Consider the following 56,054-nt stretch of genomic DNA (forward strand, 5'->3'; position numbering starts at 1 on the left):
TATTATCATCCCGACGACCGCGCGATGGTTCGCGCCCAGATCGACCGAGCGATTGCAACCGGCGGGTCGTTCGCCTTCACCGCCCGGCTGATCCGGCACGATGGTGCGATCCGCTGGGTGGAGTCCCGCGGACAGGCCGAACGGGGGCAGGGGGCCGAAGTGGTCGGCCTGTTCGGCGTGTTGCAGGATACGACCGAACAGGTCGCGGTGATGACCGATCTTCGTGCCGCGCGCGAGGATGCCGAACGCGCGCTGGCGGCCAAGGCGACCTTCACCGCGACGATCAGCCACGAGATCCGCACCCCGCTGACCTCGATCCTCGCCGCCGCACAGTTGCTGCGCGACACGCCCGACCGGGTTCAGCGGATGCGGCATCTCGATTCGCTCGAACAGGCAGGCCGGACGCTGTCCGATATCGTCGACGACGTCCTGACCTTCTCGAAACTCGAAGGGGGGCACAGCCAGCCCGAAGCGATCATCTTCGAACCGCGCGAACTGCTCGCGACGGCCACCGGCATGTTCGCGGCAGAGGCAAAGCATCATGCCGTGTCGCTCGACTTCGACGTACCCGATTCGCGCGTCGTCGGCGATCCGGCGCGGCTGCAACGCGTGCTGACCAATCTGGTCGGCAACGCGATAAAATTCACCCGGCACGGATCGGTGCGCATCACCGCGACGCGCGAGGCCGGTGATTGCTGGCGGTTCGAGGTCGCCGATACCGGGGTCGGTATCCGCGACGACCGGCTGGACGCCATCTTCGAACCCTTCGTTCAGGCCGACGCCTCGACCACCCGCAGCTATGGCGGCACCGGCCTCGGCCTCAGCATCAGCCGGATGCTGGTCGAATCGATGGGCGGCACCATCGGCGTCGTCAGCCGCCCCGGTGCCGGATCGCGCTTCTGGTTCCGCCTGCCACTGCCGGCCGCCGGACAGGTCGGACTGCCGGTGGATGCGCCCGTACCCGGATCGGACGCGACGCCGGCGGGGGGGCGGATTACGGCGTCGACCGTCCTCGTCGCCGAGGATAACGACACCAATCGCTATCTGATCACTGAAATCGTGCGGCGGCTGGGGCATCACGTCATTGCGGTCGAAAATGGCGCGCGCGCCGTCGAATATGTCACGGCGGCGACGGGCAATCCGGTCGATGTGGTGTTGATGGACGTACAGATGCCGGTGATGGACGGGATCGCTGCCGCGCGTGCGATCCGGGCGTGGAGCGGGGCGGGGGCGGGCGTGCCGATCTATGCATTGACCGCCGACCTTTCGACCGAACGCCGCGCCGAGATCCTGCGCGTCGGGATGAACGGCATTCTGACCAAGCCGGTCGACGTGCCGCAACTGCGCGCCGTGCTCAGCAAGGCGCCGATGCCCGCCGGACGCCCGGCGATGCCGAATCCCGATGCCATCGACCGCGACCGCATGCAGTCGATCACCAGCGCCCTCGGCGCGGCGCAGCGCGACACGTTGCTGGCACTGCTGATCGAGGATGCGGCGCGGACCCCGGCGCGGCTGCGCACGCTGGTCGAACATGACCGCATCCACCTCGCCCGGCGCGAAGCCCATGCGTTGCGCGGAGCCGCAGCCAGCATGGGCGCGTTCGAACTGGTCGCGGCGTTGCAGGTGATCGAGGATGCCCGGGACGACGCACCGATCGATCCGACGGCGCTGGACGATATCGATCGTTGCGCGACCGCCGTGATCGACGCTGCCCAGCGTGCGATGGCAGAACCGGTCTGACCGCCGGTATGGTGGCCGGAATGCGCAAAGGACTTGTCGAGCTTTTGTTTGGGCCGATCGACCTTCAGCGATAATCACGGAACTTCGTTATTCCCGCGCAGGCGGGAATTCGTAGACGCCGCCGGTCCGGCCGGATTCGCGACGCTGAGGTGTAGGGACTCCCACCTGCGTGGGAGTGACGAACGGGGATCGAACGCTATTCCTGGCACCCAACGAACGGAAGGTCGATCCTGCTTAGGTCATCCCGGATGAAGCCGAGACGTCTTTGCAAGTCTCCACGGCCTGTACCCCAGCGAAGGCGGGACTGTTTAAACGAGGCGCGTTTTGGATTCTTCTGTGTTCCTTTGATTTGGGACGGGGAGGACAGGATGCGTTGTCCAGCGTGCGAAGGGACCGACCTGATCAAGCGGGGCCGCACGTCGGGGCATCTGATCGAATCGTCTAACGCCTCGTTCCGCGACATGCTGGCCTGCTTCAACCGCCGAATCAAACGCGCCTCCAAGACCCAACAGATGCTCGGGATCACCCTTGACATCTTCCTCGCCGGAAAACGTCTACAGAGTCCGACGTGAACACTCCCCCCTGCGCCGGGGGGGGTACGGCACGTTTTTGCCCAAGATTAAGGCTTGCGCAGAGGTCTCGCGAAGGCCGGGCTGCCGAAGCTGTCCCGCGTAAATATCGAGATTATCTGGACTATTTCGCGACAGCGTGCGGCGAGGACGAGTATCAGCCCTTGCCCGCGCGCATTGCGATCAAGGCTTGCGAAATGAAGGTCAGCACCACCTGATCCGTCTGATTACGGACGGTCACTTCGCTCGCCACATTGCCCATTTCGGGGCGGCTGCGCGATGCGCGAACCGATCGGACCACGGTTTCGCATGACAGCGTGTCGCCGGGATACACCGGTCGCTTCCAGCGCAGTTCGTCGATGCCCGCCGCGCCGAGGCTGGCGATCGGGTTCGCGGTCCAATGGTCGACCAGCATCGCCATGGTCATCGCGCAGCTATGCCAGCCGCTCGCCGCCAGCCGCCCGAAATGGGTCTGCGCGGCGGCTTCGTCGGACAGGTGGAACGGCTGCGGGTCGTATTGCCGGGCGAAGTCGATCACCGCATCGCGTTCGACGCGGTAGGAGCCGAAACGGGCGGTTTCGCCGACGGCGATGTCCTCGAAATAGCGCATGGGGGCAGTTTCAGGACGAAATCCACTGGCTGGCAAGCATTATCGCAGCGCCGTCGCCGCGATGCCGCCATCCCCGTCGAGCGTCGGGTCGGCGGGCAGGCCGAGCATCCGCCGGAGCAGGGGAGCGACCGCCGTGTTGCGGAACGCCGGCAGCTTGACGCCCGGTCGGAAGGCCGGACCGCCGGCGACGAACAGCGCCTGCATATCCGGCGCGGCGTCATCATAGCCGTGCGCCCCTCCGGTGACCGGGCGGGTCGGCGCAGTCGGCAGGATCGTCCAGCCGATGTCCGCAAGGCACAGGAACGACGGCACGCGCGGATGGGTGCCATAGCGCAGCCGCACCGGGATCTGTTCCTTGGGCCAGCATTGCATATGCGGCTTTGGCCTGCCGAGCGCAGTGGCGAGGGCGGCTTCCCTGCCGGGCATCGGTTCGATCGCGGCATAGGGACCGGTTTCGATCAGGCGATAGCCGTCGGCCGGCGCGACCCGGTCGAACGCGATGACCCGGTCGGTAGCGACCGCCGCCATGCCGTGATCGGCGACGACGATCAGGTTCGTCGGCTGGTTCAGGGCCGCCAGTTCGCGCTGCAACCGGCCGATCGCCGCATCGACGCGGGTCATCGCGTTTAGCGTCTCTGGCGAATGCGGGCCTGCGTCGTGGCCGGCGACATCGACATCGTCGAAATAGAGGGTGACGAACCTCGGGCGGGTCGCCGCCGGTCGCCGCAGCCAGTCCACGACCGCGTCGACGCGCTGTTCGGCGGTGATCGCCTGATTGAACGCCTGCCAGTCGGACGCGTGATGGCCGCCGGCATAGACGCCGTGGTCGGGCTTGCCGGTACCGCCCCATGCGACTTCGCTGCCCGGCCAGAACATCGTCGCGCTGCGCACACCACCTTCCTCGGCAGCGATCCAGATCGGCTTGGCGGTGTTCCACCAGAACGGATCGTCGGTCGCCATGGTGAAGACCTCACCGGGGCGGGTGGCGTCCTCCATCTTGTTGCCGACGATGCCCGATTTGTCGGGGCGCACGCCGGTCGCGAGCGTCCAGAAATTGGGAAAGGTCTTGGTCGGGAAGCTCGGCTGCATCGACGCCGATACGCCGTCCGCCGTCAGCCGCGACAGGTTCGGCGCGATCGCGGGCGACAGATAGTCGGGCCGGGCGCCATCGACCCCGATCAGGATCGTGACCGGCGCCTTCGTCTCGGCAACCGCAGCGGGCGGTGGCACTGCCGATCCGGTCTGGATGACGCAGCCCGACAGGGCGGCGAGCGCGACGAAGAGGGCGGGGATACGCATGACAGGTCTCGACAAGAGGACAGGCCGTTCGTCTATCGCCCGCCGGTGACGGGAATGTGTCGGGCGATCAGACGTTGAAGCGGAACAGCATCACGTCGCCGTCCTGCACGACATATTCCTTGCCTTCGGAACGCAGCTTGCCCGCATCGCGTGCGCCGCTTTCGCCCTTGCACGCGACATAGTCGTCGAAGGCGATGGTTTCGGCGCGGATGAAGCCGCGTTCGAAATCGCTGTGGATCTCGCCGGCCGCCTGCGGTGCCTTCGCCCCGACCGATACGGTCCATGCGCGGGCTTCCTTGGGCCCGACCGTGAAGAAGGTCAGCAGGTGAAGCAGCGAATAGCCGGCGCGGATCACGCGGGCGAGGCCGGTTTCGGCCAGACCCAGATCGGACAGGAATTCGGCGCGGTCGGCCGGTTCCATGGTCGCGATGTCGGCCTCGATCGCGGCGGAGACGACGACGGCTTCGGCACCCTCCGCCTTGGCCTTGGCAAAGACCTTGGCCGACAGCTCGTTGCCCTCGGCCGCGTCCTCTTCGTTGACGTTGCAGACATAGAGGACCGGCTTGGCGGTCAGCAGCTGCGCCTGCGCGAACAGCCGTTCCTCTTCCTCGTCCTTGATCTCGGTCAGGCGCGCGGGCTTGCCGTCGCGCAACAGGTCGAGCGCGCGGCCGAGCACGACGACGCCGATCTTCGCTTCCTTGTCGCCCTGCTGCGCCTTCTTGGCGAGGTTCGGCACACGCTTTTCGAGCGATTCGAGGTCGGAGAGCATCAGCTCGGTCTCGACGGTATCGGCGTCGGCGATCGGGTCGACCCGGTCGTCGACATGCTGGATGTCGTCATTCTCGAAGCAGCGCAGCACATGCACGATCGCATCGACTTCGCGGATGTTGCCGAGGAACTGGTTGCCGAGCCCCTCGCCCTTCGACGCGCCGCGGACGAGGCCGGCGATGTCGACGAACGCCAGCTGCGTTTCGACCTTCTTGGCCGAACCGGCGATGTCCGACAGCGCGTCCAGCCGCGGATCGGGGACGGCGACGTTACCGACGTTCGGTTCGATCGTGCAGAAGGGGTAGTTGGCCGCCTGCGCCGCCTGAGTCTGCGTCAGGGCATTGAAGAGGGTGGACTTGCCGACATTCGGCAGCCCGACGATACCGCAGCGAAAACCCACTTGGCGCAATCCCGGTGATGATGGAAAGCCCGCCCCTTAGCGGCTGGCGGCGGTCTTTGCAAAAGCTACCAGCGATAGTTGAAGCTGACGCTGATCCGCTCGCCCTTGCCGGCGTGCGGCATGACCTCGTGCCGCAGCCAGCTTTCCCACAACAGCAGCGTGCCGGGCCGGGGGGCGACGGTTTCGAACGTGCCGGGGCGGGTGGGGGCGGCCATCAACTGCGCCAGTCTCGGGTCCTCGAAGCGGATGCCGCCGGCCCCTTCGGGAACCGCGACATAGACGGTGCCCGACACGACGCTGTGCGGGTGGAGATGGCCCGAATGGCCGCCGCCGGGTTTCAGCAGGTTCACCCACAGGCTGTCGAGTTTCAGCTTGCGCCCCCCCAGTTCCATGCCGCACGCGGCGGCGAACTTCGCGACATGGCGGTCGAGGATGCGCTTGAGATCGGCGAACACCGGATCGCGCAGCGGCAGGTCGTTGAGCGAGGCGTAGGAGGTATAGCCGTGATAGCCATGCTCCTTCGACCAGCGTCGCCCGGCCATATCCTCCTCGGCCAGCGTGCGCACCGACGCGTCGAGATCGGCGACCAGCGCGTCGTTGAAGGTCGCTTCGTAGAGATGGGTCGGGAACAGGGTTCGGACGGTCATCGGTGCGGCTTGGCGGATTCGCATTGCCTTGGGAAGGGTCAGCGGCGGTGCTGCGACAGGAACGTCCAGAGCGCGTCGTTGTCGACGACCCAGCTATGCCCGCCGCCGACGGTGATCCGCCCGACCACGTCCGCGCCGCCGCGGCAGGCGGTGTAGCGTTCCTCATAGACCTTCGGCGCGACCCAGCGGGTGACGGGGGCGGCGGTGCAGCGGTTGAGCGCGGCCCAGCGCTGTTCGGCGGCGTGCATGGTGTAGGACCAGTATTTCGCACCGCCGCCCTCGATCGGGTTGGTGGTATCGGCGTCGCCGGCGAAGGCGATGACCGGAACCGGTCGGCTCGGTCGACAGGTGTCGGGATCGGGGCGGGTCGGATCGCTGGCGAGCGGATTGCCGGCGCGCAGGCCGACGACCGGGGCGATGGCGGCGAAGCGGTCGGCCGCGACGCAGCCGAGCCACGACGTCATCCGCCCGCCGCCCGACAGGCCGGTGGCATAGACGCGGGTGGGGTCGACGCAGCCGGCCTTCGCCAATCGGTCGATCAGCGCGCCGAGAAAGGCGACGTCGTCGGGCGCGTCGGGACCGGGGATCGTCCCGGCGACGGTGGGCACGCCGGGGATGTTCCAGACGAACCCCTTGTCATGCGCGATGCCGGCGTCGGGGGCGGCGACGACGAAGCCGTGCTGGTCCGCGGTGGCGGCGAGGTTCGAGTCGCGCAGCATCGCCGCACCGGTGCTGCCGCTGCCGTGGAGCAGGATGACCAGCGGGGCGGGGGTGGTGGGGCTCGGCGGCAGGTGGACCAGTACCGATCGGTCGCCGACGGTGACCCGCGACTCGCCGGACAGGGTGCAGCGCGGGGCGGCATGGACGGTGCCGGCGGACAGGGCGAGGAGGAAAGCGAGCATTCGGAAGAGCTTGGCCATGGACGCTTTCCTATCGACGCGGACCGGTTTGGCGCAAGACCGGGTCAAAGGTCACGAAAGTCACACTCGTGCGCGTTTCGCGGTCGGGTTGCGTTGGAGGTGGTCGTGGTTGGCGGGCATGGGATCGGTTCAGCGAGGATGGCTTGTCCCGGCGATGTAGGAAAGCGGTTTTGCGATGACGCTGCTCACTCGTCGCCGTACTCCGGCGGAGGCCGGGACGGAGAAGAAGCGGGACCCCGGGTCAAGCCCGGGGTGACAGGGTTGGGAGCGCGCGCCCAACCCCCTTTAGCGCAGCGGCAGGAACAGGTCGGTGATTGCCTCGCCTTCGGGCACGTCGGGGAAGAAGCTGACCCGCTGACAGAACAACGGAACGTCGCGCAGTTCCTTGCCGCTGTCGGGCAGCCATTCGCGGTAGAGGTGCAGCGCGGCGGCCTCCAGATCGTCGCTGCGGCCGGTCACGCGCAGCACGGCGCAGCGGCCGGCGGGGATCCGTCCGGGGGTTACGCCGTCGTTTGCCGGGAACCGGCGATCGGTGCCGACGCACAGGTCGATGCGGACCGGCCCCGCCATCGGGTCTATGGGGTCGCTGTGGAAGATGTTGAAGGTCGGGCTGTCGGCGGGCGACAGGCGGTTGGCGCGACGCCATTCGATGAAGCGGCGGATTGTGTCGCCGATCGCGGCCATGTCGCCGTCGTGCGGCATGACCGCGACCGGCGTGTCGGGGAAGTCGCGGATGGTGACGGGGTCGAAATGCTGCATCGTTCGGTTCCTCACATCATCGAGCGGCAGGAGTGCCGCGCGCCACGGCGCCCAATCGGGCGCGGAACGGAAATCGGACGGCGACTGGCCGAAGCGCGTGCGAAAGGCGCGGGCAAAGGCGTCGGGTGCGTCATAGCCGGCATCCAGCGCGATCTCGGTGATCCGATCGGTATCGCGATAGGCGAGTTGGTACGACGCGCGTTTCAGCCGGGCGAGCTGGACATAGCGATGCACCGACAGGCCGAAGCACGCGGTGAATTGCCGGTGGAAATGATATTTGGAGAAGGCGGCGACCGCGCTGATTGTCGCGAGGTCGAGATCGTCGTCCAGATGCCGGTCGATATGGTCGAGCGCGCGGCGCATGCGGTCGTGATAGGTGCGTTGCGCCGGCGTCATGTCCGTTCCTTGTGTGGCACGGCGATATAGGCGTGGGAAGGGGCGGGGCGCTCGACCGATCTTGCGGTTTGAGGGGACTCTTTCGTCATCCCGGAACTGATCGGGACCTCTGCGAAGCTCCTTTGACCGTACCCCGGCGAAGGCCGGGGCCCAGTTGGGGGACGTTCGTACCTTACGGACAAACCTTCCCAACTGGACCCCGGCCTTCGCCGGGGTACGGCTCGGTTTGGTTTAGCGCGCGACTTTCGCAGAGGTCCCGATCAAGTCCGGGGTGACGATGCCGTTGTTGTAGGGGGCGACGACTACCCTCACCGTTCGCAGCCCTTCTCACCCCATCCGCCGTGCGATCTCGTTCATGAAGCGCACGTCGTCGCCTGCCGCGAGCCACGGGGTCTCGGCGGCGATCGCGCCGAGCAGGTCGGTCAGGTCGTCGAGTTCGGCCTTGGCAAAATTGCCGAGCACATAGGGGCTTACCCGGTCCTTGTGCCCCGGATGTCCGATGCCGAGGCGGATGCGGCGGAAGTCGGGGCCGATATGCGCGTCGGTCGAGCGCAACCCATTATGGCCGGCATGGCCGCCGCCGGTCTTCACCTTCAGCTTGAACGGGGCGAGGTCGAGTTCGTCGTGGAAGACGGTGACGTCGGCGGGCGTCAGCTTGTAGAAGCGCATCGCTTCGCCGACCGAACGGCCGCTTTCGTTCATATAGGTGCCGGGCTTGAGCAGCAGGATTTTCTGCGTGCCGATCCGCCCTTCCTGTACCCAGCCCTGGAACGCCCGTTTCGGGGCGGCGAAGCCATGGACCTCGGCGATGGCGTCCACCGCCATGAAGCCGATATTGTGGCGGTGCATCGCATATTGCGGGCCGGGATTGCCGAGGCCGGTCCAGAGCTGCATCGAGGGGTCCTTCGGAGTGGCTGGCGGGTGGCTGTAGCGGGTGTGGGGGCGTTGGTCACGGGTGGGAGCGCTTGGTTCCGGCGGAAGAAGAAGCGGGACCCCGGATCGGGTCCGGGGTGACGGTTGGGGGGGCGAGGATCGTCCTCCACGACGTCCGTCATCCCGGCGGAGGCCGGGATCCATGGACATGGCCCCGTTACCGCTCCATCGCCAGCATCCGACACAATGGATCCCGGCCTGCGCCGGGATGACGTGGTGCTCCGAAACGCAAAGGAGCGGGACGACCTCGGCCATCCCGCTCCTTCGTAGCGCCGGAAAGGCGGGGCGGATCAGCCCTCGGCCTTGTCCTCGCCTTCGGCTTCTTCGGCCTCGGCTTCGGCAGCGGCTTCGGCCGACTGCGCTTCGGCGACTTCGGCGTCGAGCGCCTCGTCCTCGGCGGTCAGCGTGGTCGGCTGGGTGATGGTCGCGACGGTGACGGTGTCGTCACCGGCGGTCGCTTCGGCGCCGTTCGGCAGCGTCACGTCCGACAGATGGATCGTATCGCCGACTTCGCGGCCGGTCAGGTCGACGACGATCTCGGTCGGGATGTTCGACGCTTCGACGGTCAGTTCGATCTCGTGCGCCACGACGTTCAGAACGCCGCCGTCTCGCTTGATGCCGGGTGCGTCGTCTTCGTTGACGAAGGTCACCGGCACGGAGACGGTCACGCTCGCATTCTTCGAAATGCGCAGGAAATCGACATGGATCGGCTGGTCGCTGACGACGTCGAACGCGACGTCCTTGGCCAGCGTGCGCACCTTCGTACCACCGACATCGACCATGATGACCGAGTTCATGAAGTGGCCGGTCATGAGCTGCTTCATCAGTTCACGGGCGTTCAGGTGAATCCCCTGCGGGTCCTGCTTGTTGCCATAGATCACGGCGGGGACGCGGCCATCGCGACGCAGGGCACGGGAGGCTCCCTTGCCTGCCCGATCGCGCGTCTCGGCCGACAGGTGCAGCGTATCGCTCATCATGTCTTCCTTGAATGCTTGGTTTATCTGTCTTGCGCGGCCGGACCTCCAGGGATGACCCCGGCACGAACAAGCGCGGGCGCATAGGGGAGTTCGCGGGGAAAGGCAAGGTTGGGGGGGGCTATCCCCCGTTCGCTTGCTTCACGCCGTCCATCTGCTTCCCGCCTTCACCTCTTCTCCCACCCCCGTTTGTTTCGAGCGGAGGTTCGGGCTTGTCGAGAACCGTAGTCGAGAAGGGGTTGCCCAAAGCGGATCGTTCTCGACGGACGCTTCTCGACTTCGCTCGAAGCTGCTCGAACCGAACGGGATAAGCGGGGGCAGGGGGCAGGGCTACTGCACCCGCCTTACCTCCACGCCCATCGCCCGCAACCGTGCCTGCACGCTGCCCGGCCCGGTCAGATGCCCCGCGCCGACGGCGACGAATCGCTTACCGCCCTGCCGCATCCACCCGGCGATCGTCCGCGCCCATGCCGCATTGCGCCGGTCGAGCAGTGCAGCGCGGACCGCTGGACCCGCTTCGTCCATGTCGCTCGCCAGCAGGCGGCCGAGCGTGGCGACATCGCCCTTGCCCCAGGTCGCGACGATGCGGTCCATCGCCGGCACCGGATCGGGATCGTCGAGCACGCGCGCGAGCATCGTGCGCTGTGCCGGCCGGGGCAGGGCGGCGAAGATGCCGAGCTGGCCGTCCAGCGTTTCGAGCGGTTCGATCGTCGTGCCGCTGCGATCGGCGAGCCGTGCCAGCAGCGTTTCGGGGGCAGGGGCAGGGCTGTAGCCGGCGCGGGCGAGCGGCTGGGCGGCAAGCGTGGTGGCGGCGAACCACGGGTCGGTCGCGTCGAACGCCTGCGCCGGAAAGCCGAGGTCGTGCGCGCGCTTGCGCAGCCGCCGGTCGAGTTCGGGCGGCAGCGGCGCGGGGCGGACCGGCGCGACCTTCACCAGCGCCCGCGCCATCGAGTCGGGGGTGGTCGGCGCGATTTCGAGGGTCAGCACGTCGCTGTCGGCAACGGCCCGCGCTACCGGACCGGTCAGCCACGGCGTGCCGGCGCGCAGCAGATGCACCGTGCCGAACAGCCAGATCGTCGTATCGCCATCGTGCGCGACCCACAGCGCCGGGGCGAGCGCCGTCGGCGCCGCGATCGGGCTGGCGAGCGTCAGCCAGCCGAGCAGCGCTGCGACGACCCGCGCGATCATCCGCGCAGTCGCTGGACGATGCGCGTTCCGATCAGCGTTGCGGTGGCAAGGCTCCAGCCGAGCATGGCCGGATTGTCGAGCGCCAGCGGTGCGGCCGCGAGGGACAGGATCGGCAGGGTGGACAAGGCGACCACGCCGGCCAGCGCCAGAGCGATGTTGATCTGCCCGCGTTCCACTTCGTCGGCGGCGCGCCACAGGCGATACTGGACGGCGATAGCGACCATGACGGCCAGCGCCATACCGATATAGCCGATATGCGGGCGTCGGTCTGGCCCCGGCCCGACAACCCCGCGGCCGGTATAGCCGTCGACGATACCAAGTACGAAGGCGGCGACGATCGGTGCTGCGATCGCTGCGACGATCACCAGCGCAACCCATTTCCAACGCCGCCGCCGACGTTGCCGTTCGCGTGCGGCCCCCCAATTCTCAATCATCGACGTCATCCTCGAAAATCTGTTCGATCGGCAGCGCGAATAACCGGCTCATGCGAAAGGCGAGCGGGAGCGACGGATCGTGCTTGCCGGTCTCGATCGCGTTCACCGCTTGCCGCGACACGTCGAGCCGCCCGGCCAGTTCGGCCTGACTCCAGTCCCGTTCGGCCCGCAGGATCTTGAGCCGATTCTTCACCGCGCGACACGCGGCCGGGCAAAGGCGACCAGCCCGGCCAGAAAGGCGATGATCCACACGTACATCACGCCGAACTGGTAGCCGAGAAAGAAGATCGGTGGAACGCATAGACCGAGCAACAGACCGCTGACCGCAAACCCGTCGATCAGGCGACGGCGCTCGAATTCGTCGCTGGTGCGATAGAGATGTGCGACGCCGATCAGGCCCGCGACCACCACGATAGTCCAGTAGGTAACGGGTATCCACAGTGGGAAACGGCCGGCGGGCATCGCTCCACCGTTCTTGTAGTAATAGCGCGCAGCGACACTGAGCAGGAACGGAGAAGCCATGAGGAAGGTCGCGATACCCGCGATCCATAGACCGCGCACGCGCTGACGGACGGCGGCGCGACGTTCGCCCCATTGTGGATCGGACATGGAGAATTGCCTTGTGGAAGAGGAACGGGAAGCAGGTCGCTTCAGCGCCATGTCAACGAGATGGCGGCATCGCCCAGGCGGGCGGCGAAGGCGATGCCCTGTGTCGTGTCGACGGCAATCGGCAGGGTGACCACATCGGGCAGATCGACCTTCACCCCCTGAAACACGACCAGTACGAACAGGCCGATGGCGAACAGGCTGTGGCGGCGCGGTTCGGGTTTCGGAGCGGCCATGTTGCGTATCCCTTGTCAGCATCGAACGACAATATGTCGTGTTTACCTGACTATATATCGAGTGATTCGGACTTTGTGTCAATACAACCTTACATAATATCGTCTCTACCTTACATGGCGTCTGCTTGACCGGCGCGCGACGATCCGGCTAGGCGCACAGGCTCTTGCATCAATAGGCGAAACCATGTCCGCCCCGCTCAGCTTCCAGAAAATGATCCTGACGCTCCATGACTATTGGAGCGATCGGGGCTGCGTCATCCTGCAACCCTATGACATGCGGATGGGGGCGGGGACGTTCCACCCGGCGACCACGCTGCGCGCGCTGGGGCCGGAGCCGTGGAATGCGGCGTTCGTCCAGCCTTCGCGCCGGCCGACCGACGGGCGCTATGGCGAGAACCCGAACCGGTTGCAGCATTATTACCAGTATCAGGTGATCCTGAAGCCCTCGCCGCCCGATCTGCAGGAACTGTATCTGGGGTCGCTGGCCGCGATCGGGATCGACTTTACCCAGCATGACATCCGCTTCGTCGAGGATGACTGGGAATCGCCGACGCTGGGCGCGTGGGGCCTTGGCTGGGAAGTGTGGTGCGACGGGATGGAAGTCACCCAGTTCACCTATTTCCAGCAGATGGGCGGGTTCGATTGCAAGCCGGTCGCGGGCGAGCTGACCTATGGGCTGGAGCGGCTGGCCATGTATATCCAGGACAAGGACAGCGTGTACGACCTGGCGTTCAACGACGCGGGCGTGACCTATGGCGACGTGTTTCTCGAAAACGAGAAGCAGATGTCGAAATGGAATTTCGAGGTCGCCGATACCGACGGGCTGTTCGACCTGTTCAAAAAGGCGGCGGCCGAGTGCGAGAATGCGCTGGCCAACGACGTGCCGATCGCGGCCTATGAACAGGCGATCGAGGCGAGCCATTTGTTCAACCTGCTGAATGCGCGCGGGGTGATCTCGGTCGCGGAGCGGCAGGCCTATATCGGGCGGGTGCGCGATCTGGCGAAGGCATCGTGCGCGAAATTTATCGAGACGCAGACGCCGACATGGCAGGCGAAGTTTCCGGGGTGGGTGGCATGACCGATTTCCTGCTCGAGCTGCGGTCGGAAGAGATTCCGGCACGGATGCAGGCCAAGGCCCGCGAGGATTTGTCCAGGCTGTTCGTCGGTGAACTGGCGAAGGCCGGCATCGCGGCGGGTCGGATCACGACCTATGCGACGCCGCGGCGGCTGGTGCTGATCGCGCACGACCTGCCCGAGCGGACCGAGCCGGTGCGCGAGGAAGTGAAGGGGCCGCGCGCGTCGGCCCCGCCACAGGCGCTGGAAGGGTTTCTGCGCAAGACCGGGCTGACGCGCGAGGCGCTGACCGAGCGGGACGGCGTGTTCTTCGCGGTGACCGAAGTACCGGGGCGCGAGACGGCGCAGGTGCTGGCGGTGGCGATCCCGGCGATCGTGCGCGCGTTTCCGTGGCCCAAATCGATGCGCTGGGGCGCGGTGTCGCTCAGCCCGGAGTCCCCACGCTGGGTGCGGCCGTTGCAGGGCATCGTCGCGCTGTTCGGCAGCGAGGTCATGCCGTGCGAGGTCGCGGGCGTGACCAGCGGCGCGGTGACGCTCGGCCATCGCTTCCATCACCCCGGTGCGATCACGATCGGTTCGGCGGCGGACTATGTCGAGAAGCTGCGCGCGTGCCATGTGATCGTCGATCAGGACGAACGCGCCGCGATCATCGCGGTCGGGGCCAAGATGGCGGCGCAGGGGGCCGGCCTGAAGCTGGTCGAGGACGAAGGGCTGCTGGCGGAGAATGCCGGCCTTACCGAATGGCCGGTGCCGTTGATCGGGCGTTTCGACGAAGCGTTCCTGGCCGTGCCGCCGGAGGTGATCCAGCTGACCGCGCGGGTGAACCAGAAATATTTCGTGTGCCGCGATGCGCAAGGCAAGTTGGCGAACGCGTTCGTCTGTACCGCGAATATCGACGCGGTGGACGGCGGCGAGCGGATCGTTGCGGGCAATGCCAAGGTGCTGGCGGCGCGGCTGTCGGATGCGAAATTCTTTTACGAGACCGATCTGAAGACGCGGCTGGAGGACCAGTTGCCGAAGCTCGACAAGATCGTGTTTCATGAGAAGCTGGGCACGGTTGCCGACAAGGTTGAGCGGGTGGCGAAACTCGCGCGGTGGCTGGTCGAGAGTGGTGTCGTAAAGCCCTCTCCCCTTCAGGGGAGAGGGTTGGGAGAGGGGGCTTCTTCTTCCTCTGATGCTGCGTTCGCGGACAGTCCCCTCTCCCCAGCCCTCTCCCCTGAAGGGGAGAGGGAGCGGTTGGCCGACATGGCCGAGCGCGCCGCAAGGCTCGCCAAGGCCGATCTGGTCACCGGGATGGTCGGCGAGTTCCCCGAATTGCAGGGGTTGATGGGCGGCTATTACGCCGCGGCGCAGGGCGAACCGGCCGAAGTCGCCGAGGCGGTGCGCGATCATTACAAGCCGGTCGGGCAGGGCGACGACGTCCCGACCGCGCCGGTGACGGTCGCGGTGGCGTTGGCGGACAAGCTGGATACGCTTGTCGAGTTTTTTGAAATTGGGTTACTACCCACCGGCTCGAAGGATCCTTTTGCCCTACGACGAGCAGCGTTAGGTGTACTCGCGGTGGCGCAGCGATCGAAACTGCGACTGCAAATATTCGACATACTTCATCAAAGGTTTAATATTGAACGTGCCACGCTATGGGCAGCGGCTTTACAAGAACAAGGCGGTGGTCTGCACGGAAGCGGATCGATTGGTATGGCAACTTCCGAAGGAATCGATCGAGCTTTTCGAAACGTCAAGCTGTTGGACTTCTTCGCCGACCGCCTGAAGGTCCAGCAACGCGAAGCGGGCGTCCGCCACGACCTGATCGACGCGGTCTTCGCCCTAGGCGGCGAAGACGACCTCGTCCGCCTGCTCGCCCGCGTCCACGCGCTGCAATCCTTCGTGACGACCGAAGACGGCGCGAACCTGCTCGCCGGGTACAAGCGCGCGGCGAATATCCTGAAGAAGGAAGCGCCGGGCGCGAGCAAGCATATCCCGGAAACCGGCGAGGAAGACCCGCTGGCGATGGTCGAGGACCCCGATTTCGCGCCGGTCGTCGCCGAACTGGCGCGGAGCGAGCGGGCGGCGCGCGACTATGATCGTGCGCCGGCCGAGGCGGCGCTGATCGCTGCGCTCGATGCGGCCGAGCCGCGCGCCGCAGCCGCGATCGAGGCGGAGGATTTCGGTGCGGCCATGGCGGCGCTGGCATCGCTGCGCGCGCCGATCGATGCGTTCTTTACCGATGTGACGGTCAACGATGCCGACCCGCACAAGCGCACCGCGCGCCTGTCGTTGCTGGCACGGGTGCGCGATGCGGTACACCGGGTTGCCGATTTCTCGAAAATTGAGGGCTGACCTGCCGGTTTAACCCGTTTAACGGGGAATTCCGGGCACAGCCCGATCGAATCAGATACCCCGCCGCGGGACTACCCGCGCGGAGAGCATGGGGAACGAGCAATGACGCACTATGTCTATCGCTTCGGCGGCGGGGTTTCGGACGGGGGATCGGGCGACAAGGTGTTGCTGGGCGGCAAGGGCGCGAACCTTGCCGAAATGGCGTCGATCGGCCTGCCGGTGCCGCCGGGCTTCACCATCGCGACGACGATGTGCACGCGCTATTATGAGGAAGGCGAGACCTTTCCGGAAAGCGTGCAGGACGAAGTGAAGACCGGCATCGCGCATATCGAGGGGATCACGGGCAAGAAGTTCGGCGATGCCGCCGATCCGTTGCTGGTGTCGGTCCGCTCGGGCGCGCGGATTTCGATGCCGGGGATGATGGACACGGTGCTGAACCTCGGCCTGAACGACCAGACGGTCGAGGGGCTGGCGAGCGTGTCGGACGACGCGCGCTTTGCATGGGACAGCTATCGCCGTTTCATCCAGATGTATTCGGACGTCGTGCTCGAACTCGACCATGGCCGGTTCGAGGAAGCGCTGGAAATCGCGAAGGAAGATCGCGGCTATTATCTCGACACCGATCTGACCGCCGACGACTGGCGCGCGCTGGTCGCGCAGTACAAGGATATCGTCGTCGAGCTGTGGGGCAAGCCGTTCCCGCAGGACGTGCACGACCAGCTGTGGGGCGCGATCGGCGCGGTGTTCGGGTCGTGGCAGGCGGACCGAGCCAAGGTGTATCGCCGGTTGAACGACATTCCGGGCGACTGGGGCACGGCGGTCAACGTGCAGGCGATGGTGTTCGGCAATATGGGCGACACTTCGGCGACCGGCGTGGCGTTCACCCGCGATCCCTCGACCGGCCAGAACGCCTATTACGGCGAATTCCTCATCAACGCGCAGGGCGAGGACGTCGTCGCGGGCATCCGCACGCCGCAATATCTGACAAAGGCAGCGCGCGAGACGGCGAACGCCAAGCCGCTGTCGATGGAAGAGGCGATGCCCGACGCCTATGCCGAACTGGCGGCGGTGTTCGATCAGCTGGAGCGGCATTACCGCGACATGCAGGACATCGAATTCACGGTGCAGCAGGGCAAGCTGTGGATGCTCCAGACTCGGTCGGGCAAGCGCACCGCGAAGGCCGCGCTGAAGATCGCGGTCGACATGGCCGAGGAAGGGCTGATTTCGCGCGAGGAAGCGATCGCGCGCGTCGATCCACAGGCGCTCGACCAACTGCTCCACCCGACGCTCGACCCCGATGCCACGCGCGACGTGCTGACCAAGGGGCTGCCGGCATCGCCGGGGGCGGCGAGCGGCTTTGCAGTGTTCGACAGCGATACGGCGGAGCGGCGCTCGAACGCCGGCGACGCGGTGATCCTGATCCGCACCGAAACCTCGCCGGAAGACATTCACGGGATGCACGCGGCGCGCGGCATCCTGACCGCGCGCGGCGGCATGACCAGCCATGCCGCCGTCGTGGCGCGCGGCATGGGCCGGCCGTGCGTGTCGGGTGCGGGCAGCATCTCGATCGATGCCAAGGCGGGCGTGATGAAGGTCGCCGGCCGGGAGATTCGCGAGGGCGATATCGTCACCATCGACGGCGCGACCGGCGAAGTAATGGCGGGTGCCGTCGCGACGGTGCAGCCCGAACTGGCCGGCGATTTTGGCACGCTGATGGAATGGGCCGACGGCGTCCGCCGCCTGAAGGTGCGGACCAATGCCGAAACCCCGCTCGATTGCCGCACCGCGCGCGATTTCGGCGCGGAGGGGATCGGACTGTGCCGGACCGAGCATATGTTCTTCGAACAGTCGCGGATCACCGCCGTGCGGCAGATGATCCTTGCCGAGGACGAAGCCGGGCGGCGCGTGGCGCTGGAGCGGTTGCTGCCCGAACAGCGCAGCGATTTCGTCGAGATTTTCGAGGTCATGGTCGGGCTGCCCTGTACCATCCGCTTGCTCGACCCGCCGCTCCATGAATTCCTGCCGCATGCCGAGGCCGAGTTCGCCGAAGTCGCGCAGGCGGCGGGGATCGAGGTCGAGCAGCTGAAGCGCCGTGCCGCCGAGCTGCACGAATTCAACCCGATGCTGGGTCATCGCGGCTGCCGGCTGGGCGTTACATACCCTGAAATCTACGAGATGCAGGCGCGTGCGATCTTCGAAGCGGCGGTGATCGTCGCCGAGAAGTCGGGCGAGGCACCGATCCCCGAGGTCATGATCCCGCTGGTCGGCACCAAGCGCGAGCTGGAACTGATGAAGATCGTCGTCGACAAGGCGGCGCAGGCGGTGTTCGCCGACAAGGGGCGGACGATCGAATATCTGGTCGGCACGATGATCGAACTGCCGCGTGCCGCGCTGAAGGCCGGTGAGATCGCCGAGGCGGGCGAGTTCTTCTCGTTCGGAACCAACGATCTGACCCAGACGACGCTGGGCGTCAGCCGCGACGATGCCAGCCGGTTCCTGGGGGCCTATGTCGAGAAGGGCATTTACGCGCGCGATCCGTTCGTCTCGATCGACGTCGAAGGCGTCGGCGAACTGATCGAACTGGCGGCCGAACGCGGGCGCAAGACCCGGCCCGACATTAAGCTCGGCATCTGTGGCGAACATGGCGGCGATCCGGCGTCGATCGCGTTTTGCGAGACGGTCGGGCTCGATTACGTATCGGCCAGCCCCTATCGCGTGCCGATCGCCCGCTTGGCGGCGGCGCAGGCGGCGTTGAACAAGTGAGCGGCGCACGGACGAACGATGCGGCGCGGGTAACCAAGGACGGGTTCGATCGCATCGGCCCGTTCCACCCGGCGTTCGTCTGGGGCGCGGTGATCGTGTTCGACCTGATCGTCGTGCTGGCCATCCTGCTGGCGGTCACCAAGATCGGTGACAAGGTCGAGGACGTGGTGTTCCCCGGCGGGCCCGAATGGGTGACGTTCTGATGATGCCCCGCCCCGGTCGCAACCGGGGCGGGCGGCGGTTTCAATAGGCGGCGGTGAAGCGGGCGCGGGGGTGGCGATGGGCCTCCAGCTCGTCGACCATCGCGATCGCGAAGTCGGCGAAGCTGATCCGGCTGACCCCGGCATCGTCGGTGACCAGCGTATCGGTGCCGAGCCGGAACTTCCCGGTGCGCTCGCCCGGTTCGATCAGCGCGGCGGGCGAGAAGAACGTCCAGTCCACGTCCTGTACCGGGCGCAGCGCGTCGAGAAAGGCGATGCCGCCCATCGCGAAGTCGCGCCATTCGGCGGGAAAGTCGGGCGAATCGATCAGCCGTACGCCCGGCGCGATCTCCAGGCTGGCGGCACCCCCGGTGACCAGCAGCCGTCCGACCCCCGCCTTGCGCAACGCCGCGAGCAGCGTGTCGGCGGTGACGTCGAAATGCAGCGCGCTGATGACCGCGTCGGCCCCGGCGATCCGTTCGGCCAATTCACTGGCGTCATGAGCATCGCCGGCGATCCGGGTAACTCCGGGCAGGTCGGGGATGGCATCGGGCTTGCGCGCGATGGCGCGGACGTGGTGCCCGCGGTTGGCGAGCTCGCGCGTAATCTCCGAACCGGCATTGCCGCTTGCGCCCAGTACCACAACATCCATCGTGCATCTCCATTGGTATCCAATGGGTACCACGTGCTATACGGATACCCATGATGCAAGAAGGTACTTTTTCGATACCCGGTACCCTGCCGGAAACCGCGTGGCGCAAGGGCGACGTGTTCGACGCCGATTGCCCGACCCGGCTGTTGCTCGACCGGATCGGCGACAAATGGAGCGTGTTGGTGCTGTTGCTACTGAGCGAACGACCCGGCCGGTTCAACGAACTGAAGCGACGGATCGCCGGGGTGTCGCAAAAGATGCTGAGCCAGACGCTGCGGATGCTCGAGCGGGACGGGCTGGTGACGCGAAGTGTCGTCGCGACCAAGCCCGTCAGCGTGACCTATGCGATCACGCCGATGGGCGGCGAACTGATCGATGCGTTACGCACGCTGATAAGGTGGTCGGAACAGCGGATCGGCGCGGTGCTTGCTGCCCAGCGCGCCTTCGACGCGCGGGACCCTTGCACCGCCTAACCGATCAACCCCAGCGGCTGCCATGGTCGTCGTCGCGGCCTTCGCGGAGCATCGCGGCCTGTTCGCGCCAGCGTTCATGGTCGATCGTGCCGGGGCGCAGGCGCAGATCATCCTCCAGCGCGCGTTCGTCGGCCTCGCTCAACCCCTCGATCGAGCGGTAGGTCTTGATGCCACGTGCGTTCAGCACCGACTCCAGATCGGGATCGATGCCGCGGACGCGCGAGAGATTGTCGCGGCCCCAGCCGAAAAAGCCGCTGCCATGGCTGGTGCTTGCGGCACCGGCGGTCGCGGCGGCGGTGGTGGTGGCGGTCGTCGCGGTGGTGCGCTCCTTCTGGAGCCGGTCTCGCTCGACCTCGACCTCGTGCAGTCGGGCTTCGCGGGTCTTCAGGTCGGTGGCGACTTCGGTGCGATACGCCTTGTGGGCGGCTTCCTCGTCGCGGAACCGCTGTTTCCACTTCTTGCCGCCAGAGGACGAGGCGAGGCCGAAGAACCAGCCGGCAAGAAGAACGAGCGCGAGAACCGCGAATTGGGTCGGCGTCTGGAACAGCATGTGCGGGCCCCTTCGGTGAGTACGGAGCGACAACGGTCGGGCGGGGGCGGCGTTCCGCGCCCGACCGGCCGCGCGCTACTTGCTGAACGCGTCGCTGATGCTGCAGGCCGCCGGGCCGAGGATGACGACGAAGAGGGTGGGGAGGATGAACAGGATCAGCGGCACCGTCATGATCGCGGGAAGACGGGCCGCCTTTTCTTCGGCGCGCATCATACGTTCGTTGCGGAACTCCGCCGACAGGACGCGCAGCGCGCTGGCCAGCGGGGTGCCGTATTTCTCGGTCTGGATCATAGTCGTGACCACCCCCTTCACCGCGTCGAGGTTGATGCGCAGCGCAAGGTTTTCGAACGCCTGCCGCCGTTCGGTCAGGAAACCCAGTTCGATCGCGGTGAGCGAGAATTCCTCGCCCAGTTCGGGATAGGCCCGGCCGAGTTCGCGCGCGACGCGGGTAAAGGCGGCATCGACGGTCAGCCCCGCCTCGGCACAGATCACCAGCAGGTCGAGCGCATCGGGCAGCCCCTTGCGGATCGCGTCGGTCCGTTTGCTGATCCGGTTCTTGAGATAAATGTCGGGGCCCTTGTACGCGAGGATCAGCGTACCCGCGACGAGGCCATAGGCCTTGAACGGCGACCAGTCGGCAAAGCTGTCGGTGCCATAGACGATATAGATCGTCGGCAGACCGAACAGGATCGGCAGCATCAGCCGGCCGAAAATGACCGCGACCGCCCAGTCCTTCGACCGGATACCGGCCTGCATCAGTTTCAGCTGCGCGGCCTTCAGCTGCGAATCCTGCAGCATCTTCATCGAACCGAGCAGTTCGCGGATGCGGTCAGCCGCCTCGTTCTTCTGCACCAGCTTGGCGCGGCGCTTGCTGGTAGAGGCGGTGATGCCGGCCTTCAGCTGTTCGCGGCGGTCGTTCAGCGCCTTCACCCGGCGCGCCATCGGATCGCGGACCGACGTCGCGACATAGATGGCGACCAGCATCGACAAGGCGGCGATGCCCGACAGCATCGTCGCGACATTGCCCATGTCGAAACCCAGGATGGTCGGGGCGGAGGCGGTCAGCATCGCATCAAATCTCGAAATTGATCATCTTGGACATGATGAACGCCCCGATCGCCATCCACAGCACGCCGCCCGCGCCGATGATCATCAGTCGCTGATCGACGAAGAAGCTCTGCATATATTTGCCGTTGATGGTCCAGATCAGCGCGAAGACGATGAACGGCAACGATCCGATGATATAGGCCGACGCCTTGGATTCGGACGACATCGCCTTGATCTTCAGCTTCATCTGCGACCGCTTGCGCAGCACGTCAGCCAGATTGGCGAGCGTTTCGGCAAGGTTGCCGCCGGTTTCGCGCTGGATGGCGATGGTGATGATGAAGAACTGGAATTCGGGCGTGCCGAGCCGGTCGCCACTTTCCTGCAACGCAGCGTCGAGCGAACGGCCGATCTTCATCCGGTCGCTCACCAACCGGAATTCCTCGCCCACCGGACCGTCGACTTCCTGGCCGACGACGGTCATGGTCTCGGTGATCGGCAGGCCCGAGCGCAGGCCGCGGACCAGCAATTCGATCGCGTCGGGAAACTTTGCGGTGAAGCGGACGATGCGCCGTTTGATGAAATAGCTGACGACCATGTGCGGCAGGCCGAGCCCGACCGAGATCGCCATGAACAGCGCCAACAGCGCCGGCATCCCCTTGAACAACAGATACGCGAACAGGACGGCGATCACGCCCAGCGTCGCCTGCCCATATTGGGCGAGGGTCCAGTTGTGGCCGGTGCGTTGCAGTCTGAGTTGCAGTTGTTCGACATTGGGGAGGAGGCGGGCGGCGGCGCGGTCGCCGCGCGTCGCGCCCCGGTTGCCGATGCGGCGCATCTGCGCCTCCATCGCGGTCGCGCTGGCGGACGACGCATGGCGTTCGCGGACCGCCAGCAGCCGGCGACTGCGGGCACGTTCGCCCGATGGCCCCGAAAAGGCGACGGCGAGCAGCGTCAGCGTCAGCAGCGCGCCGGCACCCAGCAGCAGGATCGGGAGGATCGCCATGACCGTGCCCGCGCTCCTACTTCTTCGCCTTGACCGGCAGGCGCGCGCGCAGCTTCGCGAGTTTGCCGACCAGCGACGTGCCCCCCTTGGCCGGTTCGGCCGCCGCGTCGTCCTCGACCTCGGTCAGGCGACACAGATGCCGCGCGAGATCGACCAGCGGCGCGATGGCGCGGTTGCCCCTGGCCGCTTCGGCCAGCGGCTTGCCGAGCTTGGCCGCCTGTGCCGCCAGCTTGCCGTCGAACGCCATCGTGAAGTCGAGCTTGCGTTCGATCGACCCTTCGAAATCCTTGCGGCTGATTTCCTGTGCGGCCAGCGGCTGGACGCGGTTGGCGAGCAGCAGCACCTTGACGTGCGGTGCGTTGGAGCGGAACCACGACAGCAGTCGAATGGTATCGCGCGCCGCCGCCAGCGTCATTTCGGTGACGATGACCGCGGTCTGCACCTCTTCGATCAGATGCGGGTGGTTGACCAGCATGCCGCGCGGCAGGTCGACGATCGTGCATTCGAACGCGTTCCGCATCTCCTCCTGCAACTGGTAGAAGGCGCTGCCGTCGGTGTCGATCGGGGCGTTGATCGGCGCTTCGGCCGACAGCACCGACAGCCGTTCGCCCGCCCGCACCATCGCGCGTTCGATGAACAGTCCGTCGATACGGCTGGGATTTTCGATCGCGTCGGTCAGGCCGCGACCGGGTTCGAGATCGAGTGCCAGCGCACCGGTGCCGAAATGCACGTCGAGGTCGAGCAGCGCGGTCGTACGCTTTTCCTGCTCGCCCATCAGCCATGCGAGCGAGGTCGCGACGGTCGATGCGCCCGCGCCGCCGCGCGTACCGATGATCGCGGTGGCGCTGTGCGGACGCTCGGTCGACGCCTCGGCGGTCTTCGGCGCGTTCAGCAGGGCATGGGCCTGTACGATCGAATCGCGGACCATGTCGGGGTTGAGCGGCTTCAGCAGATAGTCGTGAATGCCGCTGGCCACGAGATCGCGGTACAGGCGGACGTCGTTGACCTGCCCGGTGGCGATCACGATCGTGCCGGGTTCGCAGACTTCGGCGAGACCGTTGATGTCGTTGAGCGGATCGCCCGATTCGGACAGATCGACCAGCAGCACGTGCGGGCTGGCTGAGACCGCCAGCGTCTGCACCGCATTGCGCAGGCCGCCCTTCAGCACCTTTTCGGTCGGCCAGCCATGTTCGGTGGCGACGCTGCGCAGCGTGTCACCGGAAAATTCGTCGCAGACAAAGGCGATGAAGGGTTCGCGGGTGGCGGATTTGCCGAGTGAGAAGGGCGCGTTCACTGCTTGCTGCTCCCGCTCGATCCACTGGCGCTGCCGGCGCTGTTGGTGACCTGTCCGCCATTGCCGCTGGGTGCCGCGCGCCGCAGCGCGCCGACCGCCTTGCTGTTCACCATCGTGTCGGTGGTGCCCGGAGCCGATCGACCGAGGACCAGATCGCCGGGACGTGCGACCATCGCGGCAAGGTTCGAATTGGTCGCGCAACCGAAATCGGACGAGGTTTGCGCCTCGAAATTGGGCTGATAGGTGCGCGACGTGTCGGGACAGCCCGGCACCGACGCGGTCATGCGCGATACGACGACGCGGACGGTGCCCGGTGCGATCGCGCCCGGCGTCGGCGGAACGGCGTCGGCGAGCAGCAGCCCGACGCGCGCCGCCTCTGCCGCGACATCGGCCTGCACGCCGGGTTCGTCACCGGCACCGTCGATGCCGATCTCGTCGCCATAGCGCAGGCGCATCGTTTCCAGCCAGCCGGCGAGGCGGGCGCGTTCGCCCGGAGCCAGACCGCCGGGACCGGCAGCGACGTCGAACGCATAGGCGGCGCGCGAGACGACCGGCTGGTGAACCGATTCGACCCCGCGATTGACGGTGCCGGAACAGCCGCCGACGGCAAGCGCGGAACCAAGCGCGAGGATGCGGAGGAGGGTCATCGAAGCGTGCCTCACTGAATGCTGAAGCCGGGGGCGATCGGCCCGGCCTTGCGGTCGCCCTTGCGCGGGGCGGGCGGGACGGGGTCGGCGGTGTCGGTGGCGGGGTCGACCGGCACCGGCGCGGTCAGGCCGATAGACGGTCGGGCCGGACCCTGCGGCGCCATGGTCGGCACCGGGCGCGGATCGGGGCGGCGCTGCCCCTGCAACTGGCCCATCAGCACGCGTTCGACATCGCCGGGACTGGAATAGGCGTCGGTCGGCAGCGCGATGCGCGACTGGCTGTCGACCGGCTTCACCAGATAGGGGGTGATGACGATGACCAGTTCGGTTTCGTTGCGGGTGAAGCCGTTCGAGCGGAACAGCGAGCCGAGGATCGGCAGGTCGCCGAGGCCGGGAGCCTTGTCGATCGAATTGTCGTGGCTGTTCGACAGCAGACCGCCGATCATCATGCTCTGCCCCGATCCCAGTTCGACCGTGGTTTCGGCCCGGCGGGTGGTGAGCGCGGGGATGGTGGTCCCGTCGATCTGGACCGCGCCCGCCGCCGACAATTGCGATACTTCGGGCCGGACGCGCAGCGAGATACGCCCGTCGGCCAGCACGGTCGGGGTGTAGGCGAGGCTGACGCCATATTGCTTGTACTGCACCGACACCGCGCCGAGGCCCTGGCTGACCGGGATCGGGATCTCGCCGCCCGCAAGGAACGATCCCGTCTCTCCCGACAGGGCGGTCAGGTTGGGATTGGCGAGCGTCGTCACCTGACCGATGCGTTCGCCCAGATCGAGCGCGCCGAGCAGTTCGAGACCGAGCAGCCGGCCGGCAAGGTTGAGCGTCGTTCCGGTCACGCTTTTGGCCGGGGCGGTGAACACGGTGTCGCCGATCCGGGCGCGGTTGGCGTCGATGACCTGCGAGGATCCGGGAATGCCGGGCACGGTGGTGATCGTACCCTGCCGCCCCTGTGCGATCCCGAACAGGAAGCCACCCGAACGGTCGCGCGACGTCAGGTTGACGCCGATATTCTTGACGAAGTTGCGGCTGACCTCCGCAATGCGGACCTGCAGATTGACCTGTAGCGGCGTCGCCAGCTTCAGCCGGTTGATGACCGCGACCTTCAGCACCGCATTCGGATCGGACGTCGCAACGCCGGGGTTGAGCAGTGACACGACCAGCCGTTCGGCCTGCGCACTGTCGGCGGGCGAGGCGATGGTGCCGTTCAGCACCGCGAGCTGGCCGACGGTCGTCACGCGGATATCGGCCTCCGGCATCGCCGCCTTCAGCATCCGGTCGAGTGAGGTCAGGTTCTGCCCCACCCGGACATTGGCCGAATAGATCACCGCGCCGCTGGCGTTGGTGGCGAACACCGTCGCTTCGCCATCGGCCTTGCCGAACAGATGGATCTGGCGCGGATTGCCGACATAGACGTCGGCCGCGCCGGGATTGGACACCCACACGTCGACGACATTGGAGGGCAGGGTGATGAGTTCGCCCTGACCGATCGACAACTGGACGTCGTTGGTCGGCCGCTGGACGCCGGCGGCGGGCGTGCCGATGCGGGCGGCACGGACGGCGGGTGCCGTGGGTGCCGGCGCGGCGGCGGCCACGGGCAGCACCGGCCCGGCGACCAGCGCGATCGACAGCGTCGCCGCCAACGACCGATGGAGCAGATGGAGTGGGCGCATCACTTGTTTCCCCCGACCGATACGTCGGTCACATCGTTGCCGCGGGTGATCCGAACCACCGGACCGCGCGGCGCGGCAGGGGCCCCGGGCGCGGGACCTGCCGCGACGGTCATCGTGCCGCCCGCGCCGTCGGCCGTGTCGGTGCCCTTGCCGGGGACCGAGCTGCGCTGGAACCGCGACACGTCGGCACCGGTCGAAAAGGTCGACGGGCCATCGAGCGGGCGGCTGGCGATGCGGTCGAGCGCCGCCTTTTCCGCCTTCGCATCGCCATTTGCCGGCAGCTGCACGTCGCCGCTGGCGATCGCTTCCTCGAGTTCGGACTTGTTGTCGGCGATCGAGCGCAGCGACAGCGACAGTGTGCCGACGGTCTGCGCGACGGCGATCTTTTCGGCGATGCGCGGCGTCGCCTCGACGGTGACGGTCGAATAGGTCGACACGACGGTGCGGCCCTGATCGTCGCTGTTCTTGTCGGTGCGCTGGTCGGTCGCCAGCACGCGCAGGTTGCGCAGGAACGTCTCGGACGCCTTGAGCGGTGGCCCGTCGCCACCGCCGGCCACGGTCTGGGTCAGCACCAGATCGACGCGGTCGCCGGGAAACACGAAGCCCGCGACCGCGCTCTGGGCCGACACCGGCACCGTTACCGCGCGCATCCCCGGGCCGAGTGCGGCCGCGAGGAAGCCACGGTCGCCCGGCTTGACCAGCGACCCTTGCGTGATCGGCTGTCCGGCGGGGATCGCAAAGCGGACGACGGTGCCGACCAGATTGCGCGCATCGGGCGAGGATTCGAGGAAATAGGCGTTTTCGACCAGTTCCTTGGGCCATGGCTGAAACCGGAGGGCGGCGGCGTCGATGATCGTACCGATCGCCAGCGCCCTGGTCGCGACCAGCACACGGGGACCGTCGATCGGCGCTTCGGCAGGCGTGCTGGCCGCGGCGACCGGGGCCGATGCCCCGACCATCAGGCTGCGCGCCATCAACGCCGTCATCGCGGCGATGACCAGCGCACCGGCCAGCAGGAACAATTTGCGTGAGTCCATGACCTCATTGGCCTTTCAGTTCGTCTGGCCGGTTCGATTCGTGGTCAAATATGACCGGAATGGGTTAAGATCGGGTTCGCGATTGCCAGCATCCCGGCCACCGCGATGGCGATGCCATAGGGGATTTCGGGCACGTCCTTCCCCCGGCGACGCCACCGATCGGCAAGGAACAGGATGGTCAACGCCCCGCCGAGCAGCGACATGACCAGCAGCATCGACAGCACCGCCCCCGGCGGCAGCCACAGCGCCAGCGCCCCGATCAGCTTCACGTCGCCGCCGCCCATCTGTCCGGCGGCATAGGCGGCGACGAACAGCGCGAAGACGCCGGTCGCCACACCCGCCTGCCACGCCATGTCGATGCCCGACAGGTCGTTGGCCAGCCACCACAGCGGTGCCAGCAGCGCGATCGCCGCATTCTTCCAGTTGGCGATTTCACGGGTGCGGGCATCCTCGATCCCCGCGGCCATGAGCAGCAGGACGAGCGCGAGCGCCAGCCACGGAACGAGATTTCCCCACATGTCGTTAACACTAGACGTGAGGGGTTTCTAAACCGTAACCGAACCCATGGCCGCCCACGCCCTGTACCGTCGCGCGATTCCCGCCGCAGCCGCCATCACGCCATGGCATGCCCCCGATGGCTGGGCGCATCGCCGGTTCGACTGGGCCGCCGCCGCCAATGTCCGTCCGCGCGGGAGCCTGTTGTTCCAGACCGGGCGCGGCGACGTGTTCGAGAAATATCTCGAAGCCTTTGCCCATTGGCATGTCCGCGGGTGGAGCATCACCGCGTTCGACTGGCGCGGGCAGGGCGGATCGGGGCGCTGCACCCCGGCGGGCGATTGCGGCGATATCGACCGGTTCGAAACCTATCTCGACGACCTCACCGCTTTCTGGAGCCAGTGGCAGGCGGCGGGGCCACGCGCGATCATCGGCCATTCGATGGGCGGGCATCTGGCGCTGCGCGCGGTGGTCGAACGGCGGATCGATCCGGCCGCGTGCGTGCTGGTCGCGCCGATGCTGGGCCTGCGCGCGCCGATCGGGCCGCGATTCGGCGAGCGGATGGCGCGGGTGCTGGGCGCGATGGGCAGCCCGCTCCGGCCCGCATGGAAGGGCAACGAGCGCCCGCATACGGTGCGCCCGCGCGAGTCGATGCTGACCCATGACCCGGCGCGCTATGCCGACGAATTGTGGTGGCACAGCGCCAACCCCTTGCATCATACCGGGCCGCCGAGCTGGCGCTGGGTGATCGATGCCTTTCGCTCGACGCGCGAGCTGCGTGCCGATCCGCGACTGGCGGAGACGCGGGTGCCGGTGCAGATGCTGGTCGCCGATACCGACGCGCTGGTCGATCCGCGCGCCGCGATCGAGGTCGCGGGGCGGTTGCCCGATGTCGAGCTGCTGCGGTTCGGAGCGGAGTCGGCGCATGAAATCCTGCGCGAGGCCGACCCGGTGCGTGGCAAAGCGATTACGGCAATCGACACCTTCCTCGACGCCCGCGCCCCCGCGCCACACCGGGCGCACGCATGACGCGGCGGCGGGTCGCAATCATCGGCGCGGGGATGGCGGGGGCCAGCCTTGCCGCCGAGTTGGCCCCGCAGGACGATGTGGTGCTGTGCGAGGCCGAATCGCAGCCGGGCTATCACGCGACGGGACGGTCGGCGGCGTTCTGGTCGGAAACCTATGGCGGGCCGCTGGTCCAGCCGCTGACGACCGCATCGGGGCCGCTGCTGCACGCGCCGCCCGCCGGGTTCGCCGATCACGGCTTCTTGCGGACGCGCGGCGAATTGCTGCTGGCGCGCGATCCGGCGGTGCTCGACGCGCTGGCGCAGGACTTTGCAAGCAGCGGCGTGCCGATCGAGCGACGCGATCCGCACCGCGTCGTCGCGGGGTTGCGCGGCGAGTGGCATGCGTTGTGGTCGCCGGGTTGCGCCGATATCGATGTCGGCGCGCTGCATGCCGCCTATCTGGCCAGGGCGCGGCGCGGCGGCGTGGACGTCCGGTGCGATGCGCGGCTGACCGGGGCGCGGCGGGTCGGTTACGGCTGGGAATTGCAGACGGCGGCGGGGACGATCGTCGCCGATATCGTCGTCAACGCCGCCGGCGCATGGGCGGACGGGGTCGCCGCCTTGCTGGGGGCGGCACCGCTCGGCATCCGGCCCTATCGCCGGACGGTGGTACAGGTGCGGATCGATCCGCCCGCGTCGCCCGACCTGCCGCTGGTGATCGACACGGCGGGCGGATTCTATTTCAAGCCCGAACCGGGCGGGCGGCTATGGCTGTCGCCGCATGACGAGACGCCCGACCGGCCGCACGACGTCGCGCCCGAGGAGATCGACGTCGCGCTGGCGATCGACCGGTTCGAGGCGGCGGTCGACTGGCGGGTCGAAGCGGTCGAGCGGCGTTGGGCGGGCCTGCGCAGCTTTGCGCCCGACCGGTTGCCGGTCTATGGGCTCGACGCGCGAGTGCCGGGATTGTTCTGGTGCGCGGGACAGGGCGGCTTCGGAATCCAGACCGCGCCCGCCGCCGCACGGATGTGCGCGGCGCTGCTCGGACAGGGCGATGTGCCGGAAGGGGTCGACCCGACACTTTATTCGCCGCATAGATTGTCGGAGTAATTACCCGAGTCGGCCATTTACGTTAGCGCTATCAGTTCCTATCTGGGCGGCAACGCGACCATCACAAGAGGATGCACATGACGATCACCGGCGAACTGTTCCTGGGATCCAAGCGGGTTGCCCGCGACGATCTGTTCCAGGCCTATGACCCCGCGACCGGCGCGCTGTTCGGCGAAGGTTTTTCGAAGGGCACCAAGGAAGACGCGGAAGAAGCGTGTGCCCGTGCGGCGCAGGCGTTCCCGATCTATGCGGCGCTGCCGATCGAACAGCGCGCCGGCTTCCTCGACGCGATTGCCGACGAGATCGAGGCGCTGGGCGACGAGCTGATCGAACGCGGCAGCCGGGAAACCGGCCTGCCGACCGCACGTCTGACCGGCGAGCGCGGCCGCACCTGCGGTCAGCTACGCCTGTTCGCAAAGGAAGTGCGCGACGGCGCGTGGCAGCAGCTGCGCATCGATCATGCCGATGCCGCGCGCGCGCCGGTGCCCAAGCCCGACCTGCGGCTGCGCACCATTCCGGTCGGCCCGGTGGTGGTGTTCGGCGCGTCGAACTTCCCGCTCGCCTTCTCGACCGCCGGTGGCGACACCGCGTCGGCGCTGGCCGCCGGTTGCCCGGTGATCGTGAAGGCGCATCAGGCGCATCCCGGCACCGCTGAACTGGTCGCGCTGGCGATCGTCCGTGCGGCGGAAAAGACCGGCATGCCTGATGGCGTGTTCTCGATGGTATCGGGGTCGGGTCAGGTCATCGGCACCGCGCTGGTCGCCGATCCGCGCGTGCAGGCGGTCGGCTTCACCGGTTCGCGCAGCGGCGGTACCGCGCTGATGAAGGTCGCGCAGGAACGCCCGCAGCCGATCCCGGTCTATGCCGAGATGTCGTCGATCAATCCGGTCGTGCTGATGCCCGAAGCGCTCAAGAATCGCGGCGAGGCATTGGCCAAGGGCTATGTCGGGTCGCTGAGCATGGGCGCGGGCCAGTTCTGCACCAATCCGGGTCTGGTGCTCGGCATCGACGGGCCGGAACTCGACGCGTTCCTCGACACGGCGGGCGACGCGCTGCTCGGTACGCCGGCGCAGGTGATGCTGAGCGACGGCATCCACAAGGCGTTTGAAGAAGGCCGCGCCAAGCTGGCGTCGAGCCCGGCGGTGACGCTGGTCGGCGAAGGGCAGGCACCGGAAGGCCCGACCCGCGGCCGCGCGGCGATCTTCGCCGTGTCGGGCAAGGACTTCATCGCCGATCCGGCGCATGCCCATGAAGTGTTCGGCATGTCGTCGATGGTCGTGAAGTGCACCGATGCCGACGAACTGGTCGAGGTGTTGTCGAAGCTGGAAGGGCAGCTGACCGCGACCCTGCAGATCGACGAGGGTGATTACGAGGACGCGCGCAAGCTGATCCCGGTACTGGAACGCACCGTCGGCCGCATCCTGTGCAATGGTTGGCCGACCGGCGTCGAAGTGGGCCATGCGATGGTCCATGGCGGGCCGTTCCCGGCGACCTCGGACGGGCGCACGACCTCGGTCGGCACGCTGGCGATCCACCGCTTCCTGCGGCCGGTGTCGTATCAGGACTTCCCGGAAGCACTGCTGCCCGACGCCCTCCGCGAGGGCAACCAGCAGGGTGCGCTGACGCGGATCGACGGGGCGTGGACGGTCGGCTGATCGTTTCCTGACTGGAAAGAACGGGGCGGCGGGTCGTTGATCCGCCGCCCCTTTTCGTTTTGGATAGCGTGATGGACGACGATACGATCATCGATACCCCCGAAGGCCCGAAGCGTTGGGGGGACTGGAAGAAGAAGAACCCGGTGCAGTTGCCGTCGCGGCGGACCAAGGGGAAGGACCTGCCGAACAAGGTGAAGATGCGGACGGATGAATAGGGCTGTCCGTTTGTCCTGAGTAACCATTGAGCTTGTCGAAATGGCGTATTGATGGACGGTTGAGGTTCGGGGCGGTGCTTCGACACGGCCTTTGACTTCACCCAGTCCCTACTCAGCACGAATGCTGGGGGGAATGGCTCTTCTTTTCCCATTCCGTTCGGTTCGAGCAGCTTCGAGCTTGTCGAGAAGCGCCCGTCGAGAACGGGTCGTTTGGGGCAGGCAGGTTCTCGACAGGCTCGAACTGACTGGAGGAAAGGGCGGTTGATCGCCCTCCGCTGGTGCTCTCGCGGAGCCCCGTTCTCGACAAGCTCGAACCAAACGGGGGGAGGGGGCGTCGAAATGGGAGACGGGCTTCAACCAAACGGGAGGATGAGTTTAACCGAGTGGGAAGGGCATTCCGATCAAGCAGGAATGGAGGCTCCCAGGACCGATCGAAATTCAGCAGTAACCGCGGAATTTCGTCATTCCCGCGCAGGCGGGAAGTCATATCCGCTGACGGTTTGGCTGGATTCGCGACGCTAGCGTGTATGGACTCCCGCCTGCGCGGGAGTGACGATAGGGGATCCAACGCTATCCCTGCGTCCAGCGAACTGAATGTCGATCCCGCTTAGCAAACGGCGAAGGAAAACTCCCTACCGCCGCCCGGCCAGCCAGATTACATGTCGCGCACCCTTTGTCCCCCGCGCCCGCACCACCTGCTCATCCACAGCATAGCCGCTATCGCGCAGCCGCTTGGTGAACGCGGGATCGGCATAGGCCGACCAGATCGCCAGTACGCCGCCAGCGTGCAGCGCGCGCTTGGTGACCTGCAGCCCGCGCGTCGAATAGAGCTTGTCGTTGCCGGCATGGGTCAACCCGTCCGGCCCGTTGTCGACGTCGAGCAGGATCGCGTCCCAGCCGCCGTCCTCGATCGCCCACGCCACGTCGCCCACCGCGATCCGCACGCGCGGATCGTCGAGGCAGCCGTCGAAGATGTGCGCCAGCGGTCCGCGCGCCCAGTCGACGATCTTGGGCACCAGTTCGGCGACGACCACCTCGGCATCGGCAGGCAGAATTTTCAGCGCACGGCGCAGGGTGAAGCCCATGCCGAGGCCGCCGATCAGCACCCGTGCGCCCTTGCGTGCCGTCAGGTGGGCGCAGCCGAGATCGGCCAGCGCCTCTTCCGACGCCGACATGCGGCTGCTCATCAATTCGTTGCGGTCGAGGACGATCATGAAGTCGTCGCCGCGCTGGACGAGGCGCAATTCGACATTGTCGCCGGGCACGTGGGCGGTATCGATCAGGACGCGTGGGATCATTGGTTCAGGGCTGCATCGCTGGCGAGCCGGTCGGCGCGCTCGTTATCGGGGTGGCCGGCATGGCCCTTCACCCACACCCATTCGATGCGGTGCGGTTTGGCGGCGGCGAGCAGTTGCTGCCACAGTTCGGCGTTCTTGACCGGTTGCCGCGCGGCGGTCTTCCACCCGTTTTTCTGCCAGCCTTTGATCCATTTGGTCAGGCCGTCCATCACATAGCGGCTGTCGGTCGACAGGATCACGCGGCAGGGACGTTTGAGCGCGTTCAGCCCCTCGATCGCGGCCATCAATTCCATGCGGTTGTTGGTCGTCTCGCGCTCGCCGCCGGACAATTCCCGCTCGCGGCCATCGGCGGCGCGCAGCACCGCGCCCCAGCCGCCACGGCCGGGATTACCCTTGCACGCACCATCGGTCGCGATCTCGACGCGGGGGAGTTCGGGCGTCTCGGTCATGCGAAGGCGGCCGGGTTCGCGTCGTACCAGTCGAGCCGGCGCAGATAGGCGAGGGGGTCCTTGCGCGTCACCAGCGCGTCGGCCGGCGTGTTGATCCAGTCCCACGCACGGGTCAGCAGGAAGCGGATGCAGGCCCCCTTCGCCAACAGCGGCAGCGCGGCGACCTCGGCCTCGGTGAGCGACGCCTGTGTCCGATAGCCGGCCAGCAGCGCCCGGCCGATCGCGGGGTCGAGCGGGGTACCCTTGGCATCGAAGCTCCATGCCGAATGGGTGATCGCGACGTCATAGGCGACGATGTCGGTGCAGGCGAAATAGAAGTCGATCAGCCCGGTGACGCGGTCGCCGAGCATCAGGACGTTGTCGGGGAACAGATCGGCATGGATCGCGCCTTTCGGCAGGTCGGCGGGCCACGAAGCAACGACCGCGTCGAGCGCGCTGCCGACCCGCGCGCGCAGGCCGGGCCGGATCGAATCGAGCTGGGGGGCGCAGTCGGCGAACAGCGTCGGCCATGCGCCGACACCCATCGAATTGGCGCGCCTAGGTGCGAAGCCGGACAGGCCGCGGTGGAGCGCGCCGAGCGCCGCGCCGGCGGCATGCGCCTGTTCGGGGGTCGGATGGCTGACCGACACGCCCGACAGGAATTCGATCAGACAGGCGGGGCGACCCTCCAGCGTCTGGATCACGCGTCCGGCGCGATCGGGCAGCGCGCGCGGCACCGGATTGCCGGCATCGGCAAGCGCATCGGTCATCGCGAAGAAGAAGGGCAGGTCGGCCAGATCGACCCGTTTCTCATACAGCGTCAGGATGAAACGGCCGGTGGTGGTGTCGACCAGATAGTTGCTGTTCTCGACCCCTTCGGCGATGCCCTTGGCCGAAATCAGTTCGCCATGGTCATAGCCGACCAAGAAGCGCGCGAGCACTTCTGCCGACACCTGCGTATAGACGGCCATCAGGCGGCTTCGAGGCCGCGCGGCAGTTTGAACGCGATCGTCTCGCGGGTCATTTCGACCTCGGACTCGGTGACATCGTAGCGGGTGGCGATGCGGTCGACCAGTTCGCGGACCAGCACTTCGGGTGCCGACGCACCGGCGGTGATGCCGAGCGTACCGACCCCCTCCAGCCAGGCGAAGTCGAGTTCGGCGGCGCGCTGGATCAGGCGGGCACGGGTGCCCTCGCGCTCGGCGACCTCGACCAGCCGCACCGAGTTCGAGGAATTGGGCGCGCCGATGACGAGCATCATGTCGCAGCTTTGCGCGATCGCCTTCACCGCATTCTGCCGGTTCGACGTGGCATAGCAGATGTCGTCGGCCTTGGGCGCGACGATGCTCGGGAAGCGGGCGATCGTCGCCTCGACGATGGCGCGGGTGTCGTCGACCGACAGCGTCGTCTGCGTCAGGAAGGCGAGGTTGTCGGGGTCGACCGGCTGGAGCGCGGCGACGTCCTCGACGGTTTCGATCAGCGTCATCTGCCCTTCGGGCACCTGGCCGAAGGTGCCGATGACCTCGGGGTGGCCGGCATGGCCGACGAACAGGATGTGGCGGCCGCTGGCGACCAGCCGTTCGGCCTGGCGGTGGACCTTCGACACCAGCGGGCAGGTCGCGTCGAGATATTCGAGGCCGCGCTGGCTGGCCGCCGCCGGGACCGATTTGGGCACGCCATGCGCCGAGAACACGACCGGCACGCCGTCGGGCACCTGATCCAGTTCCTCGACGAACACTGCGCCCTTGGCCCTGAGCGAGTCGACCACGAACTTGTTGTGGACGATTTCGTGCCGGACATAGACCGGCGCGCCGTGTTTCTGGATCGCCAGCTCGACGATCTGGATGGCGCGGTCGACGCCGGCGCAGAAGCCGCGAGGGGCCGCGATCAGCAATTCGATGACGGGGCGTTGGGTGTCGGTCATGGTGCCAGCGCTTACAGCTTGTTTGGGGACACGCCAAGCCGTGCCCGGCGGTGCTGGCCCGCTCCCCCTCCCCGCCACCCACGTGAGTATCCTGAATGGGTGGCGGGGAGGGGGAGCGGGCCGGCACCGCCTGACCCGAAAGCGACTCGATTGCTTGCACGCGCGAAAGGCGGTTCCTATGAAGCGTGGCTATCAGGAGGCGCGGCATCGCCGCACCCGTGCATAAGGTATCGTGTTCCCGTGACCCTCCGCAAAACTGCCGCCATCGCCACCATTGCCGTCCTGGCGCTGAGCGGATGCAAGCGTACTGGCGAACTCGACGTGACGCAGGGCGTCGGCATTTCGGCGGTGCGGTCGGCCTGTCCGGTGGCGGGCGTGCCGGCCGGGACCGGCGACATCACGCTGTTCGACCCGCCCGCGAGCCGCGAGGCGAAGGCGATCGACGTCGTCGCGACGCTCACGAACCTGCGTGCCAATTGCGCCGAGGGTACCGACACGATCAACAGCACGCTGACGTTCGACGTGCAGGCCCGCCGCAACAATACGCAGGGCACACGGACGGTGACGCTCCCCTATTTCGTGTCGGTGGTGCGCGGCGGCACGCAGGTCGTGTCGAAGCGGCTGGGGCAGGTGACGCTGAACTTCGCGGACGGCGCGGCACGCGCGCAGGCACAGGGGCAGGGGACCGCGATCGTCGACCGCGCCGCCGCGACGCTGCCGCAGGAAACCCGCAACCAGATCAATCGCCGTCGCAAGCCCGGGGATCAGGACGCGGCGACCGATCCGCTGTCCGATCCGGCGGTGCGGCAGGCGGTGCTGGCCGCGACCTTCGAGGCGCTGGTCGGCTTCCAGCTGACCGACGAGCAGCTGAAGTATAACGTCACGCGGTAAGGCCGGCGCGCACGGGCAGCCGCTTCGTCTTCGTCGTTCCCGCGCAGGCGGGAACCCATACACGCTGACGTTGCGGCAAGGGACGCTGCCGTTGCGGCAATGGATTCCCGCCTTCGCGGGAATGACGAGAGGGTGAGGTCGGCCTGCGCCGGGATGACGAGTGCCGGTAGCGCACCGTCCCCGCTTTCCCGATTGACTAATCCCGGCCCTCAAGCCAGAGCTTGCGCCATCGACAGGCTTACAGCCGACGCCATGCGCGGGAGAGTGCGGAGTGATCCGCCGCCGAAGGAGCAACCGCCCCGGAATCTCTCAGGCAACAGGGACCGCGCTTGTGGCAAGATACTCTGGAAAGCGTCGCGGCCGAACCGGTCGGACCACCGAAGGGGTAAGCATGGGCCAAGCCCCACGCGAAAGCTCTCAGGTTCCGTGACAGAGGGGGCGACGAACGATGCGGCACCCCTGGTGCCGTCCGGCGTCGTTGAACCGATTCACGAAGGACCTGGCGCATATGAGCGATACCGCCCCGAACAGCGAACCCGCCCACGAACTGCGCGCCGATGGCAGCGATCCCGTCGAGGAACTGCCGCCGCAGACCCTGCCGCTCGACGCGTGGCATCGCGCGAAGGGTGGGCGGATGGTCCCGTTCGCGGGCTATACGATGCCCGTCCAGTATGAAGGCATCATGGCCGAGCATCTGTGGACCCGCGAGAGCGCCGGCCTGTTCGACGTCAGCCATATGGGCCAGTTGCTGATCCACGGACCGGACGCGACCGCGGCGCTGGAAGCGTTGCTGCCGGGCGACCTGAAGATCCTGAAGCCCGCCAGGATGCGCTATTCGCTGCTGCTCGACGAGCAGGGCGGCATCCTCGACGACCTCATGGTCACGCGGATCGATGCCGCCGGGCTGGAAGTGCCGTTCCCGTTCAAGGCGGACGACGATGACGTCGCGGACGCCGACGAGGACGCCTTCTATATGGTCGTCAACGGCGCGACCAAATATGACGATATCGGCCATCTGCGCGAGCATCTCGCCGATGCGATCACGCTCAACCATCTCGACGACCGCGCGCTGCTGGCGTTGCAGGGGCCGAAGGCGGTCGATGCGCTCGAACGCATTCTGCCGGGCGTCGCCGCGCTGACGTTCATGACCGCGGGCGGGTTCGACTGGAACGGCCATGCCCTTTGGGTCAGCCGGTCGGGCTATACCGGCGAGGACGGGTTCGAGATTTCGCTGCCCGAGGATGCCGCCACCGCCTTTGCCGACGCGATCTGCGCGGAACCCGAGGTCAAGCCGATTGGTCTGGGCGCGCGCGACTCGCTGCGCCTCGAAGCCGGTCTGCCGCTCTATGGCCATGACCTCAGCCCCGACACCACGCCGGTCGCCGCCGATCTCGGCTTCGCGCTGTCGAAGCGTCGGCGCGAGGAAGGCGGCTTTCCCGGTGCCGAACGCATCCTCGCGGAACGCGCGGCGGGTCCGGAGATCAAGCGGATCGGCCTGATCATCGAGGGTCGCCAGCCGGTGCGCGAAGGTGCCGAGGTGATCGACGGCGATGGCAATGCCGTCGGCCACGTCACCTCCGGCGGGTTCGCGCCGAGCATTTCCGCGCCGATCGCCATGGCCTATTGCCCGCCGGCGCTGGCCGAGGCCGGAACCGTGATGCTGCGCCAGCGCGGCAAGGTGCATGCGGCACGCGTCGTGCCGATGCCGTTCGTCCCCCATCGTTACGTCCGCTAAAGGGAGCTTGCCGGATGAGCCGTTATTTCACGCAGGAACATGAATGGATCGAGGTCGACGGTGAAGTCGCGACCGTCGGTATCACCGAATATGCCGCCGGCCAGCTGGGCGACATTGTGTTCGTCGATGTTCCCGAAGAGGGAAAGCAACTGACCAAGGGTGACGACGCCGCCGTCGTCGAATCGGTCAAGGCCGCGTCGGACGTCTACACCCCGGCATCGGGCACCGTGCTGGAAGGCAACACGGCGCTCGCCGACAATCCCGCGCTGGTCAACGAAGACCCCGAAGGCGAGGGCTGGTTCTTCAAGCTGACCCTGCGCGACGACAGCGAGCTGGGTGAGTTGATGGACGAGGACAAATACGCGGCCTACGTCGCGCGGCTGTAGGCCAACCGATCTGTCCCCGGTCTGCGTCATCCCGGCGCAGGCCGGGATCCATGGTCACGGGCCGGCGCGTTCCGAGTCGATGACGCCCGTATCCGTGGATTCCGGCTTTCGCCGGAATGACGAATGAGGCCGCCCCGGCGGACCAACAAGGACCATCATGCGCTATCTTCCCCTGACCCCGACCGATCGCGCCGAGATGCTGGCCGTCATCGGTGCCGACAGCATCGACGACCTGTTCGTCGACGTCCCCGAATCCGCACGGTTGGGCGCGCCAGTGCCCGGCCTGCCCAACCATGCCAGCGAACTCGCGGTCGAACGGCATCTGTCGGCATTGGCGGCGAAGAATGTCGCGGCGGGATCGGTGCCGTTCTTCCTCGGCTGCGGTGCCTATCGCCACCATGTGCCGGCCAGCGTGGATCATCTGATCCAGCGTGGCGAGTATCTGACCGCCTATACGCCCTATCAGCCGGAAATCGCGCAGGGCACGTTGCAGATGCTCTTCGAATTCCAGAGCCAGGTCGCGCGGCTGCTCGGCTGCGATGTCGCCAATGCGTCGATGTACGACGGGTCGACCGCCTGCTGGGAAGCGGTGACGATGGCCAGGCGTGTGACGCGCAGGGCGAAGGCAGTGTTTTCGGGCGGGGTGCATCCGCATTACGTTTCGGTCGCGAAGACCATGGCGAAATTCACCGGCGACGTGCTCGACACGACTTCGCCATGGTTGGTCGCGCAGACCGATGACGATCGGCTGATCGAGAAGATCGACGCCGATACGTCGTGCGTCGTGGTACAGTATCCTGACATCCTCGGCCGCATCCCCGACCTGCAACGCATCGCCGATGCCGCCCATGCGGTGAAGGCGCTGTTGATCGCGGTCGTGACCGAGCCGGTCGCGCTGGGCGCGATCGAGGCACCGGGCAATCTGGGTGCCGACATCGTCGTCGGCGAGGGCCAGTCGCTGGGCGTCGGCCTGCAATTCGGTGGCCCCTATGTCGGCTTGTTCGCGTGTTCGGAAAAGCTGGTGCGGCAGATGCCGGGCCGGCTGTGCGGCGAGACGGTCGATGCCGAGGGCAAGCGCGGCTTCGTGCTGACGCTGTCGACCCGCGAACAGCATATCCGCCGCGAAAAGGCGACGTCGAACATCTGCACCAACTCGGGGCTATGCGCGCTCGCCTTCTCGATCCACCTGACGCTGCTCGGCGAAAAAGGGCTGCGGCAACTGGCCGAGGTCAACCATGCCAGGGCGTGTGCGGCGGCCGAGCGGTTGACGCAGATACCGGGCGTCGAGCTGGTCAACGACACGTTCTTCAACGAATTCACGCTGAAGCTGCCGACCGAAGCGCGGCCGGTGGTGCGTGAACTCGCCGATCGCGGCGTGCTGGCGGGCGTGTCGCTTGGTCGGCTCTATCCGGGTGAAGGGAGCCTCGCGAACGGACTGGTCGTGGCGGTGACCGAAACGGTGACGGTTGAAGATATCGAAGCGCTCGCGAGCGCATTGAGCGAGGTATTGGCATGAGCGTGAACCAGAGCGGCTGGCGTCCGGCCATGGGCGAGGCAACGGGCGGTGCCCAGGCGACCTTCACCGGCAACCGTGCACTGATGCTCGAAGAGGCGCTGATCTTCGAAATCGGGTCGGCCGAGACGACCGGCGTCGATTTCGACGAAGCGCCGAAGGTCGCGTCGCGGCTGGGCGGCCATGCCCGCAAGAGCGCGATCGGCCTGCCCGGCCTGTCGGAGCCGGAAACGGTGCGCCACTATACCCGCCTGTCGCGGCAGAATTATGCGATCGACCTCGGCCTGTTTCCGCTCGGGTCGTGCACGATGAAGCATAATCCGCGCCTGAACGAACGCATGGCGCGGCTGCCCGGCTTCGCCGATCTCCACCCGCTGGGGCCGATCGACACGGTGCAGGGCGCGCTGGAGGTGATCCATCAGCTGGCGCACTGGCTGGTGACGCTGACCAACATGGATTCGGTCGCGATGAGCCCGAAGGCCGGCGCGCATGGCGAGCTGTGCGGCATCCTCGCGATCAAGGCGGCGCTGGAGAAGCGCGGCGAGGGGCATCGCAAAATCATCCTCGTCCCCGAAAGCGCGCATGGCACCAACCCCGCCACCGCCGCCTTTGCCGGTTTCACGGTCAAGGACATTCCGGCGACCGCCGATGGCCGCGTCGATACGCAGGCGCTGAAGGACCGGCTGGGGCCGGACGTCGCCGGGGTGATGATTACCAACCCGAACACCTGCGGGCTGTTCGAGCGTGACCTGAAGGAAATTTCCGACGCGGTCCATGCGGCGGGCGGGTACGTATATTGCGACGGTGCGAACTTCAACGCGATCGTCGGCCGGGTGCGTCCGGGCGATCTCGGTGTCGACGCGATGCACATCAACCTGCACAAGACCTTTTCGACGCCGCATGGCGGCGGCGGTCCGGGGTCGGGTCCGGTGGTATTCTCGAAGGCGCTGACCCCGTTCGCGCCGCTGCCCTTCGTCGAGAAGCAGGACGACCGCTTCGTCCTGGTCGAGGAAGAGACCGCCGGCGAGCATCACGCCGACAGCTTCGGCCGGATGGTCGCCTTCCATGGCCAGATGGGCATGTTCACCCGTGCGCTGTCGTACATCCTGAGCCACGGCGCGGATGGGTTGAAGCAGGTGTCGGAAGACGCGGTGCTCAACGCCAACTATGTGCTCCGCAGTCTCGACGACACGCTCGACGCGCCGTTCGGCAAGAGCGGGCCGTGCATGCACGAGGCGCTGTTCAGCGACGCGAACCTTGCCGATGGCTTCTCGACGCTCGACGTGGCGAAGGGGCTGATCGACGAGGGGTATCACCCGATGACGGTGTATTTCCCGCTGGTCGTCCACGGCGCGATGCTGGTCGAGCCGACCGAGACCGAAAGCAAGGCTGCGCTCGACCAGTTCATCGGCGCGCTGAAGTCGGTCGGCGAACGCGCCAAGGCGGGCGATGCGGCGCTCAAGTCCGCGCCGCACTTCGCGCCGCGGCGTCGCCTCGACGAAACGCTGGCGGCGCGCAAGCCGGTGCTGGCGTGGAAGGAAAGCGTTGCGCCGGTCGCGGAGGCAGCGGAATAGTCTGTTCCGTCCCGCCCGGTGGCCGGGCGGGACGGGGGAGATACCGAAATGGACTGGTGGCCGAAACTGATCCCGATCGCGGTCGCGGCGTTGATCCTGTCGCTGCGCTGGTGGCGGGGGCGGGGTCTGCGCCGGCTGCGGTTCGAGACATTGTGGGTGGTCCCGGTCATCGTCACCGTCGTCGCGGTCGCGTTGTTCGGATCGATGCCGCCGACCGGCTGGGGCTGGGCGGTCTGCGCGATCTCCGCGGTCGCCGGACTAACGCTCGGCTGGCAGCGCGGCCGGTTGATGCATATCGAAATCGACCCGGAAACCCACCGGCTCAGCCACCGGCAATCGCCCGCCGCATTCCTGTTCCTGTTCGGCCTGCTGGCGGCGCGCACGGTGCTCAAGGAGGTCATGGCCGAGGGCGGGGCGAGCGCGCTGCACACGAGCGCGACCACGCTGACCGACGCGTTCATGGCGCTGGGCTGGGGCCTGATCGTCGCGCACCGCGCGGAGATGTTCGTTCGCGCCCGCGCGCTGCTGGCGGCGGCACGACCCCGCGTCTGACGCCGGCGGAACCGGCCGGTCCACCGACGGTTGCCTTTTGCCTATGGCCGACCCGCAATCATCCCCGCCCGAAATTGCCGATGAAGAACAGAAAGTCGCCCTGAACCCCAAACAGGAAGAGGTCGTCGACGACCGGCGTGCCGCATCTGCGTTGATCGTCCACGAGGTCGTGCGGCGGCAGGGGATCGAGGAACTGGAACGTCCGGCCGCGTCGCTGATGTGGTCGGGGATCACCGCGGGCATCGCCATCGGCCTGTCACTGCTGGGGAAGGCGGTGATGGATACCGCGGTGCCGGACGGACCATGGACGCCGTTGTTGCAGGCGCTCGGCTATTCGCTGGGGTTCGTCGTCGTCATTCTCGGGCGGATGCAGTTGTTTACCGAGAGTACGCTGTCGGCGGTGTTGCCGCTGGCGACCGAGCCGACGGGGCGCAACCTGCTGCGAACCCTGCGGTTATGGGCGATCGTGCTGGCGGCGAACCTGGTCGGGACCTTCGCCTTTGCCGGCTTTGCGATGCTGGGCGGGCTGGGCGTCGAGCAGGCGGGCGAACTGGTCCGGGTCAGCGGCGCGATCTTCCACCATCGCGGCCTTGCCGGGTTTCTGGCCGGCATTCCGTCTGGCATCCTGCTGGCGAGCGTGGTGTGGACGCTGCCGAGCGCGGAAGGGCAGAAGATAACGCTGATCGTGCTGCTGACCGGACTGATCGACCTTGGCGGGTTCGCCCATATCGTCGCGGGTTCGGCGGAAATGTGGGTGCTGGTCCTGCATGGCGACATGGGCGCGATGCAGGCGCTGACATTCTTCGTCCCCGTCCTGTTCGGCAATATCGTCGGCGGCAGCATCCTGTTCGCGCTGCTCGCCCATGCGCAGGTTCGCGATGAGATCGAGGACTGAATCAGTCCTCCTCGACCATCGAACGGACCTTTTGCCGGCCGAGACGGTGTTCGCGCCATACGATGAACAGCCCGCTGGCGATGATGATCGGCGCGCCGACCCATGTCATCGACGTCGGTAGCACGCCGAATAACAGAAATCCGTAGACGGTCGCCCAGATCAGGCCCGAATAATCCATCGGCACCACCGTCGCGACCGGAGCCGCGCGCGACGCGGCGGTCAGCGCGATCTGCCCCATGCCGCCGACCATGCCGATCGCGATCAGGTTCGCCCATGTCAGCCAGTCATGCGAGCGGATGTTGAACGCGTAGGCGATGGCGATGAACGGCAGGGTCAGCGTCGAGAACCAGAACACCGTCGTTCCCGCCGGCTCGTCGCGCAACTGGCGCAGCGCGATCGCGACCAGCGCGACGAACAGCGCCGCCATCAACCCGACGAACGCCCCGAACAGCGGCACATGGGCACTGCCCGGTTGCGCCACGACGAGCACGCCGACGAACCCGACCAGCACCGCGCTCCACCGCTGCCAGCCGGTCGGTTCGCGCAGCACCAGCGCGCCGAGCAGCGTCGCAAAGATCGGCACGGTGAACTGGAACGTCGTCGCCTCCGCCAACGGTAGCAGCAGGACCGCGCCGAAGGTGAAGACCATGCCCACCAGCCCGATCATCGACCGCGTCAAATGGCCCCTGATCCGGGTGGTGCGCAGCGATTTCAGGCCCGGTCCGGCAGCGACGAACCCGAGCACGATCGGCAGCGCGCACAGCTGGCGATAGAACATCGTTTCGGGCAGCGACGCGCCGCGCGTCTCCGCCAGCTTCACCAGTGCGGACATGGTGGACAGAAAGAAGATCGCGAGCAGGCGAAGCGCCAGCCCCTTCAGGATGCGGTCGCCGGGCATGGGGGGGCACCTACAGGCTGTCGCGCAGCGACGCCACCCCATGAGCGTCGCGTCGCGGTGGAGGCGCGTATCGCCGCTTGGCGAACGGGCCTCTTTGCCGCTATCGCCCGGTCCCATGAAGCACGCTCTCAACGTCACCCGCGAACAGGATTTCGCCGCCTGGTATCAAGCCGTCATCACCGAGGCCGATCTGGCCGAGGAATCCGGGGTGCGCGGATGCATGGTCATCCGGCCATGGGGCTATGGCATCTGGGAGCGTATCCAGCGGCTGCTCGACGACCGGATCAAGGCGACGGGGCATGAAAATTGCTATTTCCCGCTGTTCATCCCGCTGTCCTATTTCGAGAAGGAGGCCGAGCATGTCGACGGCTTCGCCAAGGAAATGGCGGTCGTCACCCACCACCGGTTGATCGCCGACGGCAAGGGCGGGCTGACCCCCGATCCCGAGGCGAAGCTGGAGGAGCCGTTGGTCGTGCGCCCGACCAGCGAAACGGTGATCGGCACCGCCTTTTCCCGCTGGGTGCAGTCGTGGCGCGACCTGCCGGTGCTGATCAACCAATGGGCGAACGTCGTCCGCTGGGAAATGCGGACCCGCATGTTCCTGCGCACCGCCGAATTCCTGTGGCAGGAAGGGCATACCGCCCATGCCACCGCGCAGGAGGCGCGAGAAGAGACGCTCAAGATGCTCGAAGTCTATCGCGAGTTCGCCGAAACCTGTCTCGGCCTGCATGTGATTGCGGGCGAGAAGCCGGAGAATGAACGATTCCCCGGCGCGGTCGCGACCTACAGCATCGAAGCGATGATGCAGGACGGCAAGGCGTTGCAGGCGGGTACCTCGCATTTCCTCGGCACCAATTTCGCCCATGCGCAGAATATCCGCTTCCAGAATGCCGAAGGGCAGTTCGAACACGCCAATACGACCAGCTGGGGTGTGTCGACGCGGATGATCGGCGGGGTCATCATGGTGCATGGTGATGATGACGGCCTGCGCGTGCCGCCGGCGATCGCGCCGTGGCAGGTGGTGATCGTGCCGATGCTGCGCGACGCGCCCGAGGACGAACCGCTGATCGCCTATTGCCGCGAATTGCAGGCGGCGCTGGCGAAGCAGACCGCGCTCGGCGAACCGGTCCGCGCGCTGCTCGACCTGAAGCCGGCCAAGGCCGCGACCAAGCGCTGGGGCTGGGTCAAGAAGGGGGCACCGGTGATCATCGAGGTCGGCGGGCGCGACATGGCCGGCGGCAATGTCTCGGTCGTGCGTCGCGATCGGCTGTATCGCGCCGATGGCAAGCTCGATTCGCAGGTCGTCACGCAGGCCGATTTTGCCGCGTCGATCGGCGAGACGCTGTGCGATATTCAGGCGACGTTGCTGGGGCAGTCGACCGAGCGGCTCCGCGCGCAGATCGTCCCGATCGACGATTGGGCCGGCGTCGAGGCGCATTTCGCCGAGGGCATCCGGAACCCCGGCTGGGTCGACGTTCGCTGGTCGAAGCCGACCGGCGATGCGCTGGAAACGGTGGTGCAGCGGCTGAAGGGGCTGAAACTGACCATCCGCAACGCGCCGCTCGGGCAGACCGGATGCGACGACGGGCCGTGCGTGTTTACCGGTGTGCCGGCGGTGGAGCGGGTGCTGATCGGGCGCGCGTACTAAGCGTTACGGGCTGCATAGCGTAAGAAGCGTATCCCCGCCTCCGCGGGGATACGCTCAGGTCAGGCTATACTTGGCACTTATCGGCACTATGCCCCGATCTTCACTTGGGTGCAGTCGGGGCGTCCGGCCTCAATTCTTCAAATTACCCGGTACCTGTCCACCGGCCTTGCCCAGTTCCTGCAATACCGCCTTGTGCAGCCAGATGTTCATTTCGGCGCTGCCATCCTTGGCACCGGTATAGCCGAGTTCGGTCGCCAGTTCCTTGCGGTTGTCGAGGCTTGAATCGAGATCGAGCAGCTTCATCAGGTCGACGATCGACGTCCGCCAGTTCAGCGCCGGGTTGCCCTTCTGCTGCGCGATCCGTTCGATCGCGGTCATCGGGTCGACTGACTGCGGGGCGGCCGGCGCGGCCGGGGCGACCGGAGCAGGAGCGGGTGCGGCGGGGGCCGGCGCATGCTGCTGGGTCGGCGCTGGCGCGGGAGCCGGCTGCGGCGCGGGCGCTTCTTTCTTCTTTCCCAGATAATTGTCGCCGAACGGACCGCCGTCCTTGCCGAAGATCTGCGTCTTGATGCGTTCGAAGATACCCATGTCACTCTCCCGTTCGGAACTGTCGGGCGGCTAACGGACGGCGCGCGCATCGGCTCCCTTCGGTGTTAGCCATTGGTCTGACGCGCGGCACGTCCTATGTCGTGGGCGATGGTACGCACCAAAACGCCGCCCGGCCTGCCCACCCGCGAGCAGATCCTCGATTTTATCCAGACGTCCGATACCCCCGCGGGCAAACGCGAGATCGCGCGCGCCTTCGACCTGTCGGCGCAGCAGAAGATATCGCTGAAGGCGATGTTGAAGGACATGGCCGATGAGGGCGTGATCGACAGCGCGCCGGGCCGCGCGTTCCACAAGATGGGCGGATTGCCGAAGGTCACCGTGCTGCGCGTCGCCGATGTCGACGATGGCGGCAATGTCTGGGCGGTGCCCGAACGATGGGAGGCGGAGACGCCGCCGCCGCGTGTGCGGGTGCGCGAACGCGGCCGGCGCAGCGCGCTCGGCATCGGCGACCGCATCCTCGCGCGCACCGAAGAGGCCGGCAACGGCTGGGCGGCCTACCCGATGAAGAAGCTCGATCGCGCCGCCGATGCCGTGCTGGGCGTGCTGCGTGCCGAGGGCGACAAGCTGTGGTTGCAGGGTGTCGACAAGAAGGAGCGCCGCGAGGTGCCGGTGACCGATGCCGGCGGGGCCGCGCCGGGCGATCTGGTGCTGGCGGCACTCGGCGGCCGCCCGCCGCGCATCACCGCGCGCGTGGTGGAACGGCTTGGCGATCCGTTCGAGGCGCGCAGCTTCTCGCTGATCGCGATTCACAAGCACGGCATCCCCGATGTGTTTTCGGACGACGTGCTGGCCGAGGCGCGCAAGGTCGCCGGGTATCCGCTCGGCGAAGACCGCGAAGACCTGCGCCACCTGCCGATCGTCGCGATCGACCCGATCGATGCGCGCGACCATGACGACGCCGTCTGGGCCAGCCCCGACGACAGCGGCGACAATGAGGGCGGCTGGCGCGCGATCGTCGCGATCGCCGACGTGTCCTATTATGTCCGACCCGGCTCCGACCTCGACAAATCGGCGCGGTCGCGGGGGAACAGCGTCTATTTCCCCGACCGGGTCGTGCCGATGCTGCCCGAAATCCTGTCGGCGGATGTCTGTTCGCTGAAAGCCGGGCAGGACCGCGCGGCGCTGGTCTGCCACCTGAACATCGCGAAGGACGGCAAGCTCAGGGACTGGCGCTTCACCCGCGCGGTCATCCGGGTCGCCGCTAACATCGCCTATGAACACGCGCAGGCTGCGATCGACGGCGTCGCCGATGCGCCGGTCGCGCGCGACCTGATCGACGGCGCGCTGAAACCGCTCTGGGGCTGCTGGGCGGCGCTTGCCAAGGCACGGGCGCAGCGCGAGCCGCTCGACCTCGACCTGCCCGAACGGCGGATCGTGCTGGATGAAAAGGGGCGCATCCTGTCGGTCGCGCCGCGCGAACGGCTCGATTCGATGCGGCTGATCGAGGATTTCATGATCGCCGCCAACGTCGCCGCCGCCAAGGCGCTGGAGGCGAAGAAGGCGCCGGTCATGTACCGGGTCCACGAACCGCCGACGCGTGAGAAGCTGGTGGCGCTGAAAGACTATCTCGAAACCTTCGACGTGCCGTTCGCGCTGGGACAGGTGATCCGGCCGGCGACGTTCAACCATGTGCTGGCGCGGATCGGCGACGCCGATTTCAAGCCGCAGGTGATGGAGCAGATCCTGCGCACCCAGACGCAGGCGTTCTACGGCCCACAGAACCATGGTCACTTCGGCCTCAGTCTCGGCAGCTATGCGCACTTCACCTCGCCGATCCGCCGTTATGCCGACCTGATCGTCCACCGCTCACTGGTCGGCAGCTATAAGCTGGGCGAAGGTGCGCTGCCCGCCGACGACGCGGCCAATATGGAGCGCGTGGGCGAGGCGATCAGCGGCCTCGAACGCCGGGCGATGGAGGCGGAGCGCGAGACCGTCGACCGCTATGTCGCCGCCTATCTGGCCGAACATGTCGGCACGGTGATGGAGGCGCGGATCATCGGCGTCGCCTCGTTCGGCTTCTTCGCGACGATCGAGGGAGTCGGCGGCGACGGGCTGGTCCCGGCACGCGACCTCGGCACCGAATATTTCCGGTTCGACGAAACGTCGCAGTCGCTGATCGGCGACCATAGCGGCGAGACGTTCAGCGCCGGCCAGCGCCTGTCGCTCCGGCTGGCCGAAGCCAATCCCGTGTCGGGGGCGCTGCGGTTCGAACTGCCCGATGGCAAGGGGTCGGCGGGCGGTGGCGGCGGTGACCGGCGCAAGGGGCCGCCGCAGCGCGTGCTGAAGCGTCGCGGTCGGCCCGCCAATATCCGGCATCAGGGGCGCAAGCACTGACGACCGGCCGCTAGCAAAAAAACCGGGTGTGTCATCGCGGTGTCACGCCCGGTTAGTCGCTGGTTTACCATCCGCCCCCTAGGTCGGCCGGGTGATGACCGCGCTCTCCCGCCTCGACCCCGGCCTTGCCGCCGAGCATCTGACCATCGGGCAGGATGCGACGCTGAGCGCGATCGTCGAGCGGTTTCGCGCGCATCACGATCTGCGGCTGCTGGCGGTGCTCGATCCGCAGCGCCGGCCGGTGGGGGTGCTGCGCGAGGTCGATGTCCGCGCGCTGCTGTTCAATCCGTTCGGCCATGCCCTGCTCGACAATCCGAGCTTCCGCGCGAGTACGGCGCGTCTGGTGCGCCGGGCGACGATCGCCGATGCCGATACGGCGGTGCCCGAACTGGTCGGCCTCCACAGCGACGACGGCGTCGTGCTGGTGCGCGACGGGGTGTTCGCCGGCCTGCTCGACGCGACGCGGCTGCTGCGGATGGCGGCGCGCTGGCACGGCGACATGTCGGTCGAGGCGCGGACCCGTGCGGAACGGGTGCGACGGGCGGCGCATGCCTTCGAAACCGGGATCCGGCAGCTGTCGTCCGATATCGGTATGGCCTGTACGGCCATCGGGCAGGTGGCGGCCGACCTCGATCACCGGGCCGCGACGACGCGCGGCGGGGCGATGTCGGTTGCGGCGGCGGCGCATCAAACCGCGCAGGGCATGGTCGACATCGAACAGCGCGGACGGGCGCTCGCCGCCTCGTTCGAACGGATTACCCGCGATACCGATCACGCCGACCGCCTGCGTCGCGACGCGGGCGATCTGGTCGAGCGCAACCGGGGGCATGTCCAGTCGCTGTCCGACGTCGCGACCACGATCGAGGCGATGTTGGACCTGATCCGTGGCCTGACCCGGCAGACGAACATGCTGGCCCTGAACGCCGGGATCGAGGCGGCCCGCGCCGGGGCGGCGGGGCAGGGTTTCGCGGTCGTCGCGGGCGAGGTGAAGTCGCTCGCGCGCCAGACCGAGACGGCGGCAAGCGATATCGCCGGCCGGGTCGATGCCGCCCGCGCGCTGCTCGACGACGTCACCGGCGGACAGCGCGCGGTCCAGTCCGCCATCGCCGCGATCGGCGCGGTCACGACGACCATCGCCACCGCCATCGCGGCCGAGCGCGACACAACGCAGGCGATCGCGATCCGGGTCGAGGAAGCGCGCGGGGCCGGTGCCGATATCGACGCACGCGCCAGCGGCATCGCGGCGGCAGCCGACGGGATCGGCGATCAGGCGGGCACGCTCACCCGGCTGGTCGGCGGGTTGGCGACGCTGAGCGAACAATTGCAGGGACGGGCAGGGGAACTGGTTTCGGCGGTAGCGTGACGGGGCGGGGCGAGGCGAGCGTCAACCTTTCGCTTCGGTTCGAGCCGCTTCTCGACTACGCTCGAAGCTACTCGAACCATTCACCTTGAACTGAAGCTCGTATCATCGGCATCGTCATCCCGGGCTTCCGCTATTCTTCGATCACGGCGCGCAAGAAACGGAACCCCGGGTCAAACCGAGATCTCTGCGAAAGTCGCGCGCTAAACCAAGCCTAGCCGTACCCCGGCGAAGGCCGGGGTCCAGTTGGGGGACGTTCGTACCTTACCGAAAAACCTTTCCAACTGGACCCCGGCCTTCGCCGGGGTACGGTCAAAGGAGTTTTGCAAATGTCTCGGTCAAGCCCGGGGCTTCATCACACCTAGGGCCGATCGACATTCAGTAAGGTTTCGATTTTTCCTCTCCCTGACAAGGGAGGGGCTGGGGGTGGGTCGGTCTGTGGCTGGCGAGTCGCTCCCTAGCGGGCCAACCCACCCCCGACCCAGCGTCGGGTAAACAGTGCGCCGCACTGTTTAGGTCATGCCGGGGGCATGACCGGCCCGACGCTCTTGTCAGGGAGGGGAGCAGTTCGCTGGCCTGACAGCTGAATGTCGATCGGTCCTAGGCGCAGGGGTGCCGGGTGACCGCCAAACCCTCAACCCGCCTCGTGAAACTGCAAATTCGCCAGCCGCGCATAGAGCCCGCCCTGCGCGATCAACTCGCCATGGCGGCCGGTCTCGACGATCCGGCCATGGTCCATGACGATGATCCGCGACGCCGCCCGGACGGTCGCCAGCCGGTGCGCGATCACCAGCGTCGTGCGATCCGCCATCAACCGGTCGAGCGCATCCTGCACCAGCCGCTCGCTCTCGGCATCCAGTGCTGAGGTCGCCTCGTCGAGCAGCAGCAGCGGTGCATCGCGCAGCAACGCGCGGGCGATCGCCACCCGTTGCCGCTGCCCGCCCGACAGCCGCGCGCCGCCTTCGCCCAGAAACGTGTCGAGCCCTCCGGGCAGCGCGCAGAGGAAAGTGGTCGCATTGGCGGCATCGGCGGCGGCCCAGAGTTGGTCGTCGCTCGCGTCCCAGCGGCCATAGCGCAGGTTGTCGCGGGCGGAGGCGGCGAAGATCACCGTTTCCTGCGGCACCATCGCGATGCGCGCGCGCACCACTTCCGGATCGGCGTCGCGCACGTCGATCCCGTCGACCGCGACGACGCCCGATGCCGGGTCGTAGAAGCGTTGGATTAGCTGGAACAGCGTCGACTTGCCCGCCCCCGACGGGCCGACCACCGCCACGGTTTCGCCCGGCGTCACGTCGAGCGTGAAATCGGCCAGTGCCGCGACGTCGGGCCGCGTCGGATAGTGGAAGGTGACGTCGCGGAACGACAATGCGCCCCGCGCCGGTTCGGGCAGCGCGACCGGTTGCGGCGGCGCGGCGATCACCGGCCGCTCGGCCAGCAATTCGGCCAGCCGCCCGGCCGCACCCGACGCACGCAACAGGTCGCCATAGACTTCGGTCAGCGCGCCGAACGATCCGGTGACCAGCGCGGCGGTGATGACGAACGCGGTGATCGCGCCGCCGGTCGTCCGTCCCGCCGCCACGTCGCTGACCGCATCCCACATGATGAGCGTGATTGCGGCGAACAACATGCCGATGACGAAGGCGGTCATGACCGCGCGCGTCGCGAACCGCTTCTTGGCGGTTTCGAACCCGCGATCGACGGCGGCGTCGAACCGGTCGCCCTCGCGATGCTGCTGCCCGAACGCCTGCACAATCTTCATCGCGCCCAGCGTTTCCGACGCGATCGATCCGATATCGGCGATCCGGTCCTGGCTCGACCGCGACAATTTGCGCACGCGCCCGCCCAGCCACATGATGGGCAGCACGATGACGGGAATGCCGACGATCAGGTAGATCGCCAGCTTGGGCGCGAGCGCGAACAGGTACAGCACCCCGCCGATCCCGACCAACAGGTTGCGCAGCGCGATCGATACCGTCGTGCTGACGATCCCCTCGACGATCGCGGTATCGGCGGTCAGCCGCGACGCGATCTCGGACGGCCGGTTCTCCTCGAACCAGCCGGGCGACAGCGTCAGCAGGTTGCGATGCACCGCCATGCGCAGGTCGGCGACGGTCCGCTCGCCCAGCCACGATACGAAATAGAAGCGCCCGGCGGTGGCGATCGCCAGCACGACGACCACGCCCAGCAGCCCTTCGAAATAGGTACCGATCCGGCTGAGGTCCGCGCCCGCCGCGAATCCATTGTCGACCACCTGCTTGAACGTGCGCGGGATCCACAACGTGGCCAGCGCGGCGGTGACCAGCGACACCAGGGCACCGGCCAGTTGCGGCTTGTAGCGAAAGGTGAATCGCCAGACGAGCCGGAGCGCCGGCAGCATCTTCGAACGGTCGGGGGCGGGGGCCGGATCTGCCATGGCGCGCGGCTTAGCGGTTGTGCGAACCGACCGCAAAGGGAACCTCTGCGCCACTTCGTTGCTTACACGTATCGACTGATACGGTGCCGGATCACCCTTACCGTTTCGGTGCGGAATTTGGTGTACGACGTTCGGAGCGTTGCCGGTGGCAACGAATCGCTATATTTTTACTGGTACGGGTAGTCCCCGTCAGACCAGTTTCGGGGATGCCCATGTTGTATAACGCTTATGAATGGCAACGATCGTTGCTGGCCGGTGCCAGCGCGATGGCGAATTTCGGGGCCGGCCTGCTACAGAATCCCAGCAATCCCTTCGCCTATTTCGGCGGCGGACCCGTATTGGGCTCGGCACTCGCCGTCTTCGCCCACGCCTCTGCCCCGCGCGGCAAACCCGCCTTCAACCTGACCAGCACCGTCATCGACGGGCAGACGGTGGCGGTGCGCGAGGAAATCGTGCTGCGTCGCCCGTTCGGCCAGTTGAAGCGCTTCGTACGCGAAGGTATCGAGGGCGGCCCCAAGCTGCTGATCGTCGCCCCGATGAGTGGCCACTATGCCACGCTGCTGCGCGGCACCGTCGAACGGATGCTGCCGAGCGCCGATGTCTATATCACCGACTGGCGCGATGCGAAGCTGGTGCCGTTGTCGGCGGGGCGGTTCGATCTCGACGATTATATCGATTACGTTACCGCTTTCCTCGAAAAGATGGGCGAGTCCGGCGATGCCCGCGCGCATGTGCTCGCGGTGTGTCAGCCGTCGGTTCCGGTCTATGCCGCGACCGCGCTGATGGGCGCGGACCAGCATCCCAACCGTCCGCGTACGCTGACCATGATGGGCGGGCCGATCGACACGCGCGAAGCCCCGACCGCGGTCAACACGCTGGCGACCGAACGCCCGCACGCATGGTTCGAACAGAATGTCATCGCGACCGTGCCGATGACCTATGCCGGTGCCGGTCGCCGCGTCTATCCGGGCTTCCTGCAACTTGCCGGTTTCATGAGCATGAACCTCGGCAGCCACATGATTTCCCATTACGAGATGTTCAAGCATCTGGTGCAGGGCGACGGCGAAGGGGCGGGAACCACCCAGCGCTTCTACGAGGAATATCGCGCGGTCTGCGACATGACCGCCGAATTCTATTTGCAGACGATCGACGTGGTGTTCCAGACCCATGCCCTGCCCGAAGGCACGATGCTGCATCGCGGGCGGCCGGTCGATCCGGGCGCGATCACCGACACCGCGATTCTCGCGATCGAAGGGGAGCGCGACGATATTTCGGGGCTGGGCCAGACCCGCGCCGCGCTCACGCTGGCGACCGCGCTGCCGGAGGATATGAAGCAATATCATATGGCACCCGAAGTCGGCCATTACGGTATCTTCAACGGGTCGAAATGGCGCAACCGGATCGCGCCGGTGCTGGAGGAATGGATCGCCCGCCACGGCGGATAATGCCTCATGCAGCGGTTTGAAAGAAAGGGCGGGGGTGCGAAACCCCCGCCCTTTTTTCGTTCAGACGTCGACCTTGGCGTGGCTGCCGGCTTCGTCGCGGCCCTTGATCGTCTGGCCGGTGAACATCTTCAGCTTGCCGAGCAGCGACTGATCGGTTTCCCAGATTTCGGCGCTGTCGAGGTCGAAGCGCAGCATCAGCAGCGACGGGTCCTGCCGGCCCTGTTCGTACCAGGCTTCGACCTGCTTCGACCAATATTTGTCGATCAACGAGGTGTCGGTCTCTTCGGTCAGCGTACCGCTGATGCAGGCGAACAGGTCATGCCCCTTGGCGATGAACTGCACCATCGCCGAACCACCTTCCGCCGCCCGGTTGTCGCGCTTGGTATAGAACCAGAACTCGCTGTCGGCGTCCTCGTCGAGCACGGCGTACATCGGTTCGGAATGCTGGTGCTTGCCGGTCAGCCCGAGCATCACATAGGGGCTGGCCGCCATAGCCTTCCACATGGCTTCGCGGATTTCGGTGGGGCTCTTGTCGGACATCGGCTTTCCTTCTTGACTATGCCCCGCCTCAACGACCCAGAACGCACAGGTTTCCCGCACAATCCCGGTTGCACAACATCGACAATATCCCTAGTGCCTCCCTCCACCGCGCCCGCCGCGGTCGCTGGGGCGTCGCCAAGCGGTAAGGCACCGGTTTTTGGTACCGGCATTCGTAGGTTCGAATCCTGCCGCCCCAGCCAGCTTGTCATCTAAGTTGTTGTTTTAACGGCAGAACATCGGTCGCAACCACTGGATTGGGCCGGTGGGTGTGACGGCTCCATGTGGAGATGCCGTGCCTGCGATCCAGAACGTCGAGCGCCGAGGCGCCGTCTATTACTGGCGCCGTACCGTCCGTTTTCAGGATGGTAAGCCTTTTACCCTACGCCTCAGCCTTCGAACGACCGCCCAGGCGGTGGCGCGCAGCATGGGGTGCGCGATGACCGCGAAGAGCGAGACGCTGAAGATGACCTTGGGCCACGACGGTCGAGCCGCAAGCCTGACGACCGTCCAGAAGGCCGGGATCTTCCGCAGGGCGATGGAGGGGATGCGCGATCACCTCGAGCAGGTCCACGTCGGCTACCAGCGTACCGAACCCGACGCGACCTTCATGATTGAGGGGCTCGTCGGCATCTACGAGGCGATGTTGAGGGATTTCGTCGTGCATGGCGTCCCGGAGAACGTCGGCAGCCGCCAACACGTCGAGACGCGTTTTCCGGGGCTGTCGGACGAGCAGAAGGAGACGCTTATTGACTTCTTCGCCGATCGACCGGACTGGCGTGAACGGTCGCATGACAAGGCGGTGCAAGATCTCCGAACGGCGGGCGTTGTCGAAACCGAAGACAATCTGGACATTGCCCGGAAGGTCAATCTTGAAGGACGGCTGGCGGCCGCGCTGGAATATCGGCGTCGTCTCATTGATCCGGGAACGATGTGGGCGGCCATGGCCGACGATCATGTCCCCACCGCGCCGATGCCTTTCGCCGCTGTTGCTGCCGCACCGGCGACTGTTCCTGTTCCATTGCGCGGGGCAGAGGTGGCCGAGCCGTGGGTATCGATGACGCCGACCCAGGCCGCGGAGCGGTTCATCGCCGACAATCCCAAGATCGTCGGGGACGCGAGACGCAAGGCGCGCTGGACGGAAAAGACCCGAACCCAATTCCTGTCGGCGGCGCGCCTACTTGAGAAGAGCTACGGTATAGGCAAGTTCGGCATCAAGGACGACGACGAAGCGTGGCGTGTTGCTCTTCCAGAGCGAGGTCAGGTCATGGTGCATGGTGGTTCTCCGGCGGGCTCGCGCGCCCGCGTGTCGAGGAAAGGAAATTTCAGCGGGCGGCGGGCCGACCAGCGCGCCACCGGTTCAGCGCACGGAGCGCGGCTTGTGCGGGGTGGCTGGCGTCGTCGAAATCGCCGAACAGCCGCGCCCAGCACTGCCACCCGGCTAGGGACGGCCGGCCGTAGTGATTTGGCCGGAGAGGATTACTCGGGTGGGGCAGCGTATGATGAGCCGGAAGGCGATGTTTGTGTCGGCATTTATGCGCCGATCGGTACCGAGACGGTGGCCGCCGTTGAGGCGAGGCAAGCTTACTGTTGCGATATTAGGTATATGACGCATTTGCGGTGTGCTCTAGGCGCGCACCCTCGACCAAAACCGCGCAAGGCGCTTGGGATGAGGATTACGGATGGTGGGTAAGGACCGGCAGTGCCGGGCGACGGTGAAGATCCTGATCAAGGGCAGAGCCGGCGGGTGCCAACTCTCATTTTCCTCTCTTCAGAACCTTCGCTTCGCCTTTCCCTGTAGCTCAGCGCTACCGGCGCTCTTTTCGATGCTGCCGATACGGTCATCGCTCAATTTTGGCACGTAGCGGCACTCCGCGTCGCTGCGTTGTTTCGCGTGATT

The 56,054-nt window shown here is 66.8% G+C and carries 53 protein-coding genes, 1 tRNA gene and 1 riboswitch (1 of these 55 cut by a window edge); of the genes, 24 read left to right on the forward strand and 30 right to left on the reverse strand.

What is annotated here, in order from left to right:
* Positions 1-1,740, forward strand: the 3' portion of a protein-coding gene (locus ASE50_RS01570) for a PAS domain-containing protein (protein ID WP_056394710.1). 1,518 nt of this gene lie to the left of the window's left edge; the window shows 1,740 of its 3,258 coding nt (coding positions 1,519-3,258); its start codon lies off the left edge, out of view; the stop codon is at positions 1,738-1,740.
* A gap of 368 nt (positions 1,741-2,108) precedes the next feature.
* On the forward strand, positions 2,109-2,312 hold the full coding sequence (locus tag ASE50_RS01575) for a hypothetical protein (protein WP_156347527.1): 204 nt from the start codon (positions 2,109-2,111) through the stop codon (positions 2,310-2,312).
* Between the two features lie 154 nt (positions 2,313-2,466).
* Here ASE50_RS01575 and ASE50_RS01580 read toward each other — a convergent pair whose 3' ends face one another.
* From ASE50_RS01580 to ASE50_RS01640, 13 genes are all read right to left on the reverse strand, one after another.
* The gene (locus ASE50_RS01580) at positions 2,467-2,919 is read right to left on the reverse strand and encodes a MaoC family dehydratase (RefSeq protein WP_056394712.1); all 453 of its coding nucleotides are present in this window, start codon (positions 2,917-2,919) and stop codon (positions 2,467-2,469) included.
* A 39-nt stretch (positions 2,920-2,958) separates the two neighbouring features.
* Positions 2,959-4,218 (reverse strand): ectonucleotide pyrophosphatase/phosphodiesterase, encoded by a 1,260-nt coding sequence (locus ASE50_RS01585; protein ID WP_056394714.1) that lies wholly within the window; start codon positions 4,216-4,218, stop codon positions 2,959-2,961.
* 67 nt (positions 4,219-4,285) lie between these two features.
* Positions 4,286-5,386: a redox-regulated ATPase YchF gene (gene ychF, locus ASE50_RS01590; RefSeq protein WP_056394716.1), complete on the reverse strand. Its 1,101-nt coding sequence runs from the start codon at positions 5,384-5,386 to the stop codon at positions 4,286-4,288.
* Between the two features lie 65 nt (positions 5,387-5,451).
* Positions 5,452-6,033 carry a TIGR02466 family protein gene (locus ASE50_RS01595; RefSeq protein WP_056394718.1) on the reverse strand — a complete coding sequence of 194 codons (582 nt, stop codon included), beginning with the start codon at positions 6,031-6,033 and terminating at the stop codon, positions 5,452-5,454.
* 38 nt (positions 6,034-6,071) lie between these two features.
* A complete protein-coding gene (locus tag ASE50_RS01600; RefSeq protein WP_056394720.1) occupies positions 6,072-6,953 on the reverse strand; it encodes an alpha/beta hydrolase family esterase in 882 nt (293 codons plus the stop codon).
* Between the two features lie 285 nt (positions 6,954-7,238).
* Positions 7,239-8,108 carry an AraC family transcriptional regulator gene (locus ASE50_RS01605; RefSeq protein WP_056394722.1) on the reverse strand — a complete coding sequence of 290 codons (870 nt, stop codon included), beginning with the start codon at positions 8,106-8,108 and terminating at the stop codon, positions 7,239-7,241.
* Positions 8,109-8,435: 327 nt separating this feature from the next.
* Complete coding sequence (gene pth, locus ASE50_RS01610) at positions 8,436-9,002, reverse strand: aminoacyl-tRNA hydrolase (RefSeq protein ID WP_056394725.1); 567 nt, start codon at positions 9,000-9,002, stop codon at positions 8,436-8,438.
* 329 nt (positions 9,003-9,331) lie between these two features.
* The gene (locus tag ASE50_RS01615) at positions 9,332-10,015 is read right to left on the reverse strand and encodes a 50S ribosomal protein L25/general stress protein Ctc (protein WP_056395606.1); all 684 of its coding nucleotides are present in this window, start codon (positions 10,013-10,015) and stop codon (positions 9,332-9,334) included.
* A 330-nt stretch (positions 10,016-10,345) separates the two neighbouring features.
* Positions 10,346-11,203 carry a TraB/GumN family protein gene (locus ASE50_RS01620; protein WP_056394729.1) on the reverse strand — a complete coding sequence of 286 codons (858 nt, stop codon included), beginning with the start codon at positions 11,201-11,203 and terminating at the stop codon, positions 10,346-10,348.
* Entirely contained in the window at positions 11,200-11,637 is a 438-nt protein-coding gene (locus ASE50_RS18920) for a hypothetical protein (protein WP_162235998.1), read from the reverse strand. Before ASE50_RS18920 ends, ASE50_RS01620 begins: the two co-directional genes overlap by 4 nt.
* Positions 11,630-11,830 carry a helix-turn-helix transcriptional regulator gene (locus ASE50_RS01630; RefSeq protein WP_056394732.1) on the reverse strand — a complete coding sequence of 67 codons (201 nt, stop codon included), beginning with the start codon at positions 11,828-11,830 and terminating at the stop codon, positions 11,630-11,632. Before ASE50_RS01630 ends, ASE50_RS18920 begins: the two co-directional genes overlap by 8 nt.
* Complete coding sequence (locus ASE50_RS01635) at positions 11,827-12,246, reverse strand: hypothetical protein (RefSeq protein ID WP_056394735.1); 420 nt, start codon at positions 12,244-12,246, stop codon at positions 11,827-11,829. Before ASE50_RS01635 ends, ASE50_RS01630 begins: the two co-directional genes overlap by 4 nt.
* Before the next feature lie 41 nt (positions 12,247-12,287).
* On the reverse strand, positions 12,288-12,479 hold the full coding sequence (locus ASE50_RS01640) for a hypothetical protein (protein WP_056394737.1): 192 nt from the start codon (positions 12,477-12,479) through the stop codon (positions 12,288-12,290).
* Between the two features lie 184 nt (positions 12,480-12,663).
* Between ASE50_RS01640 and ASE50_RS01645 the strand changes: the two genes are divergently transcribed.
* The 4 genes from ASE50_RS01645 to ASE50_RS01660 all read left to right on the forward strand — a co-directional run bounded on the left by ASE50_RS01645 (position 12,664) and on the right by ASE50_RS01660 (position 18,856).
* On the forward strand, positions 12,664-13,557 hold the full coding sequence (locus tag ASE50_RS01645; protein ID WP_235512090.1) for a glycine--tRNA ligase subunit alpha: 894 nt from the start codon (positions 12,664-12,666) through the stop codon (positions 13,555-13,557).
* Positions 13,554-15,890 (forward strand): glycine--tRNA ligase subunit beta, encoded by a 2,337-nt coding sequence (gene glyS, locus ASE50_RS01650; RefSeq protein WP_056394739.1) that lies wholly within the window; start codon positions 13,554-13,556, stop codon positions 15,888-15,890. The genes ASE50_RS01645 and glyS overlap by 4 nt, the downstream gene beginning before the upstream one ends.
* A 102-nt stretch (positions 15,891-15,992) precedes the next feature.
* The gene (ppdK, locus tag ASE50_RS01655) at positions 15,993-18,653 is read left to right on the forward strand and encodes a pyruvate, phosphate dikinase (protein WP_056394741.1); all 2,661 of its coding nucleotides are present in this window, start codon (positions 15,993-15,995) and stop codon (positions 18,651-18,653) included.
* Positions 18,650-18,856: a hypothetical protein gene (locus ASE50_RS01660; RefSeq protein WP_056394742.1), complete on the forward strand. Its 207-nt coding sequence runs from the start codon at positions 18,650-18,652 to the stop codon at positions 18,854-18,856. Before ppdK ends, ASE50_RS01660 begins: the two co-directional genes overlap by 4 nt.
* A gap of 40 nt (positions 18,857-18,896) precedes the next feature.
* Here ASE50_RS01660 and ASE50_RS01665 read toward each other — a convergent pair whose 3' ends face one another.
* Entirely contained in the window at positions 18,897-19,505 is a 609-nt protein-coding gene (locus ASE50_RS01665) for an NAD(P)-dependent oxidoreductase (protein ID WP_056394744.1), read from the reverse strand.
* A gap of 53 nt (positions 19,506-19,558) precedes the next feature.
* Here ASE50_RS01665 and ASE50_RS01670 point away from each other — a divergent pair, with 53 nt between their 5' ends.
* Complete coding sequence (locus tag ASE50_RS01670; RefSeq protein ID WP_056395612.1) at positions 19,559-19,978, forward strand: winged helix-turn-helix transcriptional regulator; 420 nt, start codon at positions 19,559-19,561, stop codon at positions 19,976-19,978.
* 4 nt (positions 19,979-19,982) lie between these two features.
* Here ASE50_RS01670 and ASE50_RS01675 read toward each other — a convergent pair whose 3' ends face one another.
* The 8 genes from ASE50_RS01675 to ASE50_RS01710 all read right to left on the reverse strand — a co-directional run bounded on the left by ASE50_RS01675 (position 19,983) and on the right by ASE50_RS01710 (position 27,750).
* Positions 19,983-20,528: a hypothetical protein gene (locus ASE50_RS01675; RefSeq protein WP_056394746.1), complete on the reverse strand. Its 546-nt coding sequence runs from the start codon at positions 20,526-20,528 to the stop codon at positions 19,983-19,985.
* A 75-nt stretch (positions 20,529-20,603) separates the two neighbouring features.
* Positions 20,604-21,596 (reverse strand): type II secretion system F family protein, encoded by a 993-nt coding sequence (locus ASE50_RS01680; protein ID WP_200909439.1) that lies wholly within the window; start codon positions 21,594-21,596, stop codon positions 20,604-20,606.
* Between the two features lie 4 nt (positions 21,597-21,600).
* Positions 21,601-22,578 carry a type II secretion system F family protein gene (locus ASE50_RS01685; protein ID WP_056394748.1) on the reverse strand — a complete coding sequence of 326 codons (978 nt, stop codon included), beginning with the start codon at positions 22,576-22,578 and terminating at the stop codon, positions 21,601-21,603.
* Between the two features lie 16 nt (positions 22,579-22,594).
* Entirely contained in the window at positions 22,595-23,872 is a 1,278-nt protein-coding gene (locus ASE50_RS01690; protein WP_056394751.1) for an AAA family ATPase, read from the reverse strand.
* Positions 23,869-24,519: a CpaD family pilus assembly protein gene (locus tag ASE50_RS01695; protein WP_056394752.1), complete on the reverse strand. Its 651-nt coding sequence runs from the start codon at positions 24,517-24,519 to the stop codon at positions 23,869-23,871. The genes ASE50_RS01690 and ASE50_RS01695 overlap by 4 nt, the downstream gene beginning before the upstream one ends.
* Positions 24,520-24,530: 11 nt before the next feature.
* Complete coding sequence (locus ASE50_RS01700) at positions 24,531-26,195, reverse strand: type II and III secretion system protein family protein (protein ID WP_056394754.1); 1,665 nt, start codon at positions 26,193-26,195, stop codon at positions 24,531-24,533.
* Positions 26,195-27,232, reverse strand: coding sequence for a Flp pilus assembly protein CpaB (gene cpaB / locus ASE50_RS01705; RefSeq protein WP_056394757.1), 1,038 nt, complete (start codon positions 27,230-27,232; stop codon positions 26,195-26,197). Before cpaB ends, ASE50_RS01700 begins: the two co-directional genes overlap by 1 nt.
* Before the next feature lie 44 nt (positions 27,233-27,276).
* The gene (locus ASE50_RS01710; protein WP_056394760.1) at positions 27,277-27,750 is read right to left on the reverse strand and encodes a prepilin peptidase; all 474 of its coding nucleotides are present in this window, start codon (positions 27,748-27,750) and stop codon (positions 27,277-27,279) included.
* Between the two features lie 46 nt (positions 27,751-27,796).
* Between ASE50_RS01710 and ASE50_RS01715 the strand changes: the two genes are divergently transcribed.
* The 4 genes from ASE50_RS01715 to ASE50_RS18925 all read left to right on the forward strand — a co-directional run bounded on the left by ASE50_RS01715 (position 27,797) and on the right by ASE50_RS18925 (position 31,714).
* Positions 27,797-28,756 (forward strand): alpha/beta fold hydrolase, encoded by a 960-nt coding sequence (locus ASE50_RS01715; RefSeq protein ID WP_056394761.1) that lies wholly within the window; start codon positions 27,797-27,799, stop codon positions 28,754-28,756.
* The gene (locus tag ASE50_RS01720) at positions 28,753-29,844 is read left to right on the forward strand and encodes an NAD(P)/FAD-dependent oxidoreductase (RefSeq protein ID WP_056394763.1); all 1,092 of its coding nucleotides are present in this window, start codon (positions 28,753-28,755) and stop codon (positions 29,842-29,844) included. Before ASE50_RS01715 ends, ASE50_RS01720 begins: the two co-directional genes overlap by 4 nt.
* Positions 29,845-29,921: 77 nt before the next feature.
* Positions 29,922-31,499, forward strand: coding sequence for an aldehyde dehydrogenase (NADP(+)) (locus tag ASE50_RS01725; protein WP_056394765.1), 1,578 nt, complete (start codon positions 29,922-29,924; stop codon positions 31,497-31,499).
* 71 nt (positions 31,500-31,570) lie between these two features.
* On the forward strand, positions 31,571-31,714 hold the full coding sequence (locus ASE50_RS18925; RefSeq protein ID WP_162233638.1) for a hypothetical protein: 144 nt from the start codon (positions 31,571-31,573) through the stop codon (positions 31,712-31,714).
* Between the two features lie 632 nt (positions 31,715-32,346).
* Here ASE50_RS18925 and ASE50_RS01730 read toward each other — a convergent pair.
* The 4 genes from ASE50_RS01730 to ispH are packed head-to-tail and all read right to left on the reverse strand — an operon-like array spanning position 32,347 to position 35,364.
* Positions 32,347-33,012: a hypothetical protein gene (locus ASE50_RS01730; protein ID WP_056394766.1), complete on the reverse strand. Its 666-nt coding sequence runs from the start codon at positions 33,010-33,012 to the stop codon at positions 32,347-32,349.
* The gene (gene rnhA / locus ASE50_RS01735; protein WP_056394770.1) at positions 33,009-33,461 is read right to left on the reverse strand and encodes a ribonuclease HI; all 453 of its coding nucleotides are present in this window, start codon (positions 33,459-33,461) and stop codon (positions 33,009-33,011) included. Before rnhA ends, ASE50_RS01730 begins: the two co-directional genes overlap by 4 nt.
* Entirely contained in the window at positions 33,458-34,411 is a 954-nt protein-coding gene (gene thrB / locus ASE50_RS01740) for a homoserine kinase (protein WP_056394771.1), read from the reverse strand. The genes rnhA and thrB overlap by 4 nt, the downstream gene beginning before the upstream one ends.
* Positions 34,411-35,364: a 4-hydroxy-3-methylbut-2-enyl diphosphate reductase gene (ispH, locus tag ASE50_RS01745; protein ID WP_056394773.1), complete on the reverse strand. Its 954-nt coding sequence runs from the start codon at positions 35,362-35,364 to the stop codon at positions 34,411-34,413. Before ispH ends, thrB begins: the two co-directional genes overlap by 1 nt.
* 240 nt (positions 35,365-35,604) lie before the next feature.
* On the opposite strand from ispH, the gene ASE50_RS01750 reads away from it, so the two are divergent.
* From ASE50_RS01750 to ASE50_RS01780, 7 genes are all read left to right on the forward strand, one after another.
* Positions 35,605-36,255 carry a hypothetical protein gene (locus ASE50_RS01750; RefSeq protein WP_056394775.1) on the forward strand — a complete coding sequence of 217 codons (651 nt, stop codon included), beginning with the start codon at positions 35,605-35,607 and terminating at the stop codon, positions 36,253-36,255.
* Between the two features lie 247 nt (positions 36,256-36,502).
* Positions 36,503-36,591, forward strand: a riboswitch (glycine riboswitch).
* A gap of 172 nt (positions 36,592-36,763) precedes the next feature.
* Positions 36,764-37,990: a glycine cleavage system aminomethyltransferase GcvT gene (gcvT, locus tag ASE50_RS01755; protein ID WP_082438762.1), complete on the forward strand. Its 1,227-nt coding sequence runs from the start codon at positions 36,764-36,766 to the stop codon at positions 37,988-37,990.
* A 14-nt stretch (positions 37,991-38,004) separates the two neighbouring features.
* Positions 38,005-38,376, forward strand: a complete 372-nt coding sequence (gene gcvH / locus ASE50_RS01760; protein ID WP_056394777.1) for a glycine cleavage system protein GcvH — start codon at positions 38,005-38,007, stop codon at positions 38,374-38,376.
* Positions 38,377-38,533: 157 nt separating this feature from the next.
* The gene (gene gcvPA / locus ASE50_RS01765; RefSeq protein ID WP_056394779.1) at positions 38,534-39,892 is read left to right on the forward strand and encodes an aminomethyl-transferring glycine dehydrogenase subunit GcvPA; all 1,359 of its coding nucleotides are present in this window, start codon (positions 38,534-38,536) and stop codon (positions 39,890-39,892) included.
* Positions 39,889-41,463 (forward strand): aminomethyl-transferring glycine dehydrogenase subunit GcvPB, encoded by a 1,575-nt coding sequence (gene gcvPB / locus ASE50_RS01770; RefSeq protein WP_056394781.1) that lies wholly within the window; start codon positions 39,889-39,891, stop codon positions 41,461-41,463. Before gcvPA ends, gcvPB begins: the two co-directional genes overlap by 4 nt.
* 48 nt (positions 41,464-41,511) lie before the next feature.
* On the forward strand, positions 41,512-42,015 hold the full coding sequence (locus ASE50_RS01775) for a CcdC protein domain-containing protein (RefSeq protein ID WP_056394783.1): 504 nt from the start codon (positions 41,512-41,514) through the stop codon (positions 42,013-42,015).
* A 43-nt stretch (positions 42,016-42,058) separates the two neighbouring features.
* Positions 42,059-42,910 carry a formate/nitrite transporter family protein gene (locus tag ASE50_RS01780; protein WP_082438720.1) on the forward strand — a complete coding sequence of 284 codons (852 nt, stop codon included), beginning with the start codon at positions 42,059-42,061 and terminating at the stop codon, positions 42,908-42,910.
* 1 nt (position 42,911) lies between these two features.
* Here ASE50_RS01780 and ASE50_RS01785 read toward each other — a convergent pair whose 3' ends face one another.
* Positions 42,912-43,808 carry a DMT family transporter gene (locus ASE50_RS01785; protein WP_056394785.1) on the reverse strand — a complete coding sequence of 299 codons (897 nt, stop codon included), beginning with the start codon at positions 43,806-43,808 and terminating at the stop codon, positions 42,912-42,914.
* Between the two features lie 115 nt (positions 43,809-43,923).
* Here ASE50_RS01785 and ASE50_RS01790 point away from each other — a divergent pair, with 115 nt between their 5' ends.
* Positions 43,924-45,456 carry an aminoacyl--tRNA ligase-related protein gene (locus ASE50_RS01790; protein WP_056394786.1) on the forward strand — a complete coding sequence of 511 codons (1,533 nt, stop codon included), beginning with the start codon at positions 43,924-43,926 and terminating at the stop codon, positions 45,454-45,456.
* Between the two features lie 129 nt (positions 45,457-45,585).
* Here the strand turns inward: ASE50_RS01790 and ASE50_RS01795 are convergent, their stop codons facing one another.
* Positions 45,586-46,044 carry a DUF3597 domain-containing protein gene (locus tag ASE50_RS01795; RefSeq protein ID WP_056394789.1) on the reverse strand — a complete coding sequence of 153 codons (459 nt, stop codon included), beginning with the start codon at positions 46,042-46,044 and terminating at the stop codon, positions 45,586-45,588.
* Positions 46,045-46,152: 108 nt separating this feature from the next.
* On the opposite strand from ASE50_RS01795, the gene ASE50_RS01800 reads away from it, so the two are divergent.
* Positions 46,153-48,399: a ribonuclease R family protein gene (locus tag ASE50_RS01800; RefSeq protein WP_056395625.1), complete on the forward strand. Its 2,247-nt coding sequence runs from the start codon at positions 46,153-46,155 to the stop codon at positions 48,397-48,399.
* A gap of 94 nt (positions 48,400-48,493) precedes the next feature.
* Positions 48,494-49,762: a methyl-accepting chemotaxis protein gene (locus ASE50_RS01805; RefSeq protein ID WP_056394791.1), complete on the forward strand. Its 1,269-nt coding sequence runs from the start codon at positions 48,494-48,496 to the stop codon at positions 49,760-49,762.
* A gap of 631 nt (positions 49,763-50,393) precedes the next feature.
* On the opposite strand, the gene ASE50_RS01810 is transcribed toward ASE50_RS01805, so the two are convergent.
* On the reverse strand, positions 50,394-52,172 hold the full coding sequence (locus tag ASE50_RS01810) for an ABC transporter transmembrane domain-containing protein (RefSeq protein ID WP_056394794.1): 1,779 nt from the start codon (positions 52,170-52,172) through the stop codon (positions 50,394-50,396).
* A gap of 212 nt (positions 52,173-52,384) precedes the next feature.
* Here ASE50_RS01810 and ASE50_RS01815 point away from each other — a divergent pair, with 212 nt between their 5' ends.
* The gene (locus ASE50_RS01815) at positions 52,385-53,617 is read left to right on the forward strand and encodes a polyhydroxyalkanoate depolymerase (RefSeq protein WP_056394796.1); all 1,233 of its coding nucleotides are present in this window, start codon (positions 52,385-52,387) and stop codon (positions 53,615-53,617) included.
* A 60-nt stretch (positions 53,618-53,677) separates the two neighbouring features.
* Here ASE50_RS01815 and ASE50_RS01820 read toward each other — a convergent pair whose 3' ends face one another.
* A complete protein-coding gene (locus tag ASE50_RS01820; RefSeq protein WP_056394798.1) occupies positions 53,678-54,157 on the reverse strand; it encodes a pyridoxamine 5'-phosphate oxidase family protein in 480 nt (159 codons plus the stop codon).
* A 125-nt stretch (positions 54,158-54,282) separates the two neighbouring features.
* Between ASE50_RS01820 and ASE50_RS01825 the strand changes: the two genes are divergently transcribed.
* Both ASE50_RS01825 and ASE50_RS18430 read left to right on the forward strand, forming a co-directional pair.
* Positions 54,283-54,357, forward strand: a tRNA-Gln gene (locus ASE50_RS01825).
* Between the two features lie 92 nt (positions 54,358-54,449).
* Complete coding sequence (locus ASE50_RS18430; protein WP_056394800.1) at positions 54,450-55,847, forward strand: hypothetical protein; 1,398 nt, start codon at positions 54,450-54,452, stop codon at positions 55,845-55,847.
* Positions 55,848-56,054 lie beyond the last annotated feature (207 nt).

This window comes from Sphingomonas sp. Leaf5, from assembly GCF_001421155.1.
Classification (GTDB): domain Bacteria; phylum Pseudomonadota; class Alphaproteobacteria; order Sphingomonadales; family Sphingomonadaceae; genus Sphingomonas.

Excerpts from the sequence above, each read along its gene's own strand:
- glyS (WP_056394739.1), top strand. The coding sequence starts at position 13,554 with ATGACCGATTTCCTGCTCGAGCTGCGGTCGGAAGAGATTCCGGCACGG.
- gcvT (WP_082438762.1), top strand. The coding sequence starts at position 36,764 with ATGAGCGATACCGCCCCGAACAGCGAACCCGCCCACGAACTGCGCGCC.
- ASE50_RS01595 (WP_056394718.1), bottom strand. The coding sequence starts at position 6,033 with ATGACCGTCCGAACCCTGTTCCCGACCCATCTCTACGAAGCGACCTTC.
- ASE50_RS01670 (WP_056395612.1), top strand. The coding sequence starts at position 19,559 with ATGCAAGAAGGTACTTTTTCGATACCCGGTACCCTGCCGGAAACCGCG.
- ASE50_RS01575 (WP_156347527.1), top strand. The coding sequence starts at position 2,109 with ATGCGTTGTCCAGCGTGCGAAGGGACCGACCTGATCAAGCGGGGCCGC.
- ASE50_RS01600 (WP_056394720.1), bottom strand. The coding sequence starts at position 6,953 with ATGGCCAAGCTCTTCCGAATGCTCGCTTTCCTCCTCGCCCTGTCCGCC.
- ppdK (WP_056394741.1), top strand. The coding sequence starts at position 15,993 with ATGACGCACTATGTCTATCGCTTCGGCGGCGGGGTTTCGGACGGGGGA.
- pth (WP_056394725.1), bottom strand. The coding sequence starts at position 9,002 with ATGCAGCTCTGGACCGGCCTCGGCAATCCCGGCCCGCAATATGCGATG.
- ASE50_RS01700 (WP_056394754.1), bottom strand. The coding sequence starts at position 26,195 with ATGCGCCCACTCCATCTGCTCCATCGGTCGTTGGCGGCGACGCTGTCG.
- ASE50_RS01695 (WP_056394752.1), bottom strand. The coding sequence starts at position 24,519 with ATGACCCTCCTCCGCATCCTCGCGCTTGGTTCCGCGCTTGCCGTCGGC.
- ASE50_RS01795 (WP_056394789.1), bottom strand. The coding sequence starts at position 46,044 with ATGGGTATCTTCGAACGCATCAAGACGCAGATCTTCGGCAAGGACGGC.
- ASE50_RS01675 (WP_056394746.1), bottom strand. The coding sequence starts at position 20,528 with ATGCTGTTCCAGACGCCGACCCAATTCGCGGTTCTCGCGCTCGTTCTT.
- thrB (WP_056394771.1), bottom strand. The coding sequence starts at position 34,411 with ATGGCCGTCTATACGCAGGTGTCGGCAGAAGTGCTCGCGCGCTTCTTG.
- ASE50_RS01715 (WP_056394761.1), top strand. The coding sequence starts at position 27,797 with ATGGCCGCCCACGCCCTGTACCGTCGCGCGATTCCCGCCGCAGCCGCC.
- ASE50_RS18920 (WP_162235998.1), bottom strand. The coding sequence starts at position 11,637 with ATGATTGAGAATTGGGGGGCCGCACGCGAACGGCAACGTCGGCGGCGG.
- ASE50_RS01775 (WP_056394783.1), top strand. The coding sequence starts at position 41,512 with ATGGACTGGTGGCCGAAACTGATCCCGATCGCGGTCGCGGCGTTGATC.
- ASE50_RS01790 (WP_056394786.1), top strand. The coding sequence starts at position 43,924 with ATGAAGCACGCTCTCAACGTCACCCGCGAACAGGATTTCGCCGCCTGG.
- ASE50_RS01805 (WP_056394791.1), top strand. The coding sequence starts at position 48,494 with ATGACCGCGCTCTCCCGCCTCGACCCCGGCCTTGCCGCCGAGCATCTG.
- ASE50_RS01730 (WP_056394766.1), bottom strand. The coding sequence starts at position 33,012 with ATGATCCCACGCGTCCTGATCGATACCGCCCACGTGCCCGGCGACAAT.
- ASE50_RS01710 (WP_056394760.1), bottom strand. The coding sequence starts at position 27,750 with ATGTGGGGAAATCTCGTTCCGTGGCTGGCGCTCGCGCTCGTCCTGCTG.
- gcvH (WP_056394777.1), top strand. The coding sequence starts at position 38,005 with ATGAGCCGTTATTTCACGCAGGAACATGAATGGATCGAGGTCGACGGT.
- ASE50_RS01615 (WP_056395606.1), bottom strand. The coding sequence starts at position 10,015 with ATGAGCGATACGCTGCACCTGTCGGCCGAGACGCGCGATCGGGCAGGC.
- ASE50_RS01585 (WP_056394714.1), bottom strand. The coding sequence starts at position 4,218 with ATGCGTATCCCCGCCCTCTTCGTCGCGCTCGCCGCCCTGTCGGGCTGC.
- ASE50_RS01635 (WP_056394735.1), bottom strand. The coding sequence starts at position 12,246 with ATGTCCGATCCACAATGGGGCGAACGTCGCGCCGCCGTCCGTCAGCGC.
- ASE50_RS01680 (WP_200909439.1), bottom strand. The coding sequence starts at position 21,596 with ATGCTGACCGCCTCCGCCCCGACCATCCTGGGTTTCGACATGGGCAAT.
- ASE50_RS01820 (WP_056394798.1), bottom strand. The coding sequence starts at position 54,157 with ATGTCCGACAAGAGCCCCACCGAAATCCGCGAAGCCATGTGGAAGGCT.
- gcvPA (WP_056394779.1), top strand. The coding sequence starts at position 38,534 with ATGCGCTATCTTCCCCTGACCCCGACCGATCGCGCCGAGATGCTGGCC.
- ASE50_RS01685 (WP_056394748.1), bottom strand. The coding sequence starts at position 22,578 with ATGGCGATCCTCCCGATCCTGCTGCTGGGTGCCGGCGCGCTGCTGACG.
- ASE50_RS01800 (WP_056395625.1), top strand. The coding sequence starts at position 46,153 with ATGGTACGCACCAAAACGCCGCCCGGCCTGCCCACCCGCGAGCAGATC.
- ASE50_RS01785 (WP_056394785.1), bottom strand. The coding sequence starts at position 43,808 with ATGCCCGGCGACCGCATCCTGAAGGGGCTGGCGCTTCGCCTGCTCGCG.
- ASE50_RS01580 (WP_056394712.1), bottom strand. The coding sequence starts at position 2,919 with ATGCGCTATTTCGAGGACATCGCCGTCGGCGAAACCGCCCGTTTCGGC.
- ASE50_RS01725 (WP_056394765.1), top strand. The coding sequence starts at position 29,922 with ATGACGATCACCGGCGAACTGTTCCTGGGATCCAAGCGGGTTGCCCGC.
- gcvPB (WP_056394781.1), top strand. The coding sequence starts at position 39,889 with ATGAGCGTGAACCAGAGCGGCTGGCGTCCGGCCATGGGCGAGGCAACG.
- ASE50_RS01810 (WP_056394794.1), bottom strand. The coding sequence starts at position 52,172 with ATGGCAGATCCGGCCCCCGCCCCCGACCGTTCGAAGATGCTGCCGGCG.
- ASE50_RS01720 (WP_056394763.1), top strand. The coding sequence starts at position 28,753 with ATGACGCGGCGGCGGGTCGCAATCATCGGCGCGGGGATGGCGGGGGCC.
- cpaB (WP_056394757.1), bottom strand. The coding sequence starts at position 27,232 with ATGGACTCACGCAAATTGTTCCTGCTGGCCGGTGCGCTGGTCATCGCC.
- ASE50_RS01780 (WP_082438720.1), top strand. The coding sequence starts at position 42,059 with ATGGCCGACCCGCAATCATCCCCGCCCGAAATTGCCGATGAAGAACAG.
- ASE50_RS01645 (WP_235512090.1), top strand. The coding sequence starts at position 12,664 with ATGTCCGCCCCGCTCAGCTTCCAGAAAATGATCCTGACGCTCCATGAC.
- ispH (WP_056394773.1), bottom strand. The coding sequence starts at position 35,364 with ATGACCGACACCCAACGCCCCGTCATCGAATTGCTGATCGCGGCCCCT.
- ASE50_RS01620 (WP_056394729.1), bottom strand. The coding sequence starts at position 11,203 with ATGATCGCGCGGGTCGTCGCAGCGCTGCTCGGCTGGCTGACGCTCGCC.
- ASE50_RS01815 (WP_056394796.1), top strand. The coding sequence starts at position 52,385 with ATGTTGTATAACGCTTATGAATGGCAACGATCGTTGCTGGCCGGTGCC.
- rnhA (WP_056394770.1), bottom strand. The coding sequence starts at position 33,461 with ATGACCGAGACGCCCGAACTCCCCCGCGTCGAGATCGCGACCGATGGT.
- ASE50_RS01665 (WP_056394744.1), bottom strand. The coding sequence starts at position 19,505 with ATGGATGTTGTGGTACTGGGCGCAAGCGGCAATGCCGGTTCGGAGATT.
- ASE50_RS01640 (WP_056394737.1), bottom strand. The coding sequence starts at position 12,479 with ATGGCCGCTCCGAAACCCGAACCGCGCCGCCACAGCCTGTTCGCCATC.
- ASE50_RS18925 (WP_162233638.1), top strand. The coding sequence starts at position 31,571 with ATGGACGACGATACGATCATCGATACCCCCGAAGGCCCGAAGCGTTGG.
- ASE50_RS01605 (WP_056394722.1), bottom strand. The coding sequence starts at position 8,108 with ATGACGCCGGCGCAACGCACCTATCACGACCGCATGCGCCGCGCGCTC.